Below are 57,006 nucleotides of genomic sequence, written 5' to 3' on the forward strand. Positions count from 1 at the left end.
GTTCATCTTGGCGCAGAGGTCGGTCGCGGTGCCGTTGGCCGAGCCGTTCGCCGACTGGGTGCAGGTGGCGCCCGGGTTCAGCGTGAAGGTGCTGGCGGCCGCGGTTCCGGTGTTCTTGATCGAGATCGCGGTGTTCACCGTGTTGCCCGGCGTCATCGTCGTGCTGCCACCGAACTTGTTGATCGTCGAGCAGGTCGCGGAGTTCGTCGAGAGCGAGCCGCCGTCGGTGCTGAGGCAGGTGACGGTCGCGCCGGCGTTCTGCTCCTGCATGATCAGCGTGCCGCTGCCGGCGGTGTTGCTGCTGTTCGTGATGCTCGCCGCGAACCCGGACAGGGTGCCGGTGAGCGAGAGGAGAGGAGCACGGCGGCGAAGATGCCGGCGAGGAGCGCCACGGGGGCGAAACGGATCCGCTTCAGCGCGGAGGTGCGGAGCTTGGTGGACACGGTGTACCTCATCGGTTCGGTGGTTCGTAGTGGTTGGAGGAAGCAAGTCATTCGGGCTGATTTGCTTCAATCATTAAGATAGTCATTGCTTGACCAAGTTAGCCACTCGCACAACTACCCCAGTGCGGGGGACGCTCCTGTCCCCCGGGTTCCCGACATGCAAGGATTCCCCCGTGACCCCCGCCGCACCCGACGACGCCGCCGACCTCATGGCCGCGTTCACCGCCGTCGTGCGCGCGAACGCGAGCCTGGTGAACCAGCTCAGTGCACGGGCCGGGGTGCACGAGAACGCCCTCCGAGCACTCGTGCTCATCAGCGACACCGGCTACTCCACGCCGACGGAGGTCGCCGGGTACCTCGGCCTGACCTCAGGCGCGGTGACGAACATGATCGACCGGATGAGCACCGCCGGACTGCTCGAGCGCGCGCCGAACCCGAACGACCGGCGTGGGTCGTTGCTGCGGCTGCTGCCAGCCGGCGACGATGTCGTCGCGGACTACCGGCAGCGCTACGCCGCCATGCTCCGGGCGGTCGACGGCGCGCACGGCGGCGAGCTGCACGAGGTGCTCAACGACCTGGCGACGAGTCTGTACCAGCAGGCCGCGGCGGCGGGGAGTAGGGGCCGAGCCTGGGCGCTCGGGTGCTCGTCAGACCGGCTGCAGCGCCTGCTGCTCGCCGGCGGGGAGCTCGACGCGGATGCGGTCACCCGTCCGGACGACACCGCCGGTCACGACGACGCTCATCACGCCGCCCTTCCGCACCACCGCACCGTCCTCGTCCCGCCCGAGCACCTCGCGCAACAGACCCGGTTCGAACCCGTTGATCTGCTGGCACGGGTTCCGCAGGCCCGTCACCCGGACGCACGCCTCGTTGCCGAGGTGCAGTACCGTCCCGGTCGGCAGGCCGAGCAGATCGACACCGCGGGTCGTGACGTTCTCGCCCATCTGGCCCGGCTCGAGGTGGTACCCGGCCTGAGCGACCTCGTCGAACACCTCGGCGTGGAGCAGGTGGACCTGCCGCAGGTTCGGCTGCGAGGGATCCCGCGCGACACGAGACCGGTGCTGGACGGTCGTCCCGGCGTGGGCGTCGCCCTCGATGCCCCAGCCCTCGACCAGGGTCACCTCGTCGACGACGGGCTTGCTGAACCGATGAGTGCTGTCCCGACTCACGGCGATCACACGCGGCTGGTCGTCACGGTTGTCGGTCATGGTGCGATTCTGGCGCAGGTTCGGTTTCGACGCAGCCCCCGGTCAGTGTCCGAGCTCGACGAAGAAGACCCCGGCGATGATCAGTGCGATCCCGCCGAGCATGAGCGCCGTCAAGGGTTCGCGGAAGAGCACCCGGCCCAGGATCGCCGTCAGTGCGACACCGGTCGCGGCCCAGATCCCGTAGGCGACACCGATCGGCAGGCCGAGCGTCAGGGCGACGGCGAGCAGGAGCCAGGCCATCAGAACGCCTCGCGCTCTGGCGTCTGGCGCGTCCGTGCGGCGAGCGCTCGCTGCGAACCGATCTCGACCAGCAGCACCCCGGCAGCGATGAGCACGATGCCGACGACCATGGTGAGCGTGAGTGCCTGCCCGAACAGCACGGCCGCGAGCACCGCGGTCAGGGCGACGCCGGAGGCTCCCCAGATGCCGTAGGCGACCCCCACCGCCATGCCAGCGCGGAGGACCAGGATCAGCATCGCGAACGCGGCGACGTAGCCCACGACGACGAGTGCGTACCACCCGGGCTGGTCGACGGCAGCCTGCATGGAGAGCGCCGCCGTGACCTCGGCGGCGATCGCGGTCCCGAGGAACAGCCACTTCATGCGTCGCTCCCGTCCGCCAGGGCCGCGATCGCCCGTGCCGCGACCCGGACGGTGGCCTGTGCGGCTGTGTCGTCCCGGTCGGCGAGCCACGTCGAGCTGATGCCGTCGGCGGTCGCGATGAGCAGCCGGACGACGTGCTCGACCGGCACTGCCCAGCGGATGCCGTCCTCGGCGGTCCACTCGTCGACCTGCTCGCGGACGGCATCGAGGTACGCGCACTGCTCCCACGCGGCCAGGTCCTGCAGGTCGGGGTCGCGTCGTGAGTGGGTGACCAGCTCGACGACGGCGAGCGCGGTCGCTGGATCGTCGCGCGTCTGCGCGAGGTGGGCCGACAGGCCGGAGGCGATCCGGGCCTCCAGGTCGAGCCGCGTGACCGGTGGTGCGAACGCGACCGCCATTGCCGTGCGCAGCTGGCGTTCGAGCACGGCGCGGAAGAGCGGCGCCTTCGATGCGAAGCAGTAGTGGAAGGCGCCGTGCGGCAGGCCGGCGCGGGCGGTGACCGCGCGGGTGGTCACGGCGCCGATGCCGCCGTCGCGCAGGACGGCGATCGCGGCGTCGACGAGCTGCTCGCGCCGTTCCTCGACGCTGCGGTGCTCTTGCTGGAGGGTCATGGTGCGACCGTACCGCCGCACTTGGCCATGTGGCCAAGTCTGACGGTGGATCGTCAGGCTCGGCGCCCGGTCATTCGTCGGCGAGCCACTGCCGGATCGTGGTCACGACGCGATCGAGGTCCGACTCGAGCAGGAAGTGTCCGCCGTCGAGCAGGTCGATCCGCGCAGTGGGCACGTCCTGTCGGAACGCCCGGGCACCCGCTGCGGCGAAGATCTCGTCGTTCCTGCCCCAGATCGCGAGCACGGGAACCCTGGACTCACGCAGCCAGGCGTGTACGTCGGGGTAGAGCGCGCGGTTCGTCGCGTAGTCGCGGAACAACGCCAGCTGCACGTCGTCCTGCCCCGGTCGCGCGAGCAGGGCGAGGTCGTGCTCCCAGGCGTCCGGGTCGACCGTCGTCGGATCCGGAACCCCGTGGGTGTACTGCCATTCGACTGCCGCTCGCCCGAGGGCCGGACGGAGCGCGTCGCGCGTCGCGTCGGTGCGCTGGGCGGCGTCGGCCCAGATCGGATCCCAGAAGTCGGGGACGAAGCCGTCCTCGTAGGCGTTACCGTTCTGCGAGATGACCCCCGTGACCGCGTCGGGGTCGGCGAGAGCGAGGCGCCATCCGACGGGAGCGCCGTAGTCCTGCACGTAGACCGTGTACCGGTCGATTCCGATCGTCTCGAGGAACCGCCGGGTCGTCTCGGCGAGGGCCGCGAACGAGTAGTCGAAGTCGTCGACGGACGGTGCCGAGGAGCGCCCGAAACCGATGTGGTCCGGCGCGATGACGCGGTACCGATCAGCCATCGCCGGGATCAGGTGCCGGAACATGTGCGAACTCGACGGGTACCCGTGCAGCAGCAGGAGGACGGGTGCATCCGACGGCCCGGCCTCGCGCCAGAAGACGTCGAGTCCGTCGACGGACACGGTGCGGTGATGAACAGCGACCATGACTAACCCCTTTGGATTGTTTTACTGGTTACCACGACGGTAGCATGGCCACTGCGCACCGGACGGTGCACGGGAAGGCATGGACCGGTGGACCACGACGAAGCACTGCTGCTCGAGGTGCTGAACAGCGCACCCGTGGTCGACGGACGCCAGACCGACTCCCTGGAGGGGACGGGCGCAGCGGCGCTGGCACGGGCCTGGGGTGGGACCGGCACCGCTACGGAACGCGAACAGCTCCGTCGTGCACGTGATGCCGTTCAGTCCGTCGTCCGTGGCGACACGGCCGCGGCCGTCGACGAGCTCACGCGCATCGTCGACGGAACCGTGCGGACCCCGCACGGTTCCGTCGACGAGCTCACGCGCATCGTCGACGGAACCGTGCGGACCCCGCACGTCTCCCGCGACGGCGTCGCCTGGGAGCTCCGGACCGACGACCCGGACCACCGGTTGCCGGTACAGGTCGTGCTCGCCTGGTCGGACGTCAGCGCTCGCCTACCCGGGCGGCTCCGCGCCTGCGCGAACGATGCGTGCAACCTGTTCCTCGTCGACCACAGCCGGCCCGGGACCGCGAAGTGGTGTTCCATGGCGACCTGCGGGAACCGGATGAAGGCGCGGGCGTACGCGGGGCGGGCTCGGGGCTGAGATCCGCGATCGCTGTGCAGTGCGACCATGGCGAGTGAAGTACGGCTCGCAATCGGCAGCGAAGTGCCCGGAGAACGACCGGCTGTCGAGATGGGCGACTCATAGGCTCACCGGGTGATCACGCGCGTTCTCGGTTCTGGTCGTCCGCTCGTCGCCCTCCACGGGTTCGGTGTGGACCACCGCATCATGCTGCCACTGGCGGACGCGGTGCAGGACCTGCCCTGGCGGATGGTGTTCCTCGACCTGCCATGGGCCGAAGCCGCCGCGGGGACCGCGACCGCGAAGAGCGCGGTCGACGTGGCCGACGAGGTACTCGCCGAGATCGACCACCACCTCGGCGACGAGCCCTTCGCCGTCATCGGGAACTCGTTCGGCGGCATGATCGCCCGACACGTCGCGCACGAACGCCGAGACCACGTGCTCGGCGTCGCGACCCTGGCAGGTGTCGTACATCCGGTGCACGCAGACCGTGCCGTCCCCCTCGCACGGTGCTGCACACCGACCCGTCCGTCCTCGAAGATGCCGGTGACGCTCGAGAAGCGTTCGAGGAGGTCAGCGTCATCCAGGACGCGGCCGCGTTCGCGGCGTTCGAGCGGTACGTACTGCCCGGGCTCCGCGGCTCCGACACGGCGGTGATGGACCGCATCGCCACTGACTACGCGCTGGAGGCCGTCCCGGAGGAACGCCATCGGGAGCCGTTCATCGCGCCGGCGCTGCATGTGTTCGGTCGGCAGGACGACGTCGTCGGGTACGAGGACGGGCTCGCACTCCGAGACCACTACCCGCGAGGGAGCTTCGTCGTCCTCGACGCCGCTGGACACAACGTGCACCTCGAGCAACCCGAAGTCACGGCCGCCCTGGTCCGCGACTGGCTCGCACGCATCGACCGGTAGGCCATGGCCTACCGGACAACTGCGTTGTCGTCTGCCAGGTCAGCGCTTGTCCTGGTTACGGAGACTCCAGGTGCCGAGGTACAGGGACCAGGGCATGAGAACGACCAGGGGCAGCCACGAACCGACCATCCTGGTGTTCAGGACCAAATTCAGAAGCCCTAACGCAAGCATCAGCGCAGCCGCGACTAGGGCCAACCAGGCGAACGCGCGAGGCCAGGGCTTCATCGATCTCACGACGGGATCCTACCGGGGCGCCGATGCCCAGCAGCCGATCGGCTATAGAGACGGGTCGAGGATGGCAGAAACCTGCGGTCAGTACCCGCGGCGGTAGAGCGCCTGGAAGACGAAAACCCGTGCGATCAGGACGACCAGACCGATCCCGCCGACCCACTTTTCCCCGGCACCGCCGGCGAACAGACCCTAGAAGCACAGCACAGCTAGAAGGCCGGAAATGACCGCGATAGGGATGCGGTAGGACGTGGTCCACGTCTTCGCCGTAGGGCGCGATGAGTCATCACGATCGGTCATGATGCGAGCGTATGCGTCAGCCGGCGGCAGCGGAATCGAACCATACGAGAGATGCGGTGTCACGCCGTCTGCGTCGTCGCCAGGCTCGCGAGCGCTGCGGTCTGCTATCGACGTTCTCGGCCCCATCCTTGACCGCAGAGCGATCGGTCATCGAGACGCGACCGGCCCGTATGTTCGGGGTATGACGAGTTCGTTGGATTCGAACACTTTGGCCGTGGGGGAGCGTCGCTTTGGTCGGCTGGTTGGTGACGTGGCGCGGGTCGGCGGCGGTGATGTCGTCTTGGAACGCACGATCGATGGCATTGTGTTGGAGGTGCCATGGTCGTCACCTGACGACGGGCCGGTTCCGCGCTGGTTCCGCGCTGAAGTAGACGTCCTCGACCTCGTCGAGGAATCGAATCGTGGGACGCCTAAGACGTTCGACGGGGTGCCGCGGCTGCTGCAGTTCAGCGACCGGCGGGGATTCGTCACACTCATCGGCTGCCGCAAAGCCGGCTACAGCACCAGAAGTGGTGGGCCGGGCAGCGGCCGGATTCGCGTGCAGCGCGCTGTCTTCGGTGGCCGCGAGAAGTGCGACTACACCGCCGCAGTCGCGCTCCGAACGACCGTGTCTCATCTCCGTAACTGGGTCGGTGCGAGCGCCTGGACTACATATGAATCGTCCGAAACAGGGTTGGAATACCGCCGGGAACTGTCAGAGGACGTTGAGCTCGGGAGGTGGGGTGGCGTGGATATCCTCTTGCGGCCCCAGGCTCGTGTCGCTGAGCGAGAAGAACGTGACCTCATTGAGCTCCGTACCGACCTCCTGGTCGAGACCCGCGCAAGGGCGCCGATCCAGTGGGAGCGTCACCTTCGCCCACATTCCGCGCTCCGCGACCTTCTGGTCGTTTCGGGTTGGCACGCGGAGGTAGGCGCGATCCACTCTGTGCAGCACCCGGGCGACGCGTATATGTATCGCGACGGCGACGAACGAATGTTCTGGCGGCCCGTGATTTCCAGTCAAGAGGAGACCGCCCTGCGACCCAAGCGACGACATCACCTTGTGACCTATGACGATCTCGGACCGGACGGGCTTCGTTGCTGGTTTGGACTCTGGGCCCGACTGCAGCGGGTCATCGATCCCATCGTGAGCAGCATCAATATGCGGAACACCACCCCTGTCGCGCTGCTCGCGCAGGTGGGACCCGGCGTCGAGGCCTTGGGTTACGAGCTCTCCCGGCGTGACGGGCTGAGTCGGAAAAAGGCTGGCGGCATCAACTTGGCGTACCGTCTGGCCCGGATAGTCACCGAAGTTGGGGATGTCCTCCCATTTGACGGGACGGACTGGGCCACGCGCTTGGTGAGCGCCTACAACGGCATCAAACACGCAAACCGTGACATGCCCAACCTTCTCGATGTCCTAAACGCCGAACGGGAGTGTGTCCTTGTTGTGCGGGCCTGGTGCGCTCTTCAGCTCGGTGTCGATCGTGCCGTACTTCGGGAGCGGATCCGCCAGGACGCCCAGTCGCATCCGTGGGTGTTGGACTAGCACCAGATGTTTCATGAAACGATGCTTTAGCGAGACGCGTTGCCCATCTATGCCGCGTTGGTCTGCCAGCTGTGTTGCTATCGTTCGCGGGGGGATCGACAAGCGAGATTGATCTGATGTGGGCGCGAGCGTTCTACACGGGCGACTCGCTCGCCGGTCGAGATGGCTCCAAGCGGTGAAGTTGCTCGGCATCACTGCCGTCTTCGCTGTGATGAGTGCGACGAGCGTCGCGGCGATCGCGGTCTGGAGCGCGCGATCGGCAGACATCATGAAAAGGTCCTACCCCGGCCGAAGAACGCCCGCCGCTGGTCGATACTGCATTCGAATCTGACTGCCGCGGGGCACCCTGTTGACGTCCGACGAACGAACTGGTTGAGGAGCTCTGATGTTCTCCCGCACCACTGAGCGACCGTGACGCGCTGTGAAACGTCGCCCTCATCTGGGTGGTCATCAGACTCTCACCCGCACGTAGGGCCTCCGACCTCGCCGTTTCGTAAGCCACGACTGAACAGCCGCGGTCTCTGCCTCGATGAGCCATGGACTACCTGTCGAAGTCGGTTGCCCGCCCTAGAGTGAGGTCGTCCAGGCGCTCGTCCGCGCCGGGGCAGCGACCGTCAGCAGAGGTTGTCACATGCGATCGACACGTGGAACAGGGGTTTGTGAACCAGTGGCGCTGAACATCGACACGTCCCGCCCGTTGCGGTCACCGCGCCAACTGCTGAGCCTGGTCGAGGCGGTCTTCGCCGCGGACCCGTCCGATGAGAAGCCGTACCTCGAGTGGAAGTCCGCGCTGCTGCTCGGGAAGCAGGACAAGGCGAGCCACGCGTCGATCGGCCGCTGCATCATCGGCATGGCCAACCGGACCGTTGCTTCGGCCTCGTCGCACTTCGGTGGATGCGGCTACATGGTCATCGGAGTCGAGCCCGGGACAGTGTCCGGTATCGAGATGCCCGACCCGGCGATGTTCGAGGACTGGGTCAATCGATATGCCGGCGCGGACGGGCCCGTATGGACCGTCGACACGGTCAGGTTCCAGGACTGCACGGTGTTGGTCGTGATCATCGACCCGCCTGCGGCCGGCGACCGGATCCACTCCATGCGAACCACTTATGACAGCTGGGATCGCGGCACCATTTTTGTGCGCAAGCTCGCCCGCACGGAGAAAGCGGAACCTGGCGACATTCGGCAGCTCGAAGAGCGTCTTCTTGCCGGCACGGCGACCGGACCGGCGCGTCTGGATGACGTCGCCGTTCGCATGTCACAGTCGGGATGCGTGCGGGTACTCGATGGCTCAGCGGCGCGTCGGGACGCTGCGGTTGAAGCTGCAAGTGCCGGCCTCGTGCAGTTGCCTGAAGCAAATCAGTCAGCGACGAGCCGGCTCGTCGTCGCGAACTATGACACGTATACGGAGCGTGAACGGAGCCGATACGAGCGGCGGTCTCGCGAGTACCTCGCGGCGTACCAACGTCATGCCGTGCAGGGCGCTGTACGGGCCGCCGTCGCCGCCCTGGAGGGGCGAATCTGGCTGCAGATCGACAACGACACCGAGGTTGCCCTCGAAGGGGTCCAGGTGCGGGTGCAGTTGCCAGACGGAGTCAGCGCCTTCGAGGACCGCACAGACATTGACGACGTCCTGCCATCGGTTCCCGAACCACCCCGGAATTCGATCGCCGCGCTCATCGCGCCGAGTCTGTTGAGCGCGAGCCGGTGGGATCCACCGGCGATGCCCTCGTTGCAGCGTCAGATCGTGATCTCTCCCAGTCGTCAGGAGGTGACGTTGAAGTTCGACGTCGTCCATCCACGCGATACCGAACGCTCGGACACGTTCGTGCTGATCGCCTCATCCACGGCGCTGGACGCCCTAGATGTTGCTGCACAGCACTGGCGCGCAGATGCCAAGATCACCGCACGTAACCGATCCGGGTTCATCGCCGCCAGCGTCATGCTCGAACCGATCGGTCCTCCGATCGGAGTCGATCAGGTGCTGACGGAGGCATCGTGACGGGTGATCCGGCAGTCGGAGTGGCGTGTGACGCGAGTGGCTGCGAGTGCGTCGCGATCGCATTACGCGAACCCAGCACGAGGCGGCGACGCATCGGCGGACGGAGTAGCTTATGACAACCCCTGAACTCGAAATCGCGGTCGAGTTGGAACGTCTCGAGGAAGCTTCGGTGCACAGTGCGGCGAACCAGTTCGCGCTCGGGCAGCAGTATCGAATGATCGAGCTCGTTGCGGGTATCCCCGCCACGATCCTCGCCGCCGCCGCGGATTTGACGGCCCTCGCGAGCACGACGGGACGAGGACCGCGGGTGTCATCGCCCTTGTCGCTGCCGGCCTCGGGGCGCTTGTAACCTTCCTTGGCGCTGCCGACAGGTCCGCCCGAGCATCAGCCGCCGGCAACGAGTACCTCGCGATCCAGAAAGAGGCACGCCGTGCACGGCTGATCGACTCGCAGTTGGTCGACGCCGCAACACTCCGCGAGCTGCTCCGGACGCTCACCGACCGAGCGCACGCACAGAACCTCGTGGCGCAACCACCCAACGTTCTCGCCCGCCGCTTCGGACGCCGCAGTGTCGAACGCGGCGACCGCGATCACATCGTTGATGTCCGAGGAGCCGGCGATGCCCAGAACGGTTGATGCTGCGCTCCAGACATACCTGACGCTCCTCACGCCGACCGCCACCGAACGGCAAGTCGCCGCGATCCACCGATCGAGCATCGAGCATCGAGCATCGAGCATCGAGCATCGAGCATCGAGCATCGAGCATCGAGCATCGAGACCAGGCTGCGCTCCGAGCTCAGTGTCGCTCAGGTCCGAGAGACCGGATCGTTTGGTCACGGCACCGGCCTGCGGGGGCGCAGTGATGTCGACCTGATCGTCGCCCTCAACTACGCACGACCCATGAGTCCGACAACAGCGCTGCACTGGGTCCGGGATGCATTGGTGGATCGCTTTCCGCGGACCACAATCCGCACCAGCTCACCAACGGTCGTCGTCCCATTCGCTGGGGGCGATGAGGTGTTCGAAGTCGCGCCCGGCTTCCTTTCAGCCACCGAACCGGTGTCTCGATACTGGATCCCGCGTCCACCCAGCGGCTGGATGGAGACCGCTCCCGCAGCACATCTCCGATACGTCGCCGACGTGAACAAGAACCCGCAGGTCGGGGCGAAGGCCCTGACTGACTGGTGGACCATACTTCGATCCACTATCGGACCTGCAAGCGATCCTTCAGAAGCTCAGTGCCAGCCAATTACGTGCACTGACAGATCCGACCGGTCAGACGGGTCTGATCCATGCGACGTCATCACTGGGGGGCCTATTTCGGTGCGATGAGCGCAGTCCAGGACGCGGAACACAACGCACGCCAGGCCTTCATCACTCGAGCGCACGAACAGGAACTGACGGCCTTCGCCTTCCTGCAGAAGATTTTCGATCGAGGCTTCCCTGCTTACGCGTGACGACCACCGCCGCCGTCCCGTTTGCCGGTCCTTCAGCGGACCACGGGTGCTTGCGGGCTGCCCCGGACTCCTACGGCCCTGCTCCGGGGCGAACCCGTCTCACATAGGTGGTCCGCGACCTATCTCACTTCACGCACGCCATACGGACGCCTCGCGACGCACGACGACTTAGCCGACCCCTAGTCGACCTGGCCCGTCCGTACTGCCAAACATCGCGTGCACGTCCGTATTTCAGACACGTTGAGTGGCAGTCGGGCAAGTTAGCTGGCGGACGACAACAACAGAACTGTGGGCGACCGACGTCACGGATCACTAAAACGTCCCACGGAACGCAACGGTGATCGTTTCTACCCGACGAAGGTGCACGGGCGTAGCGCGATGGTCAGGCAATCTGTCGCTCCGAGCTACCGGCGACACGTTTCGTGAGCCGGCGACACGATGCGCGTCCATTCACACAATGTGAGCGTCACCGCAAAGTGTCGCTTGGCTCTGGTTACCGAGGCCGAAGGCAACTCGTTTGTCGCGCCGTTTATGCAGCGTTTCCCGTCGCCTACACAAACTCCCTGATGAGAGGCCTAACCCGACCAAGGGCCTTCGTCTCGCATCCTGCGCGCCCAACAGCGCGACGTCATCGCTCGCGGATGGCTGCCCAGTCCGCGCTCCGGAACCAATCGATGACGCCATCGAGAGTCCGGGGACCAGCCTTATCAGTAAGCGCCATGAGGGTCGAACGCGACCGTCGTTTGTCATAGCCACTTGCCGTGGGGACGCTTCGAGCGTAAGAGAGGATGACACCGTGCCGAGCGCGCGAGATCATCACCGACAACACCCGCGCTTCTTCCGCACTGTCCTCAGATCGGAAATCTGGAAGTACCCCTTCCTCGAGCCCCGCTACGAAGACCCAGTCGAACTGTTGCCCTTTGCCAACGTGGCCGGTGAGAAGGTGCACGCCGGGTTTCTTGAGCAGTTGCGCCGCATCCCCGACCCGCACCCGGCGTCGCACCTCGTCGCGCGCGACTCCTTGTACAAGCAAATCGTGGGCCCAGGACATCGCCTCACTAAGCCTCCGTCGGGCATCGACGTCCACAATTGCTTCAAACTCCGCGATGCTACGAAGAAGCGCGATCTTGTCGTCCGCACCACTGAATCCATTCCCGTCCAGACGCAAAAGCAACGCCCTCATGGCTCTCGCCGTATCGATATCGAGGAGCGGGTCGTCCCAGCGCATTGCTGGGACGTCGCTCGCCGCGAATGCTTCATCCAGAAAGCGACGGCGAGGTCCAGTCCGCGTCAGCACTCCAATACGCTGCCGCGGCGCCGATGAATGTATCGCGGCGGCCACACCTGCAATCCAAGACGCCTCCCCGCTCGCAGTCGCCATCGCGACACTCCCAGCGAGTCCACCCCCTGGCCAAGTCTCCGGTGCGGCACTTGTCAGCTCTACCCCGCCAGTGACGGGTGTCAGCGCATTCGTCAAACCCAAGACCGCAGGCGCTGAGCGGTGCGACTCCGTCAGCTCGACGACAGTTTGGCAGACTTCTCTAATGTTCTTATCGACTGTCGCTGGCATTGCACCCGCGAACCCGTAAATGCCTTGAGCTAGGTCACCCGCGAAGGTCGTCTGTTCTCGTCCGATCGCGCAAACGATACGAAACTGCTGGGGAGTCAGGTCCTGATACTCGTCTACGATTACTGCACCAAAGTGAGCTCGGTACAGATCTGCTACCTGGTCGTTCGCGAGAATCAACTCCGCTACACGAGGAAGGTCATCGTATGTTAGTAGGCCCTGACGGACCCGTTCCTTCTCGATGGAAACGGCGCTATCGTTGCCACGACGGACAAGCTCGTCCACTACCTCCTCATCCGTGAGTGGCTGTTGCTTGACCTCTCGAAGGATGTCGTCAATCCGCTTCTTCTCATCCCAGCCGATACCGCGACGACGGATCTCTTCGCCGACCCAATCACTGTCCGGCAAGCGCAAATCAGCATTTGCCCCGATTACATTCGCGTGCGCCCGATAGACCCGCGCCGAGAAGCCATGAAAATTCGCGATCGTGACCCTCTCGCGAAGAACTCCTGCTGTCAGATAGGTTTCGAGTCGCTCCCTGATGTTGTCGCGGGCGCGGAGCGAGAACGTGACCACGAGCACCTTGCACGGCGAACTGACCTCGCCGCGCTCCAGTAAGCCCTGCACTCGGAACGCGAGGGCTTCGGTCTTGCCACAGCCAGCGGGAGCAACGATAAGGACATCCTGGTTCGGAAGGCTGCGAACCAGGTGTTGCTTAGCAGTAGGCGTGATCACTCGCCAGCCACTTCCGTGAGTAGTTTCTCGATACTTTGGACAGCCCGCGAATTTTCCGCATCGAGGCTAGACATGACCGCGAGCGCGGCCTTGACCTTGCGTCCACGCGCCTTTTTGTTACGGCAGAAGCTTGCGATGGCTTCGACGGTCGGAACAGAACCATCTGGCGAACTGAGCGCCAGTTCTCCGCCGTCGAACTGACCCGAATCGCGGATCGCCGCCCAAGCCGTCTCGGCTCCTAGCGCTCGCACGTACTCATCCTCAAGGTCAGCGTCAGACACCCATACAGATCTGGAGGGCAAGGCCTTCCGTTCGACGCCCAGTTCCCGCGCAACTCGATCAGCGGCATCAACGTCAATCAGGCGGGACATCGGAATTTGGAAGCCTTGGTCACCGAAGAGCTTCTCGATCGGACCCATGTCACCCGAACCAACAACTTCAAGCACCGATACGCCCAGCCGGTCCAGTTGCCTTCCCGTGACTTCCGCGATCCTCTCCAAGATGATTCGATCGGATAACCCCTCGACGGCGACCACGCGCCGCGCGGTAAGCGGTTCCAGCCGGTCACGCACCCACCATCGCACCACCATGCGATCATCGTCTGATAGGAAGCCACGCTGGGGTTTGATTACCTTACCCCCAGGCCGGACGACAACAATCGAGTCAGGTTCGAACGCGCCGACGATGTCCGGGGAATGGGTTGCAATGACCTTTTGATTCGGGTTGGCACGCAGCAGCCGGGCAAGGCTGCGTTGGCTAGTGGGATGAAGGTGCACTTCGGGTTCATCGATCCCTACAACGTTCGCACCAATACTCAGGAGGTCATATAGGGCAATGGCGAACAGCGCACGAGTACCGTCGGACTGAGCGGACAGGTCACGAAGGGAGCCGTTCTTGCTAATCTGCAACCGGACGTCACTCAGAACGTCATCGTCAGCGGCGGCACCGGGCGTGAAGATGAGATCGTCCTTCGCAATTTGCTCCGGAAGCGCCCGAGAGAGCTGATCAGCCAGGGCACTCCGAAGGTTGCCGAGCACAGGCGATTCGGCGAGCTGCGTCCCCAACGTTTCGGCAATCTTGTCGAAGGCTCCACGTTCATTGCCCAGGTCAACGGTCCGGAGTATGTCGTCTAGTGCGGAGCGCCGGCCGTCCTGCAGGTCCCGAGTCTGGCCGGTCGCGCTGAGGAATCGCCATCCGAGGCCAGAAATCTGAGCACGCGTCAATTGTCGATTTGTCCGACCATCGGGCGCAGTCCTTGAGATATTGAGCGTCTCCTCCATTTCCAGAGACGCACTAAAACGGACCGTGAGAGAGCGGTCATCAGCGTCCGCTCCAACGTGCACCTCATCGGGAAAAAGCTTGTTGTCCTCGGCGGTCAAGTGTCGGAACTCCACCTCGACCACGAGCGGCTCGGCTGGATCGCGGAAGTCGGAGCGGCTGACTCGCGCGTAAAGCTGTGCGGTTGTCGACCCTATTGCGAAGTCGAGGCAGCGCATCAGCGAAGACTTGCCTACGTCGTTCGCTCCGACGAGCACCAGATGATCGTGAACGGCGAGATCAAAATCCTCCAAGCGAGCGTGATTCTCTACTGCCAAGCGACTAATCTTCATTGCAGGTCTCCCTGGCAAGCAGCGTTTCGGCGGGGGTCAGGTGGCCGCCTCTCTGCGAGCGTGTGTTCGATTCGAGTTTCGCTCAGTCAATCAGAACTTGGGCAGGGATGGGCTGGCCCACGACACGTTCGTCGAACTGTCCAGCTAGCTGCGGTCGGAGCAAGCCGGGACTGGCTCACGTGGACCAAGCCGCAGCCTCCACGGTTCCTACCTCCTCAGCCCTAAGGTAGCGTTGGCTCATGGACAAGAACGAGCGACGCTCACTATCACGCGCGTTGCATGACGAGCATGCTGCTCGCATCCAAGCTGAGTGGCATGCACTCCTTGAGGAGGCGCCGGGCGAGGACCGCGTACAAGACTTTCTCGAGCAGTACCCGATGCTGCTGCCCGGAGCTACGGGCGACATCGGGCCAGGGGGCCACCATGGCCCGCTCTATGGAGCCGTCATCCGCCAGGCTCCTCTGTCCGGCACTCAGAGTAATCGGGTTCCAGACTTCATGTGGATCACGAAGGCAAGCGATATCATTACGCCTATCTGCATCGAAATCGAAACACCCGCAAAACGGTGGTTCAACAATGTTGGCTCCCAACGCGCGGAATTCACTCAAGCGCAGGATCAGCTTGCGGATTGGCGAACATGGTTCAAGGACGCCGACAACGAGAGGTGGTTCCGTCGCACCTACCTCCCCAACAAGTTTCAAGATCTAACCCTTGAACCTCACTTTGTCCTGATCATCGGTAGGCAAGCCGAGTTCGAGTCTCCGGACATCGCGACTTCACCCGCCGAACGATTGTCGAAGAGGAGGGAGTGGGCCAGGGAGCGCGAACATCTCCGAACCTTCGACTCGTTACAATACGACGCTCGACTGGAGAGCGAAGTATCGATGACGGTCCACAGCAATGGCCAGATGGAGGTTCACAAAATCCCCGCGACGTACTCCGAGAATAGCTACGCCCAGGGTCCGTTCCTTCTCGGCGATCCCAGCGCCGCGATCGACCGAAGTGACGATTTCACCCAGCATCGCCGCTCATCCATTGCAGGTATTTGGGCAGAGCAAAGCGCCGAGGGAGAGCGGCTCGCCACAAACCGCACTCACCGACCAGTGCCTGGCCTCTCTCCTTGGGGCGACTGAAGGAAGTTGTCAGGCTCGCTGCCGCTGGGATCAGCGGCGGCGAGGCAGGCGCGTCACGCGCCCTGATTCCTCGCCCTGGCTTGCGACGAGCTCTGGTACCGCGAAAACGACTCCCACATCACCGTGTGCGCCAACGGCGGCAGCCGCTCCGACACCGTGCTGATCACCTCCGCGGTGGTACCCGCACGACTGGCAACAGCCACACTTGACACGGTGTCGTCCGGTGCACCGCGCAAGTCCGCCACTGCGGCACCCAGGGTTGCAGCTACGGTCGGGTGGACGTAGTGGTTGCGCTCCGCGAAGGCGGAGCCAGGCAGCGCTGGTGGGAACTACTGTCTTCCCCCGTGTTCACATCCGCTCCATCTGCGTTTCGAGGACGTCGATCATGGTGGCAACGGCCGGCCGCGTGAATCCGTTCTCGTTCAGCGCTAGTCGGTGAACGCGGAGCTCCCGTTCTCCGCACGACCGTCGTCGTGACGCTGGTACTCCTCAACGTCGAGGAGCCCAAACCACTCGAGCGTCTTCCGAGCGGACGAGAACGCGTCACGATGGATGCCGTAGTGCAAGAGTCTCGTTTCGCTGGACATCACCAGGTACCGGCCCTCTCGCTGGCCGCCGGCCCCGCAGGCGACCATGAGCAGGAGCGCGATCTCAGAATCCTCGAGGACGTGCAGCCAACCGTTGCTGATGAAACCATCGGGGACGTTGAACACGGACTCATGGGCCGGGACTTTGTACTCCTCGAGCTCCTTCACAACGTCGACCCCACGCTCGTTGAGCAGCGTGAAGTCCTTCAAACCGCCAGGTGCTGTCGGGATGCGAACCAAGCCAGCGTCTTCAAGTGCCCGGAGCGCGCTCCTGACGCTCCGGGCACGCTTGTCCCGAACCCGGATGAAGTCCTTTCCGTCGCTGTCCGTGGCGTCGGTGATGACCAGGTCAGCCCATCCGGACTGTTGGGAATCTCCGACGATAGGCAGCCCGAGGTCGGCGAGCCGGGCTCGGTGACCCGCACGGTGGTGTCCCTGCGCTAGGGCGAGCAGAGTGACGGCGAACCGGAGCGCAGAACCACGGCTCCTGATCAGCCGAGTGGCGGGCGGACGGAACTCCGGCCGCGGTGCACGTCGGTCGGACGCGTGATCGTCGACGCAAGCCGACCGGAACGAGAAGTTCGTGCGGATGACAAGCTTCCCGCTTTTTGGAGCGGGGAGAAGTTCGCCAACCCTCGCCATCTCGTCAGCGAGGTCCGACCGGCGAAGTCGCCACAGCCGACCGGTGAGCCGTGCCCGCTCCTTCGCCGTCGGGGGACGGGTCAGATCCAGCGAAAAGTCCACGCCCCAACCCAATCATGTCGTTTTGTCCTAAACGTTTCATCCGGCCAAAAACCCTCTCACGAAGCTTTCAACGAGGTCGAATGCTGGCCGGTTGAGCCGTCGTCCCATCGTAGTGGACCGGGTGCCGGGTTCGTGCATGAATGTTTCCGAGCGCCCGACTTGGGCGCCGAGTGAACCAGGAGGTGAGAGCTGTGACACACAAGAAGGACCCGGACGTCGAACGAACCGGGATGTGGGCGACCATCTCGTCGGCTGTGATGTCTGGGTGGCCCGCGACGTTCCGACTCGTCTTCGTGCTCGCCGTCGCCGTGGTCGGCTGGCGCCTTCTATGGTGACGTCAGCAAGTGCGCCGACAATCGCCCCGGTCACGCCGCGCTCAGTCCAACTGCTTGTTCTGCCTCGCGTATGGCAATTGCGTCACGTGTGCGTTGTTCAAGGGATTCCCAGTACTGCCGCTGGAGCCGTAACGCCGCGCCGATGACGCCGCTGGCGACGACTGCGATGATTACGGCGGGGGCGTCGAGGCCGACCGCTTGTCCTCCGGAGAAGGCGCTTGCAAGCCCGAAGATCACCGCCATCATCAGCGCAGTAAGCCCGATGCCTCGTGTCGGAGCCAATCCCCGGAGCGTGAGCGAGAACAACACGAAGACCACTACCGTGCACTCCCCGATTGGTTCTCGGCCGCCCAGGATCGCGAGTGCTTTAAGCAGATGTGCATCCATGGATGACGCCACATCATCGCGTGAACGCCGGGCTGTTCGTGAAGGCAGTCCGGGCACCACTTGTGGATGACTTCGCGGTGGAGCGGGTCGTTGTCGAGGCCGCGCTCCTCGAAGGGGACGTGGCCATCCCGGACGATGTCCTTGAAGGTTGCCCATGTCGCTCGGTCGCGCATCGACTGCGTCATCGCGTAGAGCTGAACGAAGGGAATGTCGCTTGCTGCGCTGATGGTTTCGGCTGTCTCGGGGCGCAGTCCGACCCCAAGGCCGTGGATCTCGGTCGGGTGCAATGCGCCCAAGCCGAGGGCTTCGAGGAGGTCTCGGCGGGAGCACTTGTAAATGTCGTACGACCACCGGCTGATGGCGGTTTGTAGCCACTCGCCCGGCTCGGGCGTCAGCGGTTTCGCGAGTCGACGTACCGCTCGCGGTGATTGGGGCGCATCGCCGATCGAGCGCGGTGGCTGTAGCGACTTAGGCATGGGGCGGCCTCTGCACGGCATGGTGTCGCGTGGGCAGACATTGCAGCGCAAAGTGTCGCCCTAGCGCCGTCGTGAAACGCATCGTGTCGCTTGCTTGCCCTGGTTGTCGTCGGAACATGTCGCGTGAGCCGTTTGCGACAGTTCGCGCTGCATTGCGACACATTGCAACACATTGCAACACATTGCGACGACGATCACACACAAGCGCCTACTGCGGCATGTCCACGAACCGCGAGAACATCCCGTGGAACGCCACGGTGATGGTGTCCGTCGGCCCGTTCCGGTGCTTCGCCACGATCAGGTCGGCCTCACCCTGCCGCGGGTTGTCCTTCTCGTACGCCGACTCGCGGTGCAGCAGGATCACCATGTCGGCGTCCTGCTCGATCGACCCGGACTCACGCAGGTCGGAGATCGCCGGCTTTTGTCGGCACGCTGCTCGGGGCCACGGTTCAGCTGGGACAGCGCGATGACGGGGACCTGGAGCTCCTTCGCCATCAGCTTGAGTGCACGTGAGAACTCGGAGACCTCTTGCTGGCGGCTCTCGACCTTCTTGCCCGAGGTCATCAGCTGCAGGTAGTCGATGACGACGAGCTTGAGGTTGTGCTGCTGCTTGAGTCGACGGCACTTGGCGCGGATCTCGACCAGCGTCATGTTGGGGGAGTCGTCGATGAAGAACGGCGCGTCGTTGATGCGCCCGCGGGTCTGCGCGATGGTGGTCCAGTCGCGCGAGTCCACGGTGCCCTTGCGCATGTTCTGAAGCGGCACGCTGGTCTCGGCGGACAGCAGACGCATGGCGATCTCGGCGCGACCCATCTCGAGCGAGAAGAAGGCGGCGGTCTGGTCGTGCTTGATCGCGGCGGCGCGGCACAGGTCGAGCGCGAGCGTGGACTTACCGAGGGCGGGTCGAGCGGCGACGATGATCAGCTGTCCGGGGTGGAAGCCGTTCGTCAGGCCGTCGAGCTGTGCGAACCCGGTCGGAACACCGGTCATCTGGCCGTCGCGCCCCTTGGCGGCCTCGATCTCGTCGAGGGCGGCGGAGATGGCATCGGTCAGGGGGACGTAGTCCTCGGTCTGCACGCCGCCGGCGACGTTGTAGACCTCGGCCTGGGCGCTGTTGACGAGGTCGGTGACCTCACCCTCGGACGCGTAGCCCATCTGCACGATGCGGGTACCGGCGTCGACGAGGCGACGGAGGACTGCCTTCTCGGCGACGATGCCGGCGTAGTACCCCGCGTTCGCCGCGGTGGGCACCATGCTCGTCACGCTGTGGAGGTACTCGGCGCCGCCACCGCGGGACAGCAGTCCGGTCTTGGTCAGCTCGTCGGTGACCGCGATGACGTCGGTGGGCTCGCCGTGCGAGTAGAGCGACAGGATCGCGTCGAAGATGACCTCGTGCTTGGGGACGTAGAAGTCCACACCACGAGCGGTCTCGATGACGTCAGCGACGGCGTCCTTCGACAGCAGCATGCCGCCGATGGTCGACTGCTCGGCCAACAGGTCGTGCGGCGGGGTGCGTTCCATGCCGCGCTCCGCGTACTCCTGCGGTGCGGGCTCAAGATGCGCGATCGACACACTCTCTCCTCTGTTGAACGACGCAGGGCCGGACACGATGGTTCGACGCCCGCAACGACTTTCTACCCCCAGCGACCGACATCCCCGAGTCGCTGGGCCAAGCTACGGCCGCAGAGTTATCCCCAACAAACGGCCCTGTGGATAACTCTGTGGACGAACTGCGGAACACGCCGGGATGCGGTGTGGAGAACTGTGGACGAACCTGTGGAAAGCGAGGCATGGGAACACACTTTCGACCGCTTGACCAGGGGTTTTCACGTTCACACGGTGTGTGGAAAAGTGGGGTTCAAGTACGCCTTGAAGGTTCCGATTTGACACGTTTCCACTGTGTAAAACGACTTGACAAGTGCCCCTCCTGTGGGAAGTGTTCTCGGTTCGTTCCCAGCAAGCCTGACCGCGCCTGAGAGGTAACCAGCCAGCCAAGCCGAGCCCGCCAACGCAACGACGGGCGGGCCTCCCGAAGGAGACCCGCCCGTCGTGGAGCGGAACGTCAGTGCTACTTGGCAGCGACGACCTTGAGCGAGATCACGGCAGTGATGTCCTCGCGCAGCCGCACGGTGGCCTCGTGGTCACCGACGGTCTTGATGGTCGCGGGGACCTCGACCTTGCGCTTGTCGAGCGAGCCGACGCCCTGCGCCTGGACGGCGTCAGCGACGTCGCCCGGACGGACGGAGCCGAACAGACGACCGTCCTTGCCGGCCTTGACCGCCAGGGAGATGGTCGCGTTCTCGAGCTTCATCTTGAGGTCCTGTGCCTCTTCGATGGTGGCGAGCTCACGCGCGGTGCGCGCGGCACGGATCGACTCGACCTGCTTCTCGCCGCCCTTGGACCACGCGACAGCGAAGCCCTGGGGGATGAGGTAGTTGCGGGCGTAGCCGTTCTTGACGTCGACGACGTCACCAGCGGAACCGAGGCCGGAGACCTCGTGGGTGAGGATGAGCTTCGACATGTGTCGACCTCCGATCAGCGGCCGGAGCCGGCGTAGGGGAGGAGCGCCATCTCACGGGCGTTCTTCACGGCACGGGCGATGAGGCGCTGCTCCTGGACGGAGACGCCGGTGATGCGACGGGCGCGGATCTTTCCACGCTCCGAGATGAACTTGCGAAGGGTCGCAACGTCCTTGTAGTCGATGACGCCGACCTTGATCGACTTCGCGGGGGCGGCGTTCTTGCCGCCCTTGCCGCGAGGCTTCCGGCGGTCGCCGGTGCTCTTTCCAGCCATAGTGATTTGTCCTTAGAAGAAGAGTTGTGTGTCCGTCGGGACCAGGAGGATCAGAACGGGGTCTCGTCGTCGAAGTTGCCGCCGGGGGTGCTCCACACGTCGTTCGACTGTGCGTTGCCGCCGCCCTGCTGGCCACCCTGCGGGGACCACGGCTCGTCCGACTGGCCACCAGCGGAGGCATTGCCGCCACCGTTGTTGTTCCAGCCGCCGTTGCCGCCGCCCTGCTGACCGCCGCCGTTGCCGCCGCCGACCTGGCCACGACCGCCGCCGCCACCCGCTGCGCGGGTGATCTGTGCGGTCGCGTACCGGAGCGACGGGCCGATCTCGTCGACCTCGAGCTCGATGCTCGTGCGCTGCTGACCCTCACGGTCCTGGTAGGAACGCTGACGCAGACGGCCCTGCGCGATGACGCGCGAGCCCTTCGTCAGCGACCCCGCCACGTGCTCGGCGAACTCCCGCCACACACTCGCGCGGAGGAACAGCGCGTCGCCGTCCTTCCACTCGTTCGCCTGACGGTCGAACGTGCGAGGCGTGGAGGCGATGGTGAAGTTCGCCACTGCGAGCCCGTTCTGCGTGTAGCGCAGCTCGGGGTCCGCGGTGAGGTTGCCCACCACCGTGATGACGGTTTCGCCGGCCACGGGTTACTCGGCGCTCGCGGTCGCGGCCTGGGACGCGTTGGCGGCCTTGCGGGCCGCACGTGCCTCGTCGCGCTGCTTCTGGGCGGCGACCTGCGCGATGCCCTCTTCGGCGCGGAGGACCTTCGTGCGGAGCACGGCCTCGGAGAGACCGAGCTGACGGTCGAGCTCCTTGGCGGCCTCGGGCGAGGACGTGAAGTCGACGACGGCGTAGATGCCCTCGGACTTCTTGGCGATCTCGTAAGCGAGCCGGCGACGGCCCCAGACGTCCACGTTGTCGACGGTGCCACCGTCGTTGCGGATGACAGCGAGGAACTTGTCCAGGCTGGGAGCGACGGTGCGCTCATCGATCTCGGGGTCGAGGATCGCCATCAGTTCGTACTGGTGCATGCGGAACCCACCTCCTCTGGTCTCAGCGGCCCCGGGCAGTTCCCGGGGCAGGAGGGTTGATGCATGTGCCACAGCGCGCAGACACGCGCCGGGCAACCTGCTCAGACTACCCGACGGCCTGGAGGCGCGCCACCGGTCTGTGCAGAACCGTCGCGTCCGTCCGGCGGTCGCGTCCAGTGCGCCGGCGTCGCCTCAGGAGCCGTTCGCGCCCCGCGCGGCCCACCAGTCGCGCAGGCGCGCCTCAGCTGCGTCGGCCCCGAGCGGCCCGTCGTCCATCCGCGCCTCGAGCAGAAAACGGTAGGCCTCACCCACGGCGCGCCCCGGCGGGATGTCGAGGATCCGCATGATGTCGTCGCCGGTCAGGTCGGGCCGGATCGACTCCAGCTCCTCTTGCTCGGCGAGGACCTTGATGCGGTCCTCCAGGTCGTCGTACGCGAACGCCAACCGGTCGGCCTTCCGCCGGTTCCGCGTTGTCACGTCCGAGCGGGTCAGCTCGTGCAGCCGCTCGAGCTGCGGGCCGGCGTCGCGCACGTAACGGCGCACGGCCGAGTCGGTCCAGGCGCCCTCGGTGTACCCGAAGAACCGCAGGTGCAGCTCGATCAGGCGGGACACCGCGGCGATCGTGTCGTTGTCGAAGCGCAGGGCCCGGAGCCGCTTCTTCGCGAGCTTCGAGCCGACCAGGTCGTGGTGGTGGAAGCTGACGGCGCCGCCGGGCTCGAGCTTGCGCGTGGCCGGCTTGCCGATGTCGTGCAGCAGTGCCGCGAGCCGCAGCACGGTGTCCGGGGCCTCGCCCGCGTGCCGCTCGGCCTCGTACCCGATCGCCTGTTCGAGCACCGTCAAGGAGTGCTCGTAGACGTCCTTGTGGTGGTGGTGCTCGTCGATCTCGAGCCGCATCTCGGGCAGTTCGGGAAGGAACCGCTCGGCGAGGCCGGTGTCCACGAGCAGTCGGATGCCCGGCACGGGGTCGCTCGTGTTCAGCAGCTTGACGAGCTCGTCGCGCACCCGCTCGGCGGACACGATGTCGATGGAGTCGACGAGGTCCTCCATCGCGGCGCGGACGTCGTCGTCGACGGTGAACCCGAGCTGCGAGGTGAACCGCGCTGCCCGCATCATCCGGAGCGGGTCGTCGCGGAACGACACCACGGCGGCCTGCGGGGTGCGGAGGCGGGCGGCCAGCAGGTCCTCGACACCGCCGTGCACGTCGACGAGCTCGCGCGCCGGCAGCCGGAGCGCCATCGCGTTGACGGTGAAGTCGCGGCGGAGCAGGTCGTCCTCGATGGTGTCGCCGAACGCGACCTCGGGCTTGCGCGTCTCGCCGTCGTACACGTCGCTGCGGTAGGTGGTGATCTCGACCTGCTCGCCGCCGACCCGCGCGGCGATGGTGCCGAACTGGCGGCCGACGTCCCACGTGGCGCTCGCGATCGGTTCGACGATGCGCAGGATGTCGTCCGGACGGGCGCTCGTCGTGAAGTCGAGATCGGTGACGGGGCGACCGAGGAAGGCGTCCCGCACGGGTCCGCCGACCAGGGCCAGTTCGTGTCCGGCGTCGGCGAAGGCCCGAGCGAGGAGGTCGACGGGCTCGGTGGTGGCGAGTGCGTCGAGTCGTTCGACGGCCTGGGCAACGGACTGCATGACGGTGCTCATCCTCCCAGATCGGGGCCCCGAGTTCTCCACAACCCCGCGCGCACGGGACCTGTTCATGGTCACGCCTCATACACTCGTGCTCGGCCCGAACCGACCCCGTGGCCCGCTTCCGTATGCACATCCTCCGCACCACGCTCGCCGCAGCCGCGTCGACCCTCGTCGCGCTCGGCCTGGTCGTCGCGCCCGTCAGCGCCCCGCACGCCGACGCTGCGACGGTCTCGTCGGCCAAGACCCACCTCGCTGATCCGGCTGCTGCCGATGCGGGCAAGGCCACGATCTCGGTTGCCCCCGCCAACCGTGGGATCGTGCAGCGCGACCAAGACCTCACCCTCTCGGTGACCGTCACGAACGACACCGACACCGCTCTGCCCGCCGGCACCGCCGAGTTCGACATCTTCCGCTCCGTGAGCACGCGGGACATCCTCGCCGACTGGCTTGCCGACACCACCACGACCGGTTACCTCGGCGCCCCGATGGACTCGGTGGACATCCCGGAGGTCCCGGCGCACCGATCGGTCACCATCGACTCGGTCGAGATCGTCTCGGGCAACGTGGCACTCGGCGGGTACTCCTCGTTCGGTGCGCGACGCATCGCGGCCGAGTACACGGCCGGTGAGACCTTCGCCGTCGCCCGCTCCGCGATCACCTGGTACCCGGACTTCGAGCAGGTGCCGGTCAGCGTCTCGGTGGCGATGCCGGTGACGGTCCCGAAGTCCACGGACGGCATCCTCAGCGCGGCCGTCCTGGCCGCCGCGACCTCGGTGGACGGCACCCTCACGCAGCAGCTCGACGCCGCCGAGGACCACAACGTCGCCGTCGCGGTCGACCCCCGCATCATCGCCTCGATCCGGATCCTCGGCGAGAACGCACCGTCCGCGGCGACCGCATGGCTCCAGCGCCTCGAGTCCCTGCGCAACGAGACCTTCGCGCTGTCGTACGCCGACGCCGACGTCACCGGGCTGCGCCAGGCCGGGTCGGACGGCATCCTCGCTCCGATCTCGCTCGACCAGTCCGTGAAGACCGAGAACTTCCCCGGCGCCGAGACCCCCGCACCGACCCCGACCGCGACGCCCGGCCAGACGACGACCCCGAGCAGCACCGCGTCCCCGAGCGACGACGCCACCACCGACGCCGGCTCGGGCGAGACCACGGAGACGCTGCCGACGACCGAGCAGCTGCTGGACTTCCCGTACTCGATGGACTCGATCGCCTGGCCGACCGAGGGCACTGTGTCGTCGTCGGACCTCGAGGCGCTCGAGCGGGCCGGCACGAAGACCACGATCGTCTCGAGCGGCAACACCTCGGCCGGCGCGAACGCCACGGTCCCGGCGTCCGAGAAGGTCGGCGACGACCACGTCCTCGTGTCCGACCAGTCGATGTCGTCCCTGCTGCGGGACGCCGCGAACGCCCCCGATCGGCAGAGCTGGTCGACAGCGATGTCCGAGCTCACCGCGACCCTCGCGACGTCCGCACGCGGCGGCACCGCGACCGGCCCGATCATGCTCACGCTGGGTCGCGACTGGCCCTCGGACTCCAGCCGCCTCAGCCAGACCCTCGACGCCCTCGAGAGCACCGCATGGGTCGCCCCGGCCGACCTGTCGACCGCATCGAACGCCGTCGCCGGCTCGCTCACGCTCGACAACGCGTCCAGTGGTGCCGACCGCGTCGAGCAGCTCAAGCGCCTGGTGCAGGGCGAACAGGGGCTCTCCGCGTTCGCCACGATCCTCGACACCCCCACCGACCTGACCGCGCCGGCGCGCCTGCAGCTGCTCGCGCTGGCGTCGAACGCATGGCGGGGGGACGACGAGGGGCTCACGACGGCCGTCGAGGCGCGCACCGCGAACTGGGCGAAGCAGACCGGCGAGGTCGGGATCGTCGACTCGAGCAGCCTGACCCTGCTCGGTGACCGGTCGTCGCTGCCGGTGTCGATCCGGAACAGCTCCCCTACCCGGTGACCGTGTACCTGTCCGTCAGTCCGTCGAACTCCGCCCTCCGGGTGGTCCGCAACGACATCGTCGTCGAGATCCAGCCGGACTCGTCGACCCGTGCGACCGTCCCCGTGCAGTCCGTCGCGAACGGCAAGGTCGAGCTGACCATGTCGCTCTCGAGCCCGACAGGGGTCGCGGTCGCCCAGCCGGCCACCGTCGAGCTCAACGTCCAGGCGCAGTGGGAGACGGTCATCACCGCCGCCGCAGCGGTCGCGCTGATCGCGATCTTCGGCTTCGGCATCTTCCGCAGCATCCGGAAGCGCATCCGTCGTCGCAACGGCGAACTCGACGACGAGGACGACGACGACCCCAACCGCCCGCTCGCCGTGCAGCCGGGCGCGCCCGGTGCGTCCGCCTCGCCCGCGGGATCGGTCGCCGGACCGGGAGGCACGGATCACCGCGCCGAGGCACCCACCGCGTTCGCCGTGGCCGGCTCCGGCACGGCCGCTGTCGCGGCTCCTGGTGGCGACCGCCTGCAGGACGCGATCGCCCGTGCCGGGGCCGAACCGGGCCTCCCGTCCGACGCCCGTACCAGCCGCGTCGCGGACGCCCGCGACCCCGAGGAGCCGACCATCAGCGCCACCCAGCCCCAGCCCGACGTCGACGCGGAACCGGTCGCCGAGCGCAGCCTGGGGCGTGCGAGTGCGATGCTCGCGGCGGGGACGATGGTGAGCCGGATCCTCGGCTTCGCGAAGACGTTCGTCCTCGCCTACGCCATCGGGCAGAACAAGAGCCCCTCGGCGAACGCGTTCGCCGTCGCGAACCAGCTGCCGAACAACATCTACGCGCTCATCGCGGGTGGCCTGCTGTCGGCCGTGCTCATCCCGCAGATCGTCCGCGCCATGAAGAACGGCACGGACGGCGGGCAGGCGTACGTCAACAAGATCGTGACGCTCGGCGGGTCGGTCTTCATCGTCATCACGATCGTCGCGACCGCACTGGCACCGCTCCTGGTCCGCCTGTACACGACGTCCTCGGACACCAGGGGTCCTGCTGCGACCGACCTCGCCGTCGCCTTCGCGTTCTGGTGCCTGCCGCAGATCCTCTTCTACGCGATGTACTCGCTGCTGGGTGAGGTCCTCAACGCCAAGCAGGTGTTCGGACCGTTCACCTGGGCGCCACTGCTCAACAACGTCATCGCGATCGCCGGGCTCGTGGTGTTCATCGCCCTGTACGGCACGAGCGGCAGCGCCCTCGACGATTGGACGCCGGCGAAGATCGCGCTCCTCGCCGGCAGCGCCTCGTTCGGTGTGTTCGCCCAGGCGGCGTTCCTCCCGCTGTTCTGGCGGCGGGCAGGGCTGTCGTTCCGGCCCGACTTCCGGTGGCGCGGCGTCGGCCTGAAGTCGACGGGTACCGCTGCCGGCTGGCTCTTCGCGATGATCCTGGTGACCCAGGTCGCCGGCATCGTGCAGTCCGCGGTCGCGTGGAAGGGTCAGGGCGACGGACCCGGCAACGCGGTACTCGGCAACGCGTGGCTCATCTTCATGCTGCCGCACTCGATCATCACGGTCTCCATCGCGACGGCGTACTTCACCCGGATGAGCCACGATGCTGCACGCGGCGACCTGGCATCGGTCCGTCGCAACCTGTCGCTGTCCCTGCGCATCGTCGGACTCTTCACGGTCTTCGCGTCGGTGGCGCTGGTGGTCGTCGCGGTCCCGTTCGGTCGCCTGTACGAGGGCACGTTCGAGAGTGCCCTGCAGGTGGGCGCCGTCCTGGTCGCCTACATGCCGGGCCTGGTGCTGTTCAGCATGTTGTTCATCATCCAGCGCGTGTTCTGGGCCATGCACGACCACCGGACCCCGTTCCTGATGCAGTGCATCCAGTCCGTCCTGTTCGTCATCGGTGCCCTCGCGGTGTCGACGTTCCCGTCTTCCGTGATCGGCATCGGTGTGGCCGCGTGCACGACCCTCGCCGGGACCGCGCAGACGATCGTCGCCCTCGTCCTGGTGCGCCGCAAGCTCGGCAGCATCGAGGGACCGGTCGTGACCCGCTCGCACGTGCAGTTCGTCATCGCGGCGCTGATCGCCGGCGTGGTCGGCCTGTTGGTCGTCAACTTCTTCGGGGCGTTCTCCGCGGCCGGGTTCGCGATGTCGGACCGCACCGGGGCACTCATCACCATCGTCCTGACCGGCGCCGTCATGGTCCTCGTGTACTTCGGGGCGCTCGTCGTCGCGAAGAACGGCGAGATCAAGAACGCCGTCGGCATGGTGAAGAGCAAGCTCGGTCGCTGACCGCACGCTTCCCGGACGTCGCGGAATGCCGCGCCGGTACCATGTGTTGACCCGGTCAGCACGCAACGGAAGGGCAGTCAGGCATGCGCCAGCTCATCATCATCGGTTCCGGTCCGGCCGGGTTCACCGCCGGCATCTACGCCGCGCGCGCAGAGCTCAAGCCGCTCATCGTCGCCTCCAGCGTCGAGACGGGCGGAGAACTCACCAAGACGACCGAGGTCGAGAACTTCCCGGGCTTCCCCGAGGGGATCCAGGGACCCGACCTCATGATCAAGATGCAGGAGCAGGCCGAGAAGTTCGGCGCTGAGGTCCTGTACGACGACGCCGTCTCCGTCGACCTCACCGGCGACGTGAAGAAGGTCACCGTCGGCTCCGGCGAGACCTACGAAGCCCTCGCGGTCATCTACGCGACCGGTTCGGCGTACCGCCACCTCGGCATCGCCGACGAAGAGCGCCTCTCGGGCCACGGTGTCTCGTGGTGCGCGACATGCGACGGCTTCTTCTTCCGTCAGAAGAACATCGCCGTGGTCGGCGGTGGCGACTCCGCGATGGAAGAAGCGACGTTCCTCACCCGCTTCGCCGACAAGGTCACCGTGATCCACCGGGGACACCCTCCGTGCGTCGAAGATCATGCAGGACCGTGCCCACAACGACCCGAAGATCGAGTTCGCGTGGAACAAGGAGGTCATCGGCATCCAGGGTGACTCCGCTGTGACGGGCGTGACCCTCAAGGACACCGTGGACGGCGCCGAGAGCGAACTCGCCCTCGACGGTCTGTTCATCGCGATCGGCAACGACCCCCGCGTGCACCTCGTGCACGGTCAGCTCGAGCTCGCTCCCGAGGGCACCATCGCCGTCGAGGGCCGAACGTCCAAGGCCGTCGGCGTTCCCGGGGTCTTCGTCGCCGGCGACGTGCTCGACCACACCTACCGCCAGGCCATCACGGCCGCCGGTTCCGGTGCGGTCGCCGCGCTCGACGCCGAGAAGTACCTCGCCGACCTCGAGGACACGCTGACCGACGCTGCTGCGGGCGAGACCCCGGTCGAGCCGGTCACCATCTCCGCCTGACCCGTACGGCCCCGGAATGCCGGGGCGCGTCCGCGGTTCCACACCCAGTACCGACTTCTCACGAAAGGACACCCATGTCCAACGCAAAGGCTGTCACCGACGCCACCTTCTCGGACGAGGTCCTCAAGTCCGACAAGACGATCCTCGTCGACTTCTGGGCCGAGTGGTGCGGCCCGTGTCGCGCCGTCTCGCCGATCCTCGACCAGATCGCCGAAGAGCACGCCGGCAAGATCGAGATCGTGAAGCTCAACGTGGACGACAACCCCCAGTCGGCCATGAACTACCAGATCACCTCGATCCCGGCGATGAAGGTCTTCAAGGGCGGCGAGGTCGTCAAGACCGTCATCGGCGCCAAGCCGAAGCCCGCGCTCGAGGCCGACCTCGCCGAGTTCCTCGCGTAGGTCGCACCAGCACCACCGAACGCCCCGTCCTCGTCCTGCTCAGCAGACGCGGGCGGGGCGTTCGCATGCCACCCGTTGCGGATCGGCCCCCGCCGCGGAGCCCGGGTTTCCGGGGTCGATGTCGTAGTGTGGCGGGAATGTCTCACTGATCGGAGCACGGTATGACGAACGGCAACAGCCTCGACCCCTGGTACGACTCCTACGCCCAGCGCACCGCCGGGCTGAGCGCCTCCGAGGTCCGAGCACTGTTCGCCGTCGCCTCGCGCCCCGAGGTGGTCTCGCTGGCCGGCGGGATGCCGTTCGTCTCCGCGCTGCCGAGAGAGCTCGTCACGGGCTCCCTGGACCGCGTGATGAACGAGCACGCGGCCATGGCGCTGCAGTACGGCGGCGGGCAGGGTCTGCGGTCCCTCCGCGAGCACATCGTGGACGTCATGAGCCTCGAGGGCATCCGTGCCAGTGCCGAGGACGTCGTGGTGACGACGGGCTCGCAGCACGCGCTCGACCTCGTCACGCGGCTGTTCATCGATCCGGGCGACGTCGTCCTCGCCGAGTCCCCGTCCTACGTCGGCGCGATCGGTGTGTTCCGGTCGTACCAGGCCGAGACCGTCCACGTGACGACCGACGAACTCGGGCTGGTGCCCGAGGCGCTGCGCGAGGCGATCGCGAACCTGCGCACGCAAGGGAAGCGGATCAAGTTCCTCTACACGATCCCGAACTTCCACAACCCCGCCGGCGTCACCATGAGTCGGGAGCGCCGCATCGAGGTGCTCGACATCTGCCGGTCCAACAACATCCTGGTGCTCGAGGACAACCCGTACGGGCTCCTCTGGTTCGACGAGCCGGCACCGCAGGCGATCCGTTCCATCGACGAAGAGGGTGTCGTGTACCTGGGGTCCTTCTCGAAGACCCTCGCACCCGGCTTCCGCGTCGGTTGGGCGCTCGCACCGCACGCGATCCGCGAGAAGCTCGTGCTCGCCAACGAGTCCGCCGTCCTCGCCCCGAACTCCTTCGGGCAGTACGTCGTGAACGCCTACCTGGACGCCGCGGACTGGAAGGGTCAGGTCGAAACCTTCCGGGGCATCTACGCAGAGCGCCGTGACGCCATGCTGTCCGCACTGGGGGAGTTCCTGCCGGACCTGTCCTGGACGAAGCCGAACGGTGGCTTCTTCGTCTGGCTGACGCTCCCTGAGTCCCTCGACTCGAAGGGCATGCTGCCACGCGCCGTGAAGGAGCTCGTCGCCTACACGCCGGGGACGGCCTTCTACGCGGACGGCCGTGGCGGCGGGCACATCCGTCTGTCGTTCTGCTACCCCACTCCCGAGCAGATCCGCGTCGGCGTGAAGCGGCTCGCCAACGTCGTCAACGACGAACTCGAACTGATCGAGACGTTCGGTCCGACGACTCGGCCGAACAGCGTCGTCCGCGAGACGTCCTCGGTCAGCGCTCCGCCGCCGAACATCTCCTGATCAGCGCTTTTCTGCGGTGCGTGGCCCACCAGCACCGTCGTTCCACACCGGAGGACCCCCATGGCTGAGCTCACCCGTCGTCACGTCGTCGTCGTCGCCGGAGGGATCTCGCACGAGCGTGACGTCTCCCTGCGCTCCGGGCGACGAGTCGCCGACTCGCTGACCGGGTACGGGTGGCAGGTCGATCTCCGCGACGCCGACGCGCTGCTGCTGCCGGCCCTCGCCGAGGCCCGCCCGGATGTCGTGTGGCCGGCTCTGCACGGCGCCTCCGGTGAAGACGGGGCCCTGCGGGGCATCCTGGAGGCGGTGGACATCCCGTTCGTCGGCTCACGTTCCACGTCGGCCCGGTTGGCATGGGACAAGCCCACGGCGTCAGCACTGGTCGCGCGGGCAGGCGTCCGCACCCCACGATCCGTCACGCTGTCCCACGACGTGTTCCGCGAGCTCGGCGCCGTCGGGGTACTCAAGGCCATCGCGGGGAGCACCCGGTCCCGCTCGCCGTGAAGCCGGCACGCGGCGGCAGCGCGCAGGGCGTGACACTCGTCGATGACGTCAACGACCTGCCGCGTGCCATGGTCACGGCCTACACGTACTGCGACGACGTCGTGGTCGAGCAGCTCATCCGCGGTACCGAGGTCGCGGTCGGCATCATCGACACGGGCGACGGGCCGGTGGCGCTCTCCGCCGTCGAGATCGTTCCGCGGAACGGCATCTACGGGTTCGAGGCGCGGTACAACGCGGGGGAGACGACGTTCTACACGCCCGCTCGACTGTCTGACAAGTTCGCGACCGCTGCAGCCGACGCCGCCGTTGCGGCACACGCAGCCCTCGGCCTCCGCCACCTGTCCCGTGTGGACCTCATCATCGACGGTGCCGGAACGCCGTGGTTCCTCGAAGCCAACGTGCTCCCGGGCCTGACCGAGACGTCCCTGCTGCCGCAGGCACTCTCCGCGTCCGGTTTCGATCTCGGGTGGACGTACGCAGAGCTCGCCGAACAGGCGATCCGCGACCACCACGCCTGATCCGCACGCTCCCACGTTCCGTGTTCCACGTGGAACACGTGCGTTCGCAAGCGTCGATGTTCCACGTGGAACGTCGGCACCCGCGCTTCGCTGCTGAGAGCTGATCCGCTCTGAGCAGCATCAGATGCGTCTGGTCATCTCCTGGCGCACGGTGGACGCATGACCGATTCACCACCCCCGCAGCCTTCACGACCGAGCAACGGCGTGCCCTCTTCGACCAACGCGTGCTCGTACTCGACGGCGCCCTCGACGACGACAACGGCACCGTCCTCATGATGCAGCTGGTACAGCTCGCGACGGCGGACCCCTGGAACGACATCGCGCTCTGGATCCATTCGCCCGGAGGCTCGGTCCCGGCGATGCTCGCACTGCGGGACCTCATGAGAGTGATCCCCAACGACGTCAGCACGCTCGCATTCGGGATCGCCTGCAGTGCGGGGCAGTTCCTGCTGTCCTCGGGTACTCCTGGCAAACGGCGAGCACTGCCACACAGCCGGATCCTGATGCACCAGGGATCCGCAGGGATCGGGGAGTGCGGTGGACGTGGCGCTGCAGGCAGACCACCTCCGCAACACCCGCGACACCGTGCTCGGACTCATCGCAGCGGACACCGGGCAGACGGTCGACCGAATCTTCGAGGACTCGTTGCACGACCACTGGTACTCCGCGCAGGAGGCCCTCGACTACGGGTTCGTCGACGTGATCGTCGACGACTTCTCGGTGATCCGGCCCCAGCAGCCCCGCTCCACGGTGACGGGCTTCGGCGGACCTGCGGCAGGGGAGGGAGACCGTTGAGCGCCTACACAATCCCGAACGTCATCGCGCGGGACGCTCGCGGCGACCGGGTCCTGGACGTCTACTCGCACCTGCTCACTGAGCGGATCATCTACATCGGTACCGCGATCGATGCTGGCGTGGCGAATGCCCTCATCGCGCAACTCCTCTTCCTGGAGTCAGACAACCCGGACTCGGACGTCCAGCTCTACGTCAACTGCGACGGCGGCGACCCGAGTGCCATGCTCGCCGTCTACGACACCATGCGGTTCATCCGCCCCGCCGTCGCGACCACCGGTGTTGGCCAGGCAATCGGTGTCGGAGCCGTGCTGCTCGCCGCGGGCGCCGAAGGAAAGCGATCGGCCCTGCCGCACGCTCGGGTGGTGCTCCACCAGCCCGCTGCTCAGGGACAGGGGGCAATTCCCGAGCTCATCCTGCAGGCCGACGAAGTCGTCCGAATCCGGGCCGAGATCGAGGACTTACTCACCCAGCACAGCGGCCAGAGTGTCGACCGACTCCGAGCCGACACGGATCACGATCGCGTCTTCACGGCCCGTCAGGCCCAGCAGTACGGGCTCGTGGACCACGTGATCACTCGACGCTGACCGTCGGCGCTGACTGGCGAAGCGTCACGCTGCGAGAACGAACGCGCTCCGCACTTGTTCGCCACCAGTACCTGTCGAACGTGCCCGCTCGCGAAGCTGTTCTGCTGCCGATGCGGTCAAGTCCAGCAACGAGCTCTCGAGTGCGCCCGCCACGGCTGCCAGCATCTCGCTCGAAGGCTCCTTCCGCCCCCGTTCCATCTCCGACAAGTACTGCGGCGACACCCCTGCACGACGAGCGACGTCGTGCAGGGTGTCCCCGCGGCCACGGCGACGAGCGCGGAGCTCTTGTCCGACGACGTCACGCCAGAGCGGCTCGGGATTGCGGGATCTCATGATGCGAGCTTGGCAGTGTTCCACGTGAAACGTTCGGACTTCCCGTTCGCTGCTCGTGAACTTCAACCAACCGAACGGCTCCACGCCCCGTATCGGGCCGAATTCTCCCTCGCTGGCCCCGACACACGAACCGAGCCTGCGAAGCCCGCTACGGGCCGCACAGCACCAGCGGCGAGCCGTCAGGACGAGACGTCGCTGATCCCGAGCTCCGACAGGATGCGATTGAGGTCGTCGCCGTTCGCGAAGTCGATGGTCACGGAACTCTTCCGCGCCCCCACCGCGATCTTGACCCGGGTGTTCAGCCGGTCGCCGATGCGCTCGGCAAGGTCGTTGAAGTGTGCTTGGTTCTTCGAGGGCTGCGGGGCCGTCCTCGGCGGAGTCTTCGTCGCCAACTGCTGCGCGATCGCTTCGGCAGCACGAACGGACAGGTCCTCGTTGACGATCTTCTCGGCGAGGTACTCCATCGCCTCGGCGTCGGGCGCAGCAAGGATCGCGCGGGCGTGACCGGCCGAGAGCACGCCGGCGGCGACTCGTCGCTGCACGGGGGAGGGAGCCGCAGCAGACGGATGGTGTTGGTGATCTGGGGACGCGATCGGCCGATGCGCTGGCCGAGCTTGTTCCTGCGTGATTCCGAAGTCCGCCAGGAGCTGCTGGTACGCCGAGGCCTCTTCGAGCGGGTTCAGCTGCGCTCGGTGCAGGTTCTCGAGCAGAGCATCCCGAAGCATCGCGTCGTCCGGCGTCTCCTTGACGATCGCCGGGATGGTCGTGAGCCCGAGTTCCTTGGTTGCGCGGAGGCGCCGCTCACCCATGATCAGCTCGTACTGCGGCTCCGTCCCCACAGCCCCGGGGATCGGGCGGACCACGATGGGCTGCAGCACGCCGATCTCACGGATGGAGTGGACGAGCTCCTGCAACTCTTCTTCGCGGAACTCCTTGCGGGGCTGCTGCCCGTTCGGGATCACGTCCAGCGGGTTGAGGTTCGCGAGTCGGGCTCCCGGAACGGCGACGAGTTCGTCCGCGGTGGGTGCCGACGCCGGCGACCCACCGGTCGGAAAGAACACGTCGACGGGGCGGTCCTGCTGGTCCGTCGCCGTGGGGATGAGCGCGCCGATGCCGCGGCCGAGTCCGGTTCGCTTGGGTGCCATCAGTCTTGCGCTCCTCGTGCTGCGATCTCGGCGGCCGCTTCCAAGTAGGAGAGCGACCCGGTGGAGTTCACGTCGTACGCGACGACGCTCTGTCCGTAACTCGGCGCTTCACTCACCCGAACGGACCGGGGGATCATCGCCTTCAAGACCTGGTCACCGAAGTGCTCGCGCACGTCGTTCGCCACCTGGTTCGCCAGATTGGTCCGACCGTCGTACATGGTGAGCAGGATCGTCGAGACCCGGAGGTTCGGGTTGAGATGCCGCTCGATGAGCTCGATGTTGCGTAACAGCTGGCTGAGTCCCTCGAGCGCGTAGTACTCGCACTGGATCGGGATCAGGACTTCCTGTGCCGCCACGAACGCGTTGATCGTCAGGAGACCAAGCGATGGCGGGCAGTCGATGAAGACGTAGTGGTACGGCTCGTCCAGCGACTGGAGGTACAGGTCGAGCGCCGTACGCAGCCGCTGCTCGCGCGCGACCAAGGAGACGAGCTCGATCTCAGCACCCGCGAGGTGGATCGTCGCCGGCACGCACCAGAGGGTGTCGGACTCGGGGGAGCGCTGCACCGTGTCGGCCATCGCGGCCTCGTCGACGATGACGTCGTAGATGCTCGCGACCTCGGCCTGGTGGTCGACGCCCAAGGCCGTCGACGCGTTGCCCTGCGGGTCGAGGTCGATCACGAGCACCCGTGCACCACCGTGCGCGAGGCCAGCGGCCAAGTTGACGGTCGTCGTGGTCTTCCCAACGCCGCCCTTCTGGTTCGACACGGTGATGATCCGCGTCTTCGAGGGCAACGGAAACTGCTGCGTCGCGATCGCACGGCGCCGGCGGTTGAGATCGGCGATCTCGCGAGCAAGCGGAGTCGACGCGTCGTAATCGGTCGATGAGCTCAACGAGTGCCTCTTCCCCGGTTCGGTGTTTCACGTGAAACGTGGAGCAGCAAGGGATCAGTCGTCCCGATCCGAGCCGCAGGGTCAGTCAACTGTAGCCCGGAAGACGCGCGTGGTCTCTGCGACCACACCGTCCCCGAGCTCGAGGACCTCGACGTCCGAGAGGTGCTGGCGCAGGATGACCTTGCGTGCCTTGTCGATCTCGTCGTCGACTCGCGCACCCTTCATCAGGATGAGCTGCCCGCCCGAGCGGACGAGTGGAACCGTCATCGGGATGAGCTTCGACAATGCACTGACGGCGCGCGCTGTGACCTGATCGACCACGATGTCGTCAGAGACGTCCTCGGCGCGGCCGCGGACCACCGTCACGTTCGGCAGTCCGAGCCGGCTCGCCTCGCTGGTGAGCCAGTCCACTCGGCGCTCCATCGGTTCGATGAGCGTGAAGTGCACGTCCGGACGGGCGATCGCGAGCACGAGACCGGGCAGTCCTGCACCCGAGCCGACGTCGGCAACCCGGCCACGGGCCTCCAGGAGGGGCGCCAGCAATGCAGAGTTGAGGATGTGTCGCGTCCAGAGTCGAGGCAACTCGAGCGGGCCGATCAGGCCCAGCTCCTCGCCCCGGCGAGCCAACTCGTTCGTGAACGACCGAGCCGTTTCGATCTGATCGCCGAAGAGCGCGGACGCAGCTGCAGGCTCAGCCTCGAGCACCGGAGCAACGTCCGAAGGTGCGGGAGCGGTGTCCGCGGACACCGACTCGTCCGTCATCGGGTGACGACCGTGTGGCGGTCCCGACCCTCACCCTCGGACTCCGAGTGGAAGCCCTTCTCAGCGACGAGGTCGTGGACCAGCTTGCGCTCGTACGACGACATCGGGGGAGTGCTGCGGACGACGATCCACCCTCGATGCGCTCGACGGCGGTGTCGACCAGTCGCTGCAGCTCGTCGGCACGAGCGTCACGGGACCCGCCCACGTCGAGGATGAGCCGGCTGAACTCGCCCGTCTCGGCCTGGACGGCGATGCGGGTGAGTTCCTGCAGGGCCGTGACGGTGTCCGGCTTCGAGAGGACGCGGAGCGCCTCGCCGTCGTCGGTGACCGACAGGTAGACGCGACCGGCGCGCTCCTCGATCTCGATGTCCCCGTCGAGGTCGCAGATGTCCAGGAGTTCCTCGATGTAGTCCGCAGCGATGTCGGCCTCGTCACGGGCGTCCTCGTCCGGGACCTCGGTGGTGTCGACGGCTGCGGCGGTGTCCTGCTCGGTCACTTACTTCTTCCCGTTCTTCTTCGAGCGCTGCTTGCCGACCGGCTGCGAACGCTGGGTGGTGACACGCACGGCCTCGATCTCGGCGGCGCCAGCACCGGCACCGGCCTCGGCGAGCACCGGGTTCGCGATCCCGCGACGCTGGGCCTTCTTGGCCAGGCGTGCCTCCCGTGCCAGGGCCGCCTCGGAACCGGGCGTCGGCATGCTGCGGATGACGAAGTACTGCTGCGCCATCGTCCAGACGTTCGAGGCGAGCCAGTAGAACATGACGCCGAGGGGAAGCTCAGACCCGAGATCACGAAGACCAGCGGGAGGATGTACAGCATCATCTTCTGCTGGCGGTACATCGGCGACGCCTTGGTCTCCGGCGACATGTTCTTGGCGACGAGCTGCAGCTGCGTGATGAACTGCGAGGCCGTCATGACGACGATCATGAAGCCGGCGATCGCACGCACTTCCCACCCGGAGGCGTTGGTGAACGTCTCGTGCAGGGGCGCACCGAACAGGGCCGCGTTGCCGAACGACGCCGCGAGGTCGTTCGTGAGCAGGCCGACGCCGGTCTTGTTGATCTGCGCTTCGTGCAGCACCGAGTACAGCGAGAAGAAGATCGGCATCTGCAGCAGCAGCGGCAGGCAGGAGCTCAGCGGGTTGGTGCCCGTCTCCTTGTACAGGGCCATGGTCTCGCGGCTCATGGCCTCACGCGAGAACTGGTCCTTCTTGCCCTTGTACTTGTCCTGGATCTTCTTCAGCTGCGGCGCGACCTCGAGCATGCGGCGCTGCGACTTGATCTGCCGCACGAAGATCGGGATCAGCGCGGCGCGGACCACGAACGTCAGGAAGATGATGGAGAGGACCCAGGTGATACCCGCGCCCGGGTCCATGCCGATGCTCTCGAAGACCCAGTGGAAGCCGACGAGGATGGCGGAGACCACCCATTTGAGCGGCCAGAGGATCGTACCGATGATTTCCATGGGGACGGCTACGCCTTTCGAGTGCGCTGGGGGAGCAGGACCGGCCGGGCCGTTCCGACCGCGGGGTGCGGCTGCTGCGGGATCGGCGCGAGGACGAACCCGAACCGGTTGACGACGAACGGGCGACGACGTTCCGTGACGTCGTCGATCCCGCCTGCAGCCCAGGGGTTGCAGCGAGCGATGCGCCAGGCGCCCATCGCGGATCCGCGGACGACGCCGTACTGCTGGATCGCCTCGAGGGCGTACCGGGAGCACGACGGGTGGTACCGGCAGACGTTGCCGTACAACGGGGAGATCACTGCACGGTAGGCGCTGAGCACGACGACGCACGCGTTGCGTGGGAGCAACGCGGCGACCCAGGCCAGCCGGGTCCACAGGGTGCGGTTCATGCTGCCTTCTCCACCCCGCGCGCGAAGGAGCGCACGACGTCTTCGAGCAGGGTAGGCCATCCGGCCTGCGATGCGGCTGGCAGTGCGCGCACCACCACGTCGTACCCCACGGGGGAGTCGGCGAGGATGCCGTGCGCGATCGCCTTGAGCCGCCGCCTGATCAGGTTCCGGGTCACGGCGTTGCCCACCGTCTTGGCGACGATGAAGCCGAACCGCGACGGTCCGGTCGGGTCCGTCGAGCGACGGACCACGGACACGACGACGTGCGCCGTGGCGCTCTTGCGACCACGACGCACGACGTTCCGGTAGTCGTCCCCGCGGACGATGCGGTTGGCGCTGGCCAACACTGCGATGCCGGGGTCAGACCGAGGACCGGATCAGGCAGTGAGCCTGATCAGGCCGAGAGCTCGGTGCGGCCCTTGGCGCGACGCGCCGACAGGATGGCGCGGCCGGCACGCGTCCGCATGCGGAGGCGGAAGCCGTGCTTCTTGGCGCGGCGACGGTTGTTCGGCTGGAAGGTGCGCTTGCTCATGATCTCTCCACACGGCTGCTCGCGGCGAGCCGTCACGTATGTATGTGTCATCGCTCGGTGTCGAACGACGCAGATGGGCGCGACCAATCGGCCGCAGTCAACTGGTTAACGGTACGTGACAGCAGCGAGCAGGTCAAACGCCGATCGGGCCGGCCTCGGTGCCGGAGGCGTCGAGGACACCGCTGCGGCCCATTCTCCACATTGGGGACAACTTCCGTTCGGTGCCACCCGGCCCGGTCCTTTACAGTGGGGTCATCGATCGGCCCCGCGCCCCGGTACGACAGGGAAGTACTCCTGTCCGACGGATCCGGGCGGTCGTGGACAACACTGTGGACAACCCTGTGGGAACACGCGCGGTACGAGGCGTCGACGAAGCCCCCGAGACCCCGACGAACCGCTGGCGCACGACACGGTCCCCGGAGCGCCACACCCCGCGGCACTCCGGCACGTCCGACCCAGCAGGACGCACCCCGGTCCGGCACCGAACGCACGACACACACCTGGAGACGAGCGCGACATGACGATGCCGGCCGACCCCGTCGAGGACCTCTGGTCATCCGTACTCGGAATCCTCAGCGAAGACCCCCGCATCACGCCGCAGCTCCACGGGTTCCTCAACCTGGTCGAACCGAAGGGCGTCCTCGCCGGCACCCTGTACCTCGAGGTCCCCAACGACCTGACCCGCGGCATGCTCGAGCAGCGGATACGCATCCCGATCACCGAGGCCGTCGCCCGCATCGGTGACGACTCGGTCGCGAACTTCGCCATCACGGTGAACCCGGACATGGCGTCCGAGCCGCGCGTCGACCCGAACGTGCCGGAGTACGCCGAACCCGTCCAGGAAGCGGTGGAGCAGAGCGCCGCACCCCGCCAGTACATCGAGGCACCCTTCGTGCCGAGCCAGATCGACTCCCCGGGCACGAGCGGCCGGCCCGAGTCGCGGCTCAACCCGAAGTACAACTTCGACAACTTCGTCATCGGCTCGTCGAACCGCTTCGCCCACGCCGCAGCGGTCGCGGTGGCCGAGGCTCCGGCGAAGGCCTACAACCCGCTCTTCATCTACGGCGACTCCGGACTGGGCAAGACCCACCTGCTCCACGCCATCGGGCACTACGCCGAGAGCCTCTACCCGGGGATCCGCGTCCGGTACGTGTCGAGCGAGGAGTTCACCAACGACTTCATCAACTCGATCGCGAACAACCGCTCGAACCAGTTCCAGCAGCGCTACCGCGACATCGACATCCTGCTGATCGACGACATCCAGTTCCTGCAGGGGAAGGACTCCACGCAGGAGGCCTTCTTCCACACGTTCAACACGCTGCACGACCACAACAAGCAGGTCGTCATCACGTCCGACGTCGCACCGAAGCACCTGACCGGCTTCGAGGACCGCATGCGCTCCCGCTTCGAGTGGGGTCTGATCACCGACGTCCAGGCGCCCGAGCTCGAGACGCGCATCGCGATCCTGCGCAAGAAGGCGCAGTCCGACCACCTGCAGGTGCCGGACGACATCCTCGAGTTCATGGCCTCGAAGGTGTCGAGCAACATCCGGGAGCTCGAGGGGACGCTCATCCGCGTCACGGCGTTCGCGAGCCTGAACCGGACGGCCGTCGACATGGCCCTGGTGCAGACCGTCCTCAAGGACCTGATCACCCTCGACGAGGACAACGTCGTCGCGCCGACGGACATCATCAACCACACCGCGGAGTACTTCAAGCTCTCCGTCGACGACCTGTACGGCTCGTCCCGCTCGCAGGCGATCGCCACCGCGCGACAGATCGCGATGTACCTGTGCCGCGAGCTCACGAGCCTGTCGCTCCCGAAGATCGGGCAGCTGTTCGGCAACCGCGACCACACCACGGTCATGTACGCGAACAAGAAGATCACCGAGCTCATGAAGGAGCGGCGGTCGATCTACAACCAGGTCACCGAGCTCACGAGCCGCATCAAGCAGGACCGCCGCTACCGCTGAGATCGGTGCGTCTCCGGGCGCATCCACCATCTGAGACGGTTCCATGGGCCGGAGTTCTCACAGTGTGGATAGCCTGTGGATAACTGTGGAGGACACGCCGCCTGGTTGTTCACAGCGAGGGGGCCTCCTGTGGAAACTGGGGATGGAAGTGGATAGATGAGATTCATTCATCCCGACGTCGCCCACAGACCGCCCACAAGTCACAACCGTGTAGTTCCCTACGGCCGAGCGGCATGCACAGGGTTATCCACAGTGTGCACAGGCGTTAACACCATTACTCCTGGTTAACGATCCATCTCCGCGGGACAACCTTGTGGACGGCGGGATGACAAGAAATCCGGCCCACGTCCGCCTGTGCCAGAATGGGGCGGCCGGACAGTCCAAGCCGATCGACAGGGGTTCCAGCTGTGAAGTTCGAGGTCAACCGGGACGTCTTCTCCGAAGCCGTCTCCTTCGCGGTGAAACTCCTCCCACAGCGCACGACCCTCCCGATCCTGTCGGGCGTCCTGATCCACGCCGACGGCGATCGTCTGACGCTCTCGTCGTTCGACTACGAGGTCTCCGCGCAGACGTCCATCTCGGCGCAGATCGACGACCCGGGCACGGTCCTGGTCAGTGGTCGCCTGCTGAACGACATCGCGAGCCGACTGCCGAACGCTCCGGTGACCTTCACGACCGAGGACTCCAAGATCTCGGTCTCCTGCGGATCGGCGCACTTCACGCTGCTGTCCATGCCGGTCGAGGAGTACCCGACGCTGCCCGAGATCGGTCCGCAGACCGGTGTCATCCCCGGCGATGCCTTCTCCGAGGCGGTGTCGCAGGTCGCCGTCGCAGCGAGCCGCGACGACGTCACCCCCGTCATCACCGGTGTCCAGCTCGAGGTCGGTGACAACGACCTGTCGCTCATCGCCACGGACCGGTACCGCGTGGCCGTCCGCACCATCGCGTGGGACTCCGGCCGCGTCGGCTCGGACCCGTTGCACGCGCTCGTCCCCGCCCGCACCCTGCAGGAGGTCGGTCGCACCTTCGGGTCGGCATCCACCGTCTCGGTCTCGATCAGCGGCAACTCGGACCGTGAGCTCATCGCGTTCCACGCCGACGACAAGACGGTGACCTCCCTGCTCATCAAGGGCAACTACCCGCCGGTCCGCCGGCTCTTCCCCGAGAACGTCAACGACCACGCGGTGATCAACACCGCCGAGCTGGTCGAAGCCGTCCGACGGGTCTCACTCGTCCTGGAGCGCGAAGCGGCGCTCCGGTTCTCCTTCACGGTCGACGGGCTCACGCTCGAGGCGATCGGATCCGAACAAGCGCAGGCGTCAGAGTCGATCAGTGCGTTGCTGACCGGAGAGGAAACGGTGGTCTCGCTGAAGCCCGCCTTCCTCCTCGACGGACTGAACGCGGTGCACTCCGAGTTCGTCCGCATCTCCTTCACCAAGACGGAGAACCCCAACAAGCCGGGCCCGGTGCTGATCACCGGCCAGACTTCGCAAGAGGCTGCCGCGACCGATGGATACCGGTACCTGCTGCAGCCCAACCTGCTGCTGCGATAGGCGCAACAGGAACACTGCGCTGACGCACCACCTGCGGACTCAGCGCGACGACGAAACAGAAGAGGAAATCATGCACATCGGTCTTGTCGGCCTTGGTCGCATGGGCAACAACATGCGTGCCCGTCTCCGCAACGCAGGGATCGAGGTCACCGGTTACGACGCGAACCCCGCCGTCTCCGACGTCGCGAGCCTCGCAGACCTGGCGGGCGCCCTGCCCGAGGGTCAGCGACTCGTCTGGGTGATGGTGCCGCACGGCAAGATCACGGACGACGTCATCACCGAGCTCGCCGGCGTCCTGAACGAGGGCGACCTCGTCATCGACGGTGGCAACTCGAAGTGGCTCGACGACACCACGCACGCCGAGCAGCTCGGTGCGCGCGGCATCCGTTACATGGACGCCGGTGTCTCCGGTGGCGTGTGGGGCAAGGACAACGGCTACGGCCTCATGGTCGGCGGTGACGTCAAGGACGTCGAGTTCGCCATGCCGGTCTTCGACGCACTGCGCCCTGAGGGCCCGCGCGAAGAGGGCTTCTCGCACGCCGGCCCCATCGGCGCGGGTCACTACGCCAAGATGGTCCACAACGGCATCGAGTACGCGATCATGCAGGCCTACGGCGAGGGCTACGAGCTCCTCGAGGCCAAGGACCTGATCACCGACGTCCCCGCCGTGTTCGCCGGGTGGCAGCGCGGAACGGTCGTCCGGTCCTGGCTGCTCGACCTCATGGTCCTGGCCCTGAACGAAGACCCGAAGCTCGACGAGCTCGAGGGCTACGTCGAGGACTCGGGCGAGGGTCGCTGGACGCTGGAAGAGGGCATCGAGCTCGCCGTTCCGATGCCGGCGCTGTCGGCGTCGATCTTCGCGCGCTTCGTCTCGCGTCAGGGCAGCGCGTCCCCGACGATGAAGGCCGTCGCGGCGCTCCGCAACCAGTTCGGCGGTCACGCCGTCAAGAAGTCCTAGGACCACCCGGGGAAGCCCGGACTCGGCCCGCGTGCACGTCGACCATCTCCAACTCACCGACTTCCGGAACTACCGGGAGGCGGACGTCGACCTCGCACGCGGGCCGAACCTGTTCGTCGGGCGGAACGGGCAGGGCAAGACCAACCTGGTCGAGGCGATCGGCTACCTGTCGACGCTCGGGTCCCACCGGGTCCCGACGGATGCCGCGCTCGTCCGCCAGGGTTGCGACGCCGCGATCGTCCGCGCCCGCCTGGCGCACGAGGACCGCAGCATCCTCGCCGAGGTGCAGATCAACCGCACCGGGGCGAACCGTGCGCAGGTGAACCGGTCGGCGATCAAGCCCCGTGAACTCCCGCGCTACTGCACCTCCGTCCTCTTCGCTCCCGAGGACCTCGCCCTGGTCCGTGGCGAGCCGGCCGGTCGCCGCCGCATGCTCGACGAACTGCTCGGCCAGATCGCACCGCGGATGCAGGGGTCCTGGCCGACTACGACCGCACGCTCCGCCAGCGGAACACCCTGCTCAAGTCGGCCCGTGCCACCGGCGCCAAGGCGAACGCGCTGTCGACGCTCGACGTCTGGGACGACCGCCTGGTCGGACTCGGTGCCGAGATCGTCGCCGCGCGCGACCACCTGACCCGCCGGCTCGCACCGTTCGTCGCCGAGGCGTACGCCACCGTCGCCGGCGAGGACCACGATGCCTCGATCGCCGGTGTGCTCTCGATCCGTGGCGGTGACCCGGAGGCCGCAGCTGCGACGGACCCCGTCCTCGGCACCCCCGACGAGCCGGTGAGCGTGACCGCTGCGGCCGAGGCGTTCGCAGCTGCCCTCGAGCGGCGTCGTCGCGACGAGCTCGACCGCGGGCTGACCCTCGTCGGGCCGCACCGGGACGACGTCTTGTTCCAGCTCAACGGGTTACCTGCCCGCGGGTACGCCAGTCACGGCGAGTCCTGGTCCTTCGCGCTGGCGATCCAGCTGGCGAGCGCGTCGATCCTGCGGGCGGAGTCCAACCTCGGCGACCCGATCATCATCCTCGACGACGTGTTCGCCGAGCTCGACGAATCCCGGCGGGAACGCCTCGGGAACGCCGTGGCCGACTACGAGCAGGTGCTCATCACGGCAGCGGTGTTCGGGGACGTGCCCGCGCAGCTGGCCGCGCACACGGTGCGGATCGAGGGGGCACGATCGTGACCGACGAGGCGGACGCGAGCCGGGCCTCCAGGTCGACCACGGACGCGACCGACGCGACCGACGCGACCGACGACACCGACGCGACCCCGCCGGAAGCCGACGCCTGATGCCCCGCCCGTGGAAGCCGACCGAGCCGTCGCGACTGTACCGACACCTCCGAGCCGTCTTCGGCGACCCGTCGAAGCGCGGGGTCGACGCCCGCCGGCGGCGCTCCCGCGAGCTCGACGCCGACACCGTCCCCTACGGCCGAGGCCGTGAACCACGAGGGCTCGGCGACGTCGTCGGATCGCTGGCCAACGAGCTCGGGTGGACCGAACCGCTGGCCCGCTCGGAGCTGTTCGTGGACTGGCCGAGCGTCGTCGGTGAGGAACTCGCCAAGCACTCCACCCCGGTCACCATCGACGACGGTGCGCTGGTCATCCGGTGCGACTCGACGGCCTGGGCGACGCAGCTCCGACTCATGCGTGCCAGCGTCACGACGACCATCGCCGAGCGGCACCCGGAAGCCGGGGTCGAGTCGATCCGGGTTTCGGGGCCGGACGTCCCCACCTGGAAACGCGGCCCCAGGACGGTCCAGGGGCGCGGTCCTCGCGACACCTACGGTTGAGCCGACGAAATCATCCTGTGGTGCCAAAAAGTCCGCCTGTGGGCCGGATGAGCCCTCGAAAGAGGGGCCTCTGCGGTAGACTGGGAGGTGCAGTGCGCGGGCGTTCCGCGCGCAGGCAGGAGCACGCTCGACATGGCATCAGAATCTGAAGACGACCCGCAGAACCCGCTCGACGCGGAGACCCCGCAGAGCGAACCGTCCTACGGAGCAGACCAGATTCAGGTGCTCGAGGGGCTCGAGGCGGTCCGCAAGCGTCCCGGTATGTACATCGGTTCGACGGGGCCCCGCGGTCTGCACCACCTGGTCCAGGAGATCGTCGACAACTCCGTCGACGAAGCCCTCGCCGGGTACTGCGACACCATCGACGTCACCATCCGTGAAGACGGCGGTGTCCGCGTGGTCGACAACGGCCGTGGCATCCCGGTCGGCATCCACGCGGCCGAGGGCGTCTCGACCGTCCAGGTCGTCCTGACCGTCCTGCACGCCGGCGGCAAGTTCGGCGGCGGCGCGTACGCGGTGTCCGGTGGTCTGCACGGTGTCGGTTCCTCCGTCGTGAACGCGCTGAGTTCCGAGCTCGACGTCGAGGTCCGACAGCAGGGCCACGTCTGGCGCCAGAGCTACACCGACGGCGTCCCGGTCGCACCGCTGACCAAGGACGAACCGTCCGACGAGCACGGCACCACGATCACCTTCTGGCCGAACGCCGAGATCTTCGAGACCGTCGTCTTCGACTACGAGACCCTGCGCACCCGGTTCCAGCAGATGGCCTTCCTCAACAAGGGCCTGCGGATCAACCTGCGCGACGAGCGCACCCCGGAAGACGGGGAAGAGGCGCGGAACGACTCCTTCATGTACGAGCGCGGTCTCGCCGACTACGTCGAGTACATCAACGCGCAGAAGAAGGCCGACCTCGTCCACCCGGACGTCATCGGCTTCGAGTCCGAGGACACCGAGCGCAAGATCGCGCTCGAGGTCGCGATGCAGTGGAACACCTCGTACCAGGAGAGCGTCCACACCTTCGCGAACACGATCAACACGCACGAGGGCGGCACCCACGAAGAGGGCTTCCGCGCGGCGCTCACGTACCTGGTGAACAAGTACGCGCGCGAGACGAAGATCATCAAGGAGAAGGACGACAACCTGACGGGTGACGACATCCGTGAAGGGCTGACGGCCGTCATCTCCGTGAAGCTCGGCGAACCGCAGTTCGAGGGCCAGACGAAGACGAAGCTCGGCAACACCGAGGCGAAGGGCTTCGTGCAGCGTGTCGTCGGCGCCGAGCTCACGCACTGGTTCGAGAGCAACCCGACCCAGGCACGCGACGTCGTCCGCAAGGCGATCCAGGCGTCCCAGGCCCGACTCGCGGCCCGCAAGGCCCGCGAGACCACGCGTCGCAAGGGGCTGCTCGAGTCGGGTGGCATGCCCGGCAAGCTGAAGGACTGCCAGTCCAAGGACCCGACCCTGTCGGAGATCTTCATGGTCGAGGGCGACTCCGCCGGCGGTTCCGCCGTGCAGGGTCGCAACCCGATGACGCAGGCGATCCTGCCCCTGCGCGGCAAGATCCTGAACGTCGAGAAGGCACGCCTCGACCGGGCGCTCGCCAACCAGGAGATCCAGTCGATGATCACGGCGTTCGGCGCCGGCATCGGTGAGGACTTCGACCCGGACAAGGCCCGGTACCACAAGATCGTGCTGATGGCCGATGCCGACGTCGACGGCCAGCACATCACCACGCTGCTGCTGACCCTGCTGTTCCGCTACATGCGTCCGCTCATCGAGCGCGGCTACGTGTACCTCGCGCAGCCGCCGCTGTACCGGCTGAAGTGGTCGAACGCCGCACACGAGTACGTGTTCAGCGACCGGGAGCGCGACGCCCTGATGCAGTCGGGCATCGCCGCCGGCAAGCGGATCCCGAAGGACAACGGCATCCAGCGCTACAAGGGCCTCGGCGAGATGGACTACAAGGAGCTCTGGGACACCACGATGAACCCGGACACCCGCACGCTCCTGCAGGTCACGCTCGAGGACGCGGCCGCAGTGGACAGCACCTTCTCGACGCTGATGGGTGAAGACGTCGACGCACGTCGCCAGTTCATCCAGCAGAACGCGAAGGACGTCCGCTTCTTGGACATCTAGACCCTGGCCTGGAGGCGCGGTGCCAGCCGCGCGCTCTGGTCCGGACCACCTGTGGTCGCGTCCACCGCGACGAACGTCACCACGGCCTCCCGGCCGTCAGAAAGGTAACGCAAGCCAATGGCTGACGACAACGAGAACGCCCCCGACGAGCAGCCCGAGATCGTCCACGGCGACAGCGGGGACATCGTCGTCTCCGGTGACCGCATCTCGCAGGTCGACCTGCAGCTCGAGATGCAGCGTTCCTACCTCGACTACGCGATGTCGGTCATCGTCGGCCGTGCGCTGCCCGAGGTCCGCGACGGCCTGAAGCCGGTGCACCGCCGCGTGATCTACGCGATGTTCGACGGCGGCTACCGCCCGGACCGCGCGTTCTCGAAGTGCTCACGCGTCGTCGGAGACGTCATGGGGCAGTTCCACCCGCACGGCGACTCGGCGATCTACGACGCGCTCGTCCGACTGGTGCAGCCGTGGTCGCTCCGGTACCCGCTCGCCCTCGGTCAGGGCAACTTCGGCTCGCCGGGCAACGACGGTGCAGCAGCGCCGCGGTACACCGAGACCAAGATGGCGCCGCTCGCCATGGAGATGGTCCGGGACATCGACGAGGACACCGTCGACTTCCAGGACAACTACGACGGCCGCACGCAGGAGCCCGCGATCCTGCCGGCCCGGTTCCCGAACCTGCTGGTCAACGGCTCCGTCGGCATCGCCGTCGGCATGGCGACGAACATCCCGCCGCACAACCTGCGCGAGGTCGCCGAGGGAGCGAAGTGGGCCCTCGACAACCCCGAGGCGACGCGCGAAGAGCTCCTCGCCGCGCTCATGCAGCGCATCAAGGGGCCGGACTTCCCGACCGGTGCGCAGATCCTGGGCACCAAGGGCATCCAGGACGCCTACCTCACCGGTCGTGGTTCGATCACGATGCGTGCCGTCGTCAACGTCGAGGAGATCCAGGGTCGCACCTGCCTCGTGGTCACCGAGCTGCCGTACCAGGTCAACCCGGACAACCTCGCGATCAAGATCGCCGACCTGGTCAAGGACGGCAAGCTCGCCGGCGTCGCGGACATCCGCGACGAGACCTCGGGTCGCACCGGCCAGCGCCTGGTGATCGTGCTCAAGCGCGACGCCGTGGCCAAGGTCGTGCTGAACAACCTGTACAAGCACACGCAGCTGCAGGAGAACTTCGGCGCGAACATGCTCGCGATCGTCGACGGTGTGCCCCGCACCCTGCCGCTCGACGGGTTCATCTCGGCGTGGGTCGCGCACCAGGTCGACGTCATCGTCCGCCGCACCCAGTTCCGCCTGCGCGAGGCTGAGAAGCGCGCGCACATCCTGCGCGGCTACCTCGCAGCGCTCGACGCCCTCGACGAGGTCATCGCGCTCATCCGTCGGTCGCCCGACGTCGAAGAGGCCCGGTCCGGCCTGATGGACCTGCTGTCCGTCGACGAGATCCAGGCACGCGCGATCCTCGAGCTCCAGCTCCGTCGACTGGCCGCCCTCGAGCGACAGAAGATCCACGACGAGGCCGAAGAGCTCGAGCGCAAGATCGCCGACTTCCAGGACATCCTGGCGTCGGAGACCCGGCAGCGCACGATCATCCGCGACGAGCTCGAGGAGATCGTCGACCGCTTCGGCGACGACCGCCGCACCGAGATCATGCTCGGTTACGACGGCGACATGTCGATGGAAGACCTCATCCCCGAAGAGGAGATGGTCGTCACCATCACCCGCGGCGGGTACGTCAAGCGCACGCGCAGCGACCAGTACCGCTCGCAGCACCGCGGCGGCAGGGGTGTCCGTGGCGCCCAGCTCCGTGCCGACGACATCGTCGAGCACTTCTTCGTCACGACGACGCACCACTGGCTGCTCTTCCTGACCGACCAGGGCCGGGTCTACCGTGCCAAGGCGTACGAGCTGCAGGAAGCCGGCCGCGACGCCAAGGGCCAGCACGTGGCGAACCTGCTCGCGATGCAGCCGGACGAGCAGATCCAGCAGGTGCTCGACATCCGTGACTACGAGGTCGCGCAGTACCTCGTCCTCGCGACCGAGCACGGGCTGGTGAAGAAGACCGCGCTCACCGAGTACGACACCAACCGCACCGGTGGCATCATCGCGATCAACCTGCGCGACGGCGACAAGCTCCGCCAGGCGCTGCTCGTCGACGAGCACGACGACCTGCTGCTCGTCTCACGACAGGGCATGTCGCTCCGGTTCACCGCGACGAACGACACCCTGCGGCCGATGGGTCGGTCGACCTCGGGTGTGAAGGGCATGTCCTTCCGCGACGGCGACTCGCTCCTGGCCGCACGCGTGGTGGCGGACGACGGTTTCGTCTGGGTGATGACCGAGGGCGGGTACGCCAAGCGCACCGCCGTCGACCAGTACCGCATCCAGGGACGCGGTGGTCTCGGCATCAAGGTGGCGAAGTTGGCGACCGACCGAGGCGACCTTGTGGGTGCTCTCATCGTCGGTGAGGACGACGAAGTGCTCGTCGTGCTGCAATCGGGCAAGGTGGTAAGGTCTGCCGTGGCCGAGGTCCCTGCCAAGGGTCGCGACACCATGGGTGTCGTCTTCGCCAGGTTCGCGGCGAACGACAAGATCATCGCAGTGGCCCAGAACACCGAGCGGAACCTGGTCGACCAGGACGACGCCGAGATCGAGCCAGCGGGCCCGGTGGAGACGGTCAGCCCTTCCGAAGCGGCCCCGGACTCCACTGATCCCATCGACACCGAGCCCGTCGCGGACGAGGCCGGAGAGGACCAGTCAAGCAATGAGTAGTGTCGCCGAGAAGCTCCAGAAGAAGGCGAAGCGACCCGTCGGCACCCGCCAAGTGCGGCTGCGGCTGGTCTACGTCGACTTCTGGTCGATGGTGAAGCTCAGCTTCCTCATCGCCCTGGCCGGCAGCATCGTGATCGTGGTCGCCACGGCGCTGGTGTGGGTCATCCTCAACCAGACGGGCGTGTTCACGCAGGTGGACGCCTTGTTGAAGGATGTCACCGGTCAGAACAGTTACTCGATCATGGACCAGTTCTCACTGGGTCAGGTGCTCGGGTTCTCCATCGTCGTGGGCATCCTCAACGTGGTCGTCGGCACTGTGCTCGGCGCCATCGTGAGCGTCCTCTACAACCTCAGTGTCCGCATCACCGGCGGCTTGCTCGTCGGCTTCACGAACAACTGACACACCCGGGCCGGGTGAGCCGACCGCTCGATTTCGTTCTGCGAGATCCGTGGGGTAGGCTTTCATCCGGTCTGAGGGGCTATAGCTCAGGCGGTTAGAGCGCTTCGCTGATAACGAAGAGGTCCAAGGTTCAAGTCCTTGTAGCCCCACCAGTTCTTCGGAACACACGACAATTCCATCCCGCCGCCGATCACCTCGGTGGCACTCGGGGCCTTAGCTCAGTTGGTAGAGCGCCTGCTTTGCAAGCAGGATGTCGGGAGTTCGATTCTCCCAGGCTCCACTCGCGGAAGCCCCTGGTTGACGACTTCGTCGTCTGCCCAGGGGCTTCGTGCTGTGCTCATCCGCGCCGCCGCCCCTGCGGCGCGTCGTCGTGTGTGCTCGGGTCGTGCGTGTGCCGCTGCGTCGCGGTTCCGAAATCTCGGCATCTCGGGCGCTTCTGGGGCCGCCCGTGGAACCTCGGCCGGCAACGGGCGTCATGTCGTGGAACCTGCCCGGGCGCCTGGTCGCAGCCAGCACCTGGGAACGACGAAGGGCCCCGGCGGAGTGCCGGGGCCCTTCGTACGAACCGTGGAGGTCAGGCGGCGGGCTTCTCCGCCGTGTCAGCGTCGTCGGCAACCCAGAGGTCGTCGTCGGCGCGGAGCGTCTGGTACGCGGCGTACGCAGCACCAGCAACGGCGACGACGCCGACGATGATGAGTGCGACACCACCGAAGCCGATGCCCTTCTTCTGCTGCGACGGCACGTACTTCGCAGCAGCCTTCTTGGCCTTCTTGCCCTTCTTCTGGGCGTTCTTCACGATCTTCTTGACCCGGGGGTCCTTCGCGAGGTCGGTCACGCTCAGCACGGAGCCAGCGGTCGACACCAGTCCGGGGATGACCTCGGACTGGAACTTGTGCGAAGCGCTGTGTGCTGCGGACGTCGCAGCGTGGACCCCGGTTGCGACCGCGGGACGGATCCCGTTGTCGATCGCGTTCTGCACACGGGGGCGATGTCCTTGCGGGCTGCGTCGGCTGCGTTCGACCGGGCTTCCGCCAGGATCGCGTTCGCGTGCTCGAGGACCTTGCGCTGCTCTCCGAGGAGCGAGGCGGTCTGGCCCTTGAGCTTCTTGATCTGCTTCCGACGCTTGCGCGGGATCTCGATCGTCGTCATCTGGTACCTCCATCGGATCGGCGTGACACCCATCCTGCCACCAGAGTCCCTGACAGGTCACGGAGCCTCACCTGTGGGTCCGGTCCGTATGCAGCCGGTACATGCGAGAATCGGAACATGTCTCTGCACACCGCTGTCGCAACGATCCACACCAACAAGGGCGACATCCGCGTCAACCTGTTCGGCAACCACGCACCGAAGACCGTCAAGAACTTCGTCGACCTCGCCACGGGCAAGCAGGAGTGGACCCACCCGGGTACGGGCAAGGTCTCCACCGACAAGCTCTACGACGGCGTCGTCTTCCACCGCATCATCAAGGACTTCATGATCCAGGGCGGTGACCCGCTCGGCCAGGGCATCGGTGGCCCGGGCTACCGCTTCGACGACGAGATCTCCCCGAGCTCACGTTCCAGAACCCCTACATCTTCGCCATGGCCAACGCCGGCATCCAGGGTGGCCGTGGCACCAACGGGTCGCAGTTCTTCATCACCACGGTGGCGACGCCGTGGCTGCAGGGCAAGCACACCATCTTCGGTGAGGTCGCCGACGACGAGTCGCGTGCCGTCGTCGACGCCATCGAGGGCGTCCCGACCGACGGCCGTGACAAGCCCGTCGAGGACGTGGTCATCCAGAGCATCGACGTCGAAGGCGTCTGATCCTCACGTGACCGACCAGGCGTACAACCCGAACAACACCTGCTACCGGCATCCGGACCGGCAGAGCTTCGTGCTCTGCCAGCGCTGCGGGCGGACGATCTGCCCGGAGTGCCAGACGCCGGCGGCAGTCGGGGTGCACTGCCCGGAGTGCGTGCGTGAACAGCGCGCGCAGTTCGCCGCGAACCGCCGTGCGTCCGGAGCGCCCAGCGGGCTGACGGTCGCGCGGCGGCGTTTCGCGATGCTCGACCAGAAGGCGACGGTCGTCATCGTGGCGATCACGGTCGCCATATGGCTGCTCGACCAGGTCAGCGGGGGCTTCTTCACCAGCCTGCTCGCCTACAACTCGCTGCTGCTGCCCACGCAGCCGTGGCGGGTCGTGACCGTGCTCTTCGTCCACTCGGGCATCCTCCACATCCTGTTCAACATGTGGGCGCTGTGGATCTTCGGCCGGATGCTCGAGAACATGCTCGGTGCCTGGCGATTCGTGGCGCTGTACTTCATCACCGGGATCTTCGGTTCGATGCTCGTCACGTTCCTCGCCCCCGGTACCTGGGTGGTCGGGGCGTCCGGTGCGATCTTCGGGCTCTTCGCGGCGTTCTTCGTGCTGCAGCGGAGCCTCGGGCAGAACGCCGTACAGCTCCTCGTGATCATGGGCCTCAACCTGGTCGTCGGGTTCCTCCCGGGGACGAACATCTCGTGGCAGGCGCACGTCGGTGGCATCATCGGCGGCTTCCTGGTGGGCTTCGTGTTCGCCAAGACCCGGAACATCCGGCAGCGGCCGCTGCAGATCGGTCTGCTCGTCGCCTCAGCGCTGGTGGGCGTCGCGCTCACCGCCGTCGGGTACGCGGTCACCATCGGCTGACACGGTCTGGTCACACGTCCCTCGAACGCCCCGTCGCATCCGCGGCGGGGCGTTCGGTGTTCGCGGGCCATCGCTGCGGCAGCCGTCCGTTCCGCGACCACCAGGCGGACGGGAGGCACGGTGCCGACCCGCCACGGGCCTCCCGTCCGCCGTCGGGACGCAACTCGAGCGCGACACGCGCCCGTCCACAAGGCGCCCGCTGAGTTATCCACAGGTGTGGACAAATCGGTGAGTTACACGGGTGTGATTATCCCCACTGTGGATACAGCTGTGGATAACTCCGGGGTTGGGATGTGGAGGGTGGTGTGGACAGTGTGGAGAACTGTGGACAAGTGCCGAGATCCTCCAGGATGCAGCCGAGCACGGCCGTGTCACTTGTGGACAACGACGACGCCCGCCGCACCTTTCGGTGCGACGGGCGTCGGGGTGTCTCGAGGCCGGGGTTCAGCGCCAGCGCGTGGTCATGAGGAAGCCGATGAACATGATGCCGAAGCCGACCAGGATGTTCCACGAACCGAGGCTCGGCACGGGCAGCGTGGCGTTCGAGATGTAGAAGACGATCACCCAGACGAGGCCGATGATCATGAAGCCGAACATGACCGGCTTGAACCACACCGGGTTCGGGGCGTCCCCGGCGGTGTTGACCGAGTCGGCTCGGGTCCTCCGGGCGGGCTTGGTGCGGTCCTTGTCACTGGCCATGGCCGGTATCCTACCGTGACCACGTGTGTGGATCGGCCCGCAGACCGCTGCACACATCCCCCACGAGTACGGTGAACCGCCATGACCAGGATCCTCGTCGTCGACAACTACGACAGCTTCGTCTACACGCTGAACGGCTACGTGCAGCAGCTCGGGGCCGAGACCGACGTGGTGCGCAACGACGCCTTCCCCGACTCGGAGATCGCCGACCGCATCGCCGAGTACGACGGCGTGCTCCTCTCCCCGGCCCGGGGACTCCCGCAGACGCCGGTGTCTCCATCCCCACGGTGCACGCGGCGATCGCGTCCGGCACGCCGCTGCTCGGGGTCTGCCTCGGGCACCAAGCGATCGCGGAAGCCCTCGGCGCCACCGTCACGCACGCGGACGAGCTCATGCACGGCAAGACCTCGCAGGTCGACCACGACGACAGCACGCTGTTCGCCGGGGTCCCGCACCCGTTCACGGCGACGCGCTACCACTCCCTCGCGATCGTCGACGGCACGGTGCCCGACGAGCTCACCGTGACGGCGCGCACCGGCGGTGGCGTCATCATGGGCGTGCAGCACCGCGGGCACCCGGTGTACGGCGTGCAGTTCCACCCCGAGTCCGTACTGACCGAGGGCGGTTACCGCATGGTCGGCAACTGGCTCGAGACCACGGGCCTGTCGGGTGCGGCGGAGCACGCTGCCGGTCTGGGTCCGCTCATCGCGACGCACCGCGCCTGACCAGGCTGCAGGCCGCGTGGCGACACGACGGCGTCGTGTGGGGCTCGTGGACCGTCCGCGCGTGGGAGCTGTGGTGCGTGGCGGCGGTGCGCCGTCCCTCCAGACCGGTCACGCCGGTCAGCGACCGTCGTCGCCGCCGTCCTTCTTGTCGTCGTCGCCGCTGGCGGGCGGTGCCTGCGAGGGCTGAGCCGGCGCAGCGCAGTAGGTCAGGGCGACCGAGCTGCCCTGGTCGACGTCGCCTTTCGGGGTGTCCTGCTGCGTGACCGCACCGCCGGTGCACGAGTTCGTGGGCGCGGGGGTGACGGTGAGACCGAGTTGCTCCAGCGCCGCCTTGGCGTCGGCGAACTGCTGGTTGGTGACGTCCGGCAGCTGCACCTTCCCGTTGGAGATCGTGAGGTTCACCACGGAACCCTTGGCCTGCATCGAACCCGTCTCGGGGTCGGAGCTCAGGACGGTACCCGCCGGGACGTCCGATGAGTAGTCCGAGCTGATCGAGCCCAGCTGGAACCCTGCGTCGTCGAGAGCCTTCTGCGCAGCCGACTGGGTCTGGCCGCTCAACTGGGGGATCGCGACGGGGGCGGGGCCGAGCGACACGACGACGTCCACGCTCTGGCTGCGCCCGACGTTGATGCCGGAACCGGGGTCCGTCCGGATGACGGTGCCCTTGGCGACGTCGTCGGAGTTCTCCTCGACCTTGACGGCCGTCAGGTCGCGCTTGGCGAGGGCTGCCTCCGCGGCGTCGAAGGTCGAGCCGGCGACGTTCGGCACACTCACCGAGGACGACACCGGGGCTTGCCCGGCTGCAGGTTCGCGACGAAGAACACCACGCCGACGATGACCGCGACCGTCAGCAGGATGCCGACCCAGATCCACGCCACGGGCGGCCGGTTCTGGGTTCGCTGCGGGCGGTGTTCAGCGGTGTCGTCGTCGAGCTCGCGGAAGGCTGCGGCCGGGTTCGACGTCGTGCGCGGGTCGACACCGAACAACACGGTCGAAGCGTCGTTCGCCGCGTTCTGCTGGAGCTTCTTGGTGGACGTCGGAACGCGACCAGCGGCGGCCTGCTGCAGGTCGGTGCGGAACTCGGCGGCGTTCTGGAAGCGCCGGGTGCGGTCCTTCACGAGTGCGTGCAGGGTCACGGCGTCGAGCGCCGGCGAGACCGCCGGCGTGATCGACGACGGCGCGACCGGGTGCTCGCTGACGTGCTGGTAGGCGACGGCGACGGGGGTGTCCCCGAGGAAGGGCGGTCGTCCGGTGAGGAGTTCGAAGAGGACGACACCGGTCGAGTAGATGTCGGTGCGGGGGTCGACGGTCTCGCCGCGTGCCTGCTCCGGCGAGAAGTACGACGCGGTCCCGAGGATCGAGGTGGTCTGCGCGACCGTGGCCGAGGTGTCGGTGATCGCGCGTGCGATGCCGAAGTCCATGACCTTCACCTGGCCGGTGTGGGTCACCATGACGTTGGCTGGTTTGATGTCGCGGTGCACGACGCCGGCACGGTGCGAGTACTCGAGGGCCGTGAGGATGCCCTCGGTGATGCGCACGGCTTCGTCCGGGGCGACCGCGCCCTCGGCGATGATGTCGGAGAGCGGCCGGCCCTCCACGTACTCCATGACGATGAAGGGGACCTGCACCTCGGCGCCGGACGTCTCCGTCACGGTCTCCTCGCCGGCGTCGTAGACCCGGACCACGGTCGGGTGCGCCATGCGTGCGGCCGCCTGGGCCTCTTGCCGGAAGCGTGTGCGGAAGGCCGGGTCGTTGGCCAGGCTCGGCTTCAGCAGCTTCACCGCGACCTTGCGACCGAGACGCGTGTCGTTACCGAGGTGCACGGTGGCCATGCCGCCTCGACCGATGACGTCACCGATCTCGTAACGGTTCGCGAGGAGCGTGATCCCCGCGGTCACACCTTCTGGCACGTACTCCTCCGTCTGTCGGTCCGGGCTAGTGTACGGCAGCCCGACCTGGTGAGACGCTGGCCACGGACGGGTCGACCGAACCGTTACCGAACGGTGTCGACAGCCCCCGTCCGGGGGACGTTCGCGGTCAGTCCTGCGGTCCCTGGCTGGGGTTGATGCCCTCGGTCGGGTCGGTCGTCGGCTCCGGGTCGGCCTCCCACGTCGCACTCGTGGTCGACGAGCTCGGCGACGTCAGGTCACCGCACTCCGCCGTGTACGACAGCGAGATCGTGCCCGGGTCCTTGCCCGTGACCTCGATGGAGGTGTTCGTGACCGTCCCGGTCGACTGGTTCTTCGCGTCGGTGCCGTTGTTGATCGTGTACGTGTACCCGCTCAGGGAGTGGCCGGCGGGGCACGCCGTGAACGCGTTCCACGAGAACGTCACCTTGCCGTCCGACGAGACCGTGCCGGCCGTCGGGG

General features: G+C 66.7%; 52 protein-coding genes, 2 tRNA genes and 13 pseudogenes (2 of these 67 running past the window's edge). 33 read left to right on the forward strand and 34 right to left on the reverse strand.

Translation table 11 applies throughout. From position 1 onward, the window contains the following. A protein-coding gene (locus tag JN350_RS02610; RefSeq protein ID WP_240347489.1) for a hypothetical protein crosses the window boundary here: on the reverse strand, nt 1-270 show its 5' portion. The gene continues 210 nt to the left of window position 1, outside the view; 270 of the gene's 480 nt are visible here — the first part of the coding sequence; its start codon is at nt 268-270; its stop codon lies beyond the left edge, outside the window. 2 nt (nt 271-272) lie between these two features. Continuing rightward, nucleotides 273-455 (reverse strand): hypothetical protein, encoded by a 183-nt coding sequence (locus tag JN350_RS18860; RefSeq protein ID WP_240347490.1) that lies wholly within the window; start codon nt 453-455, stop codon nt 273-275. Between the two features lie 197 nt (nt 456-652). Between JN350_RS18860 and JN350_RS20495 the strand changes: the two are divergent. Continuing rightward, nucleotides 653-832 (forward strand): annotated as a pseudogene (locus JN350_RS20495) (hypothetical protein); the annotation flags it as partial. Here JN350_RS20495 and JN350_RS18865 read toward each other — a convergent pair. The 6 genes and pseudogenes from JN350_RS18865 to JN350_RS02640 form a co-directional block, all read right to left on the reverse strand. Further along, a complete protein-coding gene (locus JN350_RS18865; RefSeq protein WP_240347491.1) occupies nt 812-1,003 on the reverse strand; it encodes a hypothetical protein in 192 nt (63 codons plus the stop codon). The pseudogene JN350_RS20495 and the gene JN350_RS18865 sit on opposite strands and share 21 nt — an antisense overlap. 87 nt (nt 1,004-1,090) lie before the next feature. Continuing rightward, a complete protein-coding gene (locus JN350_RS02620; RefSeq protein ID WP_205463456.1) occupies nt 1,091-1,651 on the reverse strand; it encodes an MOSC domain-containing protein in 561 nt (186 codons plus the stop codon). Between the two features lie 42 nt (nt 1,652-1,693). Then, a pseudogene (locus JN350_RS02625) lies at nt 1,694-1,888 on the reverse strand (SMR family transporter); the annotation flags it as partial. A 2-nt stretch (nt 1,889-1,890) separates the two neighbouring features. Further along, entirely contained in the window at nt 1,891-2,253 is a 363-nt protein-coding gene (locus JN350_RS02630; protein WP_205463458.1) for a DMT family transporter, read from the reverse strand. After that, nucleotides 2,250-2,864 carry a TetR/AcrR family transcriptional regulator gene (locus JN350_RS02635; protein WP_205463459.1) on the reverse strand — a complete coding sequence of 205 codons (615 nt, stop codon included), beginning with the start codon at nt 2,862-2,864 and terminating at the stop codon, nt 2,250-2,252. Before JN350_RS02635 ends, JN350_RS02630 begins: the two co-directional genes overlap by 4 nt. 70 nt (nt 2,865-2,934) lie before the next feature. Further along, nucleotides 2,935-3,771: an alpha/beta fold hydrolase gene (locus JN350_RS02640; protein ID WP_461963537.1), complete on the reverse strand. Its 837-nt coding sequence runs from the start codon at nt 3,769-3,771 to the stop codon at nt 2,935-2,937. 111 nt (nt 3,772-3,882) lie between these two features. On the opposite strand from JN350_RS02640, the gene JN350_RS02645 reads away from it, so the two are divergent. The 6 genes and pseudogenes from JN350_RS02645 to JN350_RS02665 all read left to right on the forward strand — a co-directional run bounded on the left by JN350_RS02645 (nt 3,883) and on the right by JN350_RS02665 (nt 9,737). Further along, nucleotides 3,883-4,437, forward strand: coding sequence for a CGNR zinc finger domain-containing protein (locus JN350_RS02645; protein WP_205463461.1), 555 nt, complete (start codon nt 3,883-3,885; stop codon nt 4,435-4,437). Between the two features lie 186 nt (nt 4,438-4,623). Further along, a pseudogene (locus JN350_RS20500) lies at nt 4,624-4,887 on the forward strand (alpha/beta fold hydrolase); the annotation flags it as partial. Between the two features lie 38 nt (nt 4,888-4,925). Beyond that, the gene (locus JN350_RS18875) at nt 4,926-5,330 is read left to right on the forward strand and encodes an alpha/beta fold hydrolase (protein ID WP_240347493.1); all 405 of its coding nucleotides are present in this window, start codon (nt 4,926-4,928) and stop codon (nt 5,328-5,330) included. Between the two features lie 742 nt (nt 5,331-6,072). Continuing rightward, nucleotides 6,073-7,386, forward strand: a complete 1,314-nt coding sequence (locus tag JN350_RS02655) for an ApeA N-terminal domain 1-containing protein (protein ID WP_205463462.1) — start codon at nt 6,073-6,075, stop codon at nt 7,384-7,386. Nucleotides 7,387-8,053: 667 nt separating this feature from the next. Then, a complete protein-coding gene (locus JN350_RS02660; protein WP_205463463.1) occupies nt 8,054-9,388 on the forward strand; it encodes an RNA-binding domain-containing protein in 1,335 nt (444 codons plus the stop codon). A gap of 112 nt (nt 9,389-9,500) precedes the next feature. Continuing rightward, on the forward strand, nt 9,501-9,737 hold the full coding sequence (locus tag JN350_RS02665; RefSeq protein WP_205463464.1) for a hypothetical protein: 237 nt from the start codon (nt 9,501-9,503) through the stop codon (nt 9,735-9,737). A 35-nt stretch (nt 9,738-9,772) separates the two neighbouring features. Here JN350_RS02665 and JN350_RS18880 read toward each other — a convergent pair whose 3' ends face one another. Then, a complete protein-coding gene (locus JN350_RS18880) occupies nt 9,773-10,225 on the reverse strand; it encodes a hypothetical protein (protein ID WP_240347494.1) in 453 nt (150 codons plus the stop codon). On the opposite strand from JN350_RS18880, the gene JN350_RS20505 reads away from it, so the two are divergent. Further along, a complete protein-coding gene (locus JN350_RS20505; protein ID WP_461964350.1) occupies nt 10,172-10,720 on the forward strand; it encodes an SMODS domain-containing nucleotidyltransferase in 549 nt (182 codons plus the stop codon). The genes JN350_RS18880 and JN350_RS20505 overlap by 54 nt on opposite strands. 753 nt (nt 10,721-11,473) lie before the next feature. Here JN350_RS20505 and JN350_RS02675 read toward each other — a convergent pair. Next, the gene (locus tag JN350_RS02675) at nt 11,474-13,147 is read right to left on the reverse strand and encodes a UvrD-helicase domain-containing protein (RefSeq protein WP_205463465.1); all 1,674 of its coding nucleotides are present in this window, start codon (nt 13,145-13,147) and stop codon (nt 11,474-11,476) included. Next, nucleotides 13,144-14,757: an ATP-dependent nuclease gene (locus JN350_RS02680; protein ID WP_205463466.1), complete on the reverse strand. Its 1,614-nt coding sequence runs from the start codon at nt 14,755-14,757 to the stop codon at nt 13,144-13,146. The genes JN350_RS02675 and JN350_RS02680 overlap by 4 nt, the downstream gene beginning before the upstream one ends. Before the next feature lie 239 nt (nt 14,758-14,996). Here JN350_RS02680 and JN350_RS02685 point away from each other — a divergent pair, with 239 nt between their 5' ends. Continuing rightward, nucleotides 14,997-15,890: a Shedu anti-phage system protein SduA domain-containing protein gene (locus JN350_RS02685; RefSeq protein ID WP_205463467.1), complete on the forward strand. Its 894-nt coding sequence runs from the start codon at nt 14,997-14,999 to the stop codon at nt 15,888-15,890. 428 nt (nt 15,891-16,318) lie between these two features. On the opposite strand, the gene JN350_RS02690 is transcribed toward JN350_RS02685, so the two are convergent. Then, nucleotides 16,319-17,221 (reverse strand): hypothetical protein, encoded by a 903-nt coding sequence (locus JN350_RS02690; RefSeq protein ID WP_205463468.1) that lies wholly within the window; start codon nt 17,219-17,221, stop codon nt 16,319-16,321. 191 nt (nt 17,222-17,412) lie between these two features. On the opposite strand from JN350_RS02690, the gene JN350_RS02695 reads away from it, so the two are divergent. Continuing rightward, nucleotides 17,413-17,556, forward strand: coding sequence for a hypothetical protein (locus JN350_RS02695; RefSeq protein WP_205463469.1), 144 nt, complete (start codon nt 17,413-17,415; stop codon nt 17,554-17,556). A 30-nt stretch (nt 17,557-17,586) separates the two neighbouring features. Here the strand turns inward: JN350_RS02695 and JN350_RS02700 are convergent, their stop codons facing one another. The 8 genes and pseudogenes from JN350_RS02700 to JN350_RS02735 form a co-directional block, all read right to left on the reverse strand. Further along, the gene (locus JN350_RS02700) at nt 17,587-17,943 is read right to left on the reverse strand and encodes a hypothetical protein (protein WP_205464530.1); all 357 of its coding nucleotides are present in this window, start codon (nt 17,941-17,943) and stop codon (nt 17,587-17,589) included. Beyond that, nucleotides 17,874-18,440, reverse strand: coding sequence for a TniQ family protein (locus tag JN350_RS20510; RefSeq protein ID WP_461963546.1), 567 nt, complete (start codon nt 18,438-18,440; stop codon nt 17,874-17,876). The genes JN350_RS02700 and JN350_RS20510 overlap by 70 nt, the downstream gene beginning before the upstream one ends. Nucleotides 18,441-18,627: 187 nt before the next feature. Continuing rightward, nucleotides 18,628-19,991: pseudogene (gene dnaB, locus JN350_RS02710) on the reverse strand (replicative DNA helicase). 496 nt (nt 19,992-20,487) lie between these two features. After that, nucleotides 20,488-20,940, reverse strand: a complete 453-nt coding sequence (gene rplI, locus JN350_RS02715) for a 50S ribosomal protein L9 (RefSeq protein ID WP_111083665.1) — start codon at nt 20,938-20,940, stop codon at nt 20,488-20,490. A 14-nt stretch (nt 20,941-20,954) separates the two neighbouring features. Beyond that, entirely contained in the window at nt 20,955-21,212 is a 258-nt protein-coding gene (gene rpsR / locus JN350_RS02720) for a 30S ribosomal protein S18 (RefSeq protein ID WP_017887834.1), read from the reverse strand. A gap of 50 nt (nt 21,213-21,262) precedes the next feature. Continuing rightward, the gene (locus tag JN350_RS02725; protein ID WP_123311310.1) at nt 21,263-21,850 is read right to left on the reverse strand and encodes a single-stranded DNA-binding protein; all 588 of its coding nucleotides are present in this window, start codon (nt 21,848-21,850) and stop codon (nt 21,263-21,265) included. A gap of 3 nt (nt 21,851-21,853) precedes the next feature. After that, nucleotides 21,854-22,237 carry a 30S ribosomal protein S6 gene (gene rpsF / locus JN350_RS02730; protein WP_205463471.1) on the reverse strand — a complete coding sequence of 128 codons (384 nt, stop codon included), beginning with the start codon at nt 22,235-22,237 and terminating at the stop codon, nt 21,854-21,856. Between the two features lie 192 nt (nt 22,238-22,429). Then, nucleotides 22,430-23,869 carry a CCA tRNA nucleotidyltransferase gene (locus JN350_RS02735; RefSeq protein ID WP_205463472.1) on the reverse strand — a complete coding sequence of 480 codons (1,440 nt, stop codon included), beginning with the start codon at nt 23,867-23,869 and terminating at the stop codon, nt 22,430-22,432. Nucleotides 23,870-23,994: 125 nt separating this feature from the next. On the opposite strand from JN350_RS02735, the pseudogene JN350_RS02740 reads away from it, so the two are divergent. The 9 genes and pseudogenes from JN350_RS02740 to JN350_RS02775 form a co-directional block, all read left to right on the forward strand. After that, a pseudogene (locus JN350_RS02740) lies at nt 23,995-26,081 on the forward strand (DUF6049 family protein); the annotation flags it as partial. A gap of 453 nt (nt 26,082-26,534) precedes the next feature. Next, the gene (gene murJ / locus JN350_RS02745) at nt 26,535-28,103 is read left to right on the forward strand and encodes a lipid II flippase MurJ (RefSeq protein WP_240347676.1); all 1,569 of its coding nucleotides are present in this window, start codon (nt 26,535-26,537) and stop codon (nt 28,101-28,103) included. An 83-nt stretch (nt 28,104-28,186) separates the two neighbouring features. Beyond that, a pseudogene (trxB, locus tag JN350_RS02750) lies at nt 28,187-29,171 on the forward strand (thioredoxin-disulfide reductase). Between the two features lie 74 nt (nt 29,172-29,245). Beyond that, nucleotides 29,246-29,572 carry a thioredoxin gene (trxA, locus tag JN350_RS02755; protein ID WP_017887828.1) on the forward strand — a complete coding sequence of 109 codons (327 nt, stop codon included), beginning with the start codon at nt 29,246-29,248 and terminating at the stop codon, nt 29,570-29,572. Between the two features lie 161 nt (nt 29,573-29,733). Further along, nucleotides 29,734-31,038 (forward strand): aminotransferase-like domain-containing protein, encoded by a 1,305-nt coding sequence (locus tag JN350_RS02760; protein ID WP_205463474.1) that lies wholly within the window; start codon nt 29,734-29,736, stop codon nt 31,036-31,038. Nucleotides 31,039-31,098: 60 nt separating this feature from the next. Beyond that, a pseudogene (locus tag JN350_RS02765) lies at nt 31,099-32,060 on the forward strand (D-alanine--D-alanine ligase family protein). 224 nt (nt 32,061-32,284) lie between these two features. Further along, nucleotides 32,285-32,530: pseudogene (locus JN350_RS20515) on the forward strand (ClpP family protease); the annotation flags it as partial. Nucleotides 32,531-32,603: 73 nt separating this feature from the next. Next, a complete protein-coding gene (locus JN350_RS20520) occupies nt 32,604-32,855 on the forward strand; it encodes a ClpP family protease (RefSeq protein WP_461964352.1) in 252 nt (83 codons plus the stop codon). Further along, on the forward strand, nt 32,852-33,439 hold the full coding sequence (locus JN350_RS02775) for a ClpP family protease (protein WP_205463475.1): 588 nt from the start codon (nt 32,852-32,854) through the stop codon (nt 33,437-33,439). The genes JN350_RS20520 and JN350_RS02775 overlap by 4 nt, the downstream gene beginning before the upstream one ends. A 24-nt stretch (nt 33,440-33,463) precedes the next feature. Here JN350_RS02775 and JN350_RS02780 read toward each other — a convergent pair whose 3' ends face one another. The 9 genes and pseudogenes from JN350_RS02780 to rpmH all read right to left on the reverse strand — a co-directional run bounded on the left by JN350_RS02780 (nt 33,464) and on the right by rpmH (nt 38,957). After that, entirely contained in the window at nt 33,464-33,772 is a 309-nt protein-coding gene (locus JN350_RS02780) for a helix-turn-helix domain-containing protein (RefSeq protein ID WP_205463476.1), read from the reverse strand. A gap of 179 nt (nt 33,773-33,951) precedes the next feature. Then, nucleotides 33,952-34,917 carry a ParB/RepB/Spo0J family partition protein gene (locus JN350_RS02785; protein ID WP_240347496.1) on the reverse strand — a complete coding sequence of 322 codons (966 nt, stop codon included), beginning with the start codon at nt 34,915-34,917 and terminating at the stop codon, nt 33,952-33,954. Next, a complete protein-coding gene (locus JN350_RS02790) occupies nt 34,917-35,810 on the reverse strand; it encodes a ParA family protein (RefSeq protein WP_275898011.1) in 894 nt (297 codons plus the stop codon). The genes JN350_RS02785 and JN350_RS02790 overlap by 1 nt, the downstream gene beginning before the upstream one ends. A gap of 81 nt (nt 35,811-35,891) precedes the next feature. Continuing rightward, entirely contained in the window at nt 35,892-36,572 is a 681-nt protein-coding gene (gene rsmG, locus JN350_RS02795; RefSeq protein WP_205463478.1) for a 16S rRNA (guanine(527)-N(7))-methyltransferase RsmG, read from the reverse strand. Then, a pseudogene (locus tag JN350_RS02800) lies at nt 36,569-37,068 on the reverse strand (Jag family protein). Before JN350_RS02800 ends, rsmG begins: the two are co-directional and overlap by 4 nt. Then, a pseudogene (gene yidC / locus JN350_RS02805) lies at nt 37,069-38,036 on the reverse strand (membrane protein insertase YidC). It abuts the pseudogene before it with no gap. Between the two features lie 8 nt (nt 38,037-38,044). Next, on the reverse strand, nt 38,045-38,425 hold the full coding sequence (gene yidD / locus JN350_RS02810) for a membrane protein insertion efficiency factor YidD (protein WP_205463479.1): 381 nt from the start codon (nt 38,423-38,425) through the stop codon (nt 38,045-38,047). Continuing rightward, complete coding sequence (gene rnpA, locus JN350_RS02815) at nt 38,422-38,772, reverse strand: ribonuclease P protein component (RefSeq protein ID WP_123937122.1); 351 nt, start codon at nt 38,770-38,772, stop codon at nt 38,422-38,424. Before rnpA ends, yidD begins: the two co-directional genes overlap by 4 nt. A gap of 47 nt (nt 38,773-38,819) precedes the next feature. Next, a complete protein-coding gene (gene rpmH, locus JN350_RS02820) occupies nt 38,820-38,957 on the reverse strand; it encodes a 50S ribosomal protein L34 (protein WP_022889115.1) in 138 nt (45 codons plus the stop codon). Between the two features lie 517 nt (nt 38,958-39,474). Here rpmH and dnaA point away from each other — a divergent pair. The 11 genes from dnaA to JN350_RS02870 all read left to right on the forward strand — a co-directional run bounded on the left by dnaA (nt 39,475) and on the right by JN350_RS02870 (nt 50,826). After that, nucleotides 39,475-40,929 (forward strand): chromosomal replication initiator protein DnaA, encoded by a 1,455-nt coding sequence (gene dnaA, locus JN350_RS02825; protein ID WP_111083682.1) that lies wholly within the window; start codon nt 39,475-39,477, stop codon nt 40,927-40,929. Nucleotides 40,930-41,336: 407 nt separating this feature from the next. Then, on the forward strand, nt 41,337-42,482 hold the full coding sequence (dnaN, locus tag JN350_RS02830) for a DNA polymerase III subunit beta (protein WP_111083683.1): 1,146 nt from the start codon (nt 41,337-41,339) through the stop codon (nt 42,480-42,482). A gap of 70 nt (nt 42,483-42,552) precedes the next feature. Then, nucleotides 42,553-43,440, forward strand: a complete 888-nt coding sequence (gene gnd / locus JN350_RS02835; RefSeq protein ID WP_123292939.1) for a phosphogluconate dehydrogenase (NAD(+)-dependent, decarboxylating) — start codon at nt 42,553-42,555, stop codon at nt 43,438-43,440. A gap of 31 nt (nt 43,441-43,471) precedes the next feature. Next, a complete protein-coding gene (locus JN350_RS20525) occupies nt 43,472-44,074 on the forward strand; it encodes an AAA family ATPase (RefSeq protein WP_461963564.1) in 603 nt (200 codons plus the stop codon). 77 nt (nt 44,075-44,151) lie between these two features. Beyond that, nucleotides 44,152-44,628, forward strand: a complete 477-nt coding sequence (locus JN350_RS20530; protein WP_461963567.1) for a hypothetical protein — start codon at nt 44,152-44,154, stop codon at nt 44,626-44,628. A 106-nt stretch (nt 44,629-44,734) separates the two neighbouring features. Then, nucleotides 44,735-45,235, forward strand: coding sequence for a DciA family protein (locus JN350_RS02845; RefSeq protein WP_205463480.1), 501 nt, complete (start codon nt 44,735-44,737; stop codon nt 45,233-45,235). Between the two features lie 132 nt (nt 45,236-45,367). Next, entirely contained in the window at nt 45,368-47,371 is a 2,004-nt protein-coding gene (gene gyrB, locus JN350_RS02850; protein WP_131845069.1) for a DNA topoisomerase (ATP-hydrolyzing) subunit B, read from the forward strand. Nucleotides 47,372-47,488: 117 nt separating this feature from the next. Continuing rightward, nucleotides 47,489-50,146: a DNA gyrase subunit A gene (gyrA, locus tag JN350_RS02855; protein ID WP_216834274.1), complete on the forward strand. Its 2,658-nt coding sequence runs from the start codon at nt 47,489-47,491 to the stop codon at nt 50,144-50,146. After that, nucleotides 50,139-50,546 carry a DUF3566 domain-containing protein gene (locus JN350_RS02860; RefSeq protein ID WP_027466922.1) on the forward strand — a complete coding sequence of 136 codons (408 nt, stop codon included), beginning with the start codon at nt 50,139-50,141 and terminating at the stop codon, nt 50,544-50,546. The genes gyrA and JN350_RS02860 overlap by 8 nt, the downstream gene beginning before the upstream one ends. 75 nt (nt 50,547-50,621) lie before the next feature. Then, nucleotides 50,622-50,698, forward strand: a tRNA-Ile gene (locus tag JN350_RS02865). A 55-nt stretch (nt 50,699-50,753) separates the two neighbouring features. Beyond that, nucleotides 50,754-50,826: transfer RNA gene (locus JN350_RS02870), tRNA-Ala, on the forward strand. 294 nt (nt 50,827-51,120) lie between these two features. Here JN350_RS02870 and JN350_RS02875 read toward each other — a convergent pair. After that, nucleotides 51,121-51,525 carry a hypothetical protein gene (locus tag JN350_RS02875; protein WP_205463481.1) on the reverse strand — a complete coding sequence of 135 codons (405 nt, stop codon included), beginning with the start codon at nt 51,523-51,525 and terminating at the stop codon, nt 51,121-51,123. Between the two features lie 287 nt (nt 51,526-51,812). On the opposite strand from JN350_RS02875, the pseudogene JN350_RS02880 reads away from it, so the two are divergent. Together JN350_RS02880 and JN350_RS02885 are read left to right on the forward strand one after the other, a co-directional pair. After that, a pseudogene (locus tag JN350_RS02880) lies at nt 51,813-52,351 on the forward strand (peptidylprolyl isomerase). Nucleotides 52,352-52,358: 7 nt separating this feature from the next. After that, nucleotides 52,359-53,213 carry a rhomboid family intramembrane serine protease gene (locus tag JN350_RS02885; RefSeq protein WP_205463482.1) on the forward strand — a complete coding sequence of 285 codons (855 nt, stop codon included), beginning with the start codon at nt 52,359-52,361 and terminating at the stop codon, nt 53,211-53,213. A 444-nt stretch (nt 53,214-53,657) separates the two neighbouring features. On the opposite strand, the gene JN350_RS02890 is transcribed toward JN350_RS02885, so the two are convergent. Continuing rightward, nucleotides 53,658-53,912, reverse strand: coding sequence for a cell division protein CrgA (locus tag JN350_RS02890; RefSeq protein ID WP_205463483.1), 255 nt, complete (start codon nt 53,910-53,912; stop codon nt 53,658-53,660). 81 nt (nt 53,913-53,993) lie between these two features. Here JN350_RS02890 and JN350_RS02895 point away from each other — a divergent pair. Next, nucleotides 53,994-54,637 (forward strand): annotated as a pseudogene (locus JN350_RS02895) (anthranilate synthase component II). A gap of 117 nt (nt 54,638-54,754) precedes the next feature. Here the strand turns inward: JN350_RS02895 and JN350_RS20535 are convergent. From JN350_RS20535 to JN350_RS02905, 3 genes and pseudogenes are all read right to left on the reverse strand, one after another. After that, nucleotides 54,755-55,411: a PASTA domain-containing protein gene (locus JN350_RS20535; RefSeq protein WP_461963576.1), complete on the reverse strand. Its 657-nt coding sequence runs from the start codon at nt 55,409-55,411 to the stop codon at nt 54,755-54,757. Then, nucleotides 55,408-56,547 carry a Stk1 family PASTA domain-containing Ser/Thr kinase gene (gene pknB, locus JN350_RS20540; RefSeq protein WP_461963579.1) on the reverse strand — a complete coding sequence of 380 codons (1,140 nt, stop codon included), beginning with the start codon at nt 56,545-56,547 and terminating at the stop codon, nt 55,408-55,410. The genes JN350_RS20535 and pknB overlap by 4 nt, the downstream gene beginning before the upstream one ends. 127 nt (nt 56,548-56,674) lie before the next feature. Next, nucleotides 56,675-57,006, reverse strand: a pseudogene (locus JN350_RS02905) (protein kinase domain-containing protein) (it continues 1,424 nt past the right edge of the window).

Origin of the sequence: Curtobacterium sp. 24E2, from assembly GCF_016925595.1 — a bacterium.
In the GTDB taxonomy this organism is placed as follows: Bacteria; Actinomycetota; Actinomycetes; order Actinomycetales; family Microbacteriaceae; genus Curtobacterium.

What these genes read in the sequence shown, in the direction of transcription:
- JN350_RS02845 (WP_205463480.1), top strand. Translation starts at nt 44,735, where the DNA reads ATGCCCCGCCCGTGGAAGCCGACCGAGCCGTCGCGACTGTACCGACAC.
- JN350_RS02780 (WP_205463476.1), bottom strand. Translation starts at nt 33,772, where the DNA reads ATGAGATCCCGCAATCCCGAGCCGCTCTGGCGTGACGTCGTCGGACAA.
- JN350_RS02685 (WP_205463467.1), top strand. Translation starts at nt 14,997, where the DNA reads ATGGACAAGAACGAGCGACGCTCACTATCACGCGCGTTGCATGACGAG.
- rpsR (WP_017887834.1), bottom strand. Translation starts at nt 21,212, where the DNA reads ATGGCTGGAAAGAGCACCGGCGACCGCCGGAAGCCTCGCGGCAAGGGC.
- murJ (WP_240347676.1), top strand. Translation starts at nt 26,535, where the DNA reads ATGGTGAGCCGGATCCTCGGCTTCGCGAAGACGTTCGTCCTCGCCTAC.
- gyrB (WP_131845069.1), top strand. Translation starts at nt 45,368, where the DNA reads ATGGCATCAGAATCTGAAGACGACCCGCAGAACCCGCTCGACGCGGAG.
- rpmH (WP_022889115.1), bottom strand. Translation starts at nt 38,957, where the DNA reads ATGAGCAAGCGCACCTTCCAGCCGAACAACCGTCGCCGCGCCAAGAAG.
- rplI (WP_111083665.1), bottom strand. Translation starts at nt 20,940, where the DNA reads ATGTCGAAGCTCATCCTCACCCACGAGGTCTCCGGCCTCGGTTCCGCT.
- JN350_RS02665 (WP_205463464.1), top strand. Translation starts at nt 9,501, where the DNA reads ATGACAACCCCTGAACTCGAAATCGCGGTCGAGTTGGAACGTCTCGAG.
- JN350_RS02890 (WP_205463483.1), bottom strand. Translation starts at nt 53,912, where the DNA reads ATGGCCAGTGACAAGGACCGCACCAAGCCCGCCCGGAGGACCCGAGCC.
- JN350_RS20510 (WP_461963546.1), bottom strand. Translation starts at nt 18,440, where the DNA reads ATGCCGTGCAGAGGCCGCCCCATGCCTAAGTCGCTACAGCCACCGCGC.
- yidD (WP_205463479.1), bottom strand. Translation starts at nt 38,425, where the DNA reads ATGAACCGCACCCTGTGGACCCGGCTGGCCTGGGTCGCCGCGTTGCTC.
- JN350_RS02700 (WP_205464530.1), bottom strand. Translation starts at nt 17,943, where the DNA reads ATGGATGCACATCTGCTTAAAGCACTCGCGATCCTGGGCGGCCGAGAA.
- JN350_RS02735 (WP_205463472.1), bottom strand. Translation starts at nt 23,869, where the DNA reads ATGCAGTCCGTTGCCCAGGCCGTCGAACGACTCGACGCACTCGCCACC.
- JN350_RS02785 (WP_240347496.1), bottom strand. Translation starts at nt 34,917, where the DNA reads ATGGCACCCAAGCGAACCGGACTCGGCCGCGGCATCGGCGCGCTCATC.
- JN350_RS02635 (WP_205463459.1), bottom strand. Translation starts at nt 2,864, where the DNA reads ATGACCCTCCAGCAAGAGCACCGCAGCGTCGAGGAACGGCGCGAGCAG.
- rsmG (WP_205463478.1), bottom strand. Translation starts at nt 36,572, where the DNA reads ATGACGGACGAGTCGGTGTCCGCGGACACCGCTCCCGCACCTTCGGAC.
- JN350_RS02620 (WP_205463456.1), bottom strand. Translation starts at nt 1,651, where the DNA reads ATGACCGACAACCGTGACGACCAGCCGCGTGTGATCGCCGTGAGTCGG.
- trxA (WP_017887828.1), top strand. Translation starts at nt 29,246, where the DNA reads ATGTCCAACGCAAAGGCTGTCACCGACGCCACCTTCTCGGACGAGGTC.
- gyrA (WP_216834274.1), top strand. Translation starts at nt 47,489, where the DNA reads ATGGCTGACGACAACGAGAACGCCCCCGACGAGCAGCCCGAGATCGTC.
- dnaA (WP_111083682.1), top strand. Translation starts at nt 39,475, where the DNA reads ATGACGATGCCGGCCGACCCCGTCGAGGACCTCTGGTCATCCGTACTC.
- rpsF (WP_205463471.1), bottom strand. Translation starts at nt 22,237, where the DNA reads ATGCACCAGTACGAACTGATGGCGATCCTCGACCCCGAGATCGATGAG.
- gnd (WP_123292939.1), top strand. Translation starts at nt 42,553, where the DNA reads ATGCACATCGGTCTTGTCGGCCTTGGTCGCATGGGCAACAACATGCGT.
- JN350_RS02860 (WP_027466922.1), top strand. Translation starts at nt 50,139, where the DNA reads ATGAGTAGTGTCGCCGAGAAGCTCCAGAAGAAGGCGAAGCGACCCGTC.
- JN350_RS02630 (WP_205463458.1), bottom strand. Translation starts at nt 2,253, where the DNA reads ATGAAGTGGCTGTTCCTCGGGACCGCGATCGCCGCCGAGGTCACGGCG.
- JN350_RS02680 (WP_205463466.1), bottom strand. Translation starts at nt 14,757, where the DNA reads ATGAAGATTAGTCGCTTGGCAGTAGAGAATCACGCTCGCTTGGAGGAT.
- JN350_RS02760 (WP_205463474.1), top strand. Translation starts at nt 29,734, where the DNA reads ATGACGAACGGCAACAGCCTCGACCCCTGGTACGACTCCTACGCCCAG.
- JN350_RS18860 (WP_240347490.1), bottom strand. Translation starts at nt 455, where the DNA reads ATGAGGTACACCGTGTCCACCAAGCTCCGCACCTCCGCGCTGAAGCGG.